Here is a 51939-nt window from a genome sequence, read left to right on the forward strand (position 1 = left end):
ACGGAGAACTCCGGGCGGGCAGTCGGCGATGAAACAGGAAGTCTCACGGCGCGAGCCGTAAGAATCTCCCTCCTTCAGGAGGGAGAGCGTCAAGCGGAGTGCATACCCCGGACGCGGACGCCGCGGTACTCCGGACGCGTCCGGACACGCGAGTGGCGGGTGGGGCGGGGAGGCGGAACCGGGGCACGGCGACCTGGCGTCGCGGGGTCCACAACGCGCCGCGCGGATCACCCGTACGGGACCCCCGAATCCTGCCCGTGGAGTGGCGCGCGACACCTTTCATGGCGTTAACTTGCCGGAACCCCGGGAGACTTGGCCGCAATCCGGGACCCGGTCGGAACACCGGCACACGGACGTGCGAGGGGGAGTGCTTTGTTGCGAAGCGTGGGACAGGCGCGGGTGACGAGCAGCGGTGAGGACCCGAGGGTGACGGGGCTGCGTACGGCCGTCTCCCGACTCCGCAGGGAACTGGCGGGACACCCCGCGGAGTTCCCCGACCGGGGGATCGCCGAGGAAGAGTTGGCGGCCCTGGACGCCATGGCGATCAGTGGTGAGCCCGAGATTCCGCGACTGCGGCGTTCGCTGCTGCTGATCGCGGGGGCGATCGGATCGGTCAGCGCGCTGGCCGTCGCGCTCCGGGACGTACGCGTCGCCGTGGACCTCTTCGGCGAACCGCCGCGCGGCTGACCGCGCGAGCGCGCCGTCGACCGGGCGACGGAAGTCCGAGTCTTGCCGACCGACCGGGCTCCCGGCGCCGGCCCGTTCCGGGTCCTCCGACCACGGGCCGTTCCTGGCCCTCGACCACGGCCCGTTCCGGGTCCTGCGACCACGGCCCGTTCCCGGCCCCCGGTCACGGCCTTCTTCGTGCCTCGTCCGGGTTCAGCCCGCGGAACCCGTCCCGGCCACGGCGTCGGACAGATCCCTCGCGGCCTGCTGGAGGACCGGCACGATCCGCTCCGTCGCTGCCTCCGTCACCCGGCCCGCCGGGCCCGAGATCGAGAGGGCGGCGGCGGTGGGCGAGTCGGGGACGGGCACGGCCAGGCAACGCACCCCGATCTCCTGCTCGTTGTCATCCATCGCGTAACCGACCCGGCGGACCTGGTCCAGTGCCTCCAGGAAGACCTCCGGGGAGGTGATCGTCTTCTCGGTGGCGGCCGGCATTCCGGTACGGGCGAGCAGTGCCCGCACCTCCTCCGCGGGGGTGTGCGCCAGCAGCGCCTTGCCAACGCCCGTGGAGTGGGGGAGCACACGCCGGCCGACCTCGGTGAACATGCGCATCGAGTGCTTGGACGGCACCTGTGCCACGTACACGACCTCGTCGCCGTCGAGCATCGCCATGTTCGCGGTCTCGCCGGTCTCCTCGACCAGTCGGGCGAGATACGGGCGGGCCCAGGTGCCGAGCAGCCGGGACGCGGACTCGCCGAGCCGGATCAGCCGCGGGCCGAGCGCGTAGCGCCGGTTCGGCTGCTGGCGCACGTATCCGCAGATCACCAGCGTGCGGATCAGCCGGTGGATCGTGGGCAGCGGCAGTCCGCTGCTCGCGGAGAGCTCGCTCAGCCCGACCTCACCGCCGGCATCGGCCATCCGCTCCAGCAGATCGAAGGCGCGTTCGAGGGACTGCACGCCACCGCTGGAGGCGGAGGGCTTGGAGGCGGATGTGCTGGCGTCGGACGGCGGCACGTCAACGGTCCTAATTCGTGAGTAGTGATTCCACTGGGCCCGGGTGGGCCGGTGGACTTGCTGCCGGGTGGGGCCGGTTCTCGTCATGGTTTCCAGGCCTGGGGCGAGGGCGGCTGGTCCATCCGGGGTGGGTTTCGCGGTGGTCGCGTGGGCGCCGGGCTGACTCCTCTGTGGTCCCGGCCCGGTGAGGCCTCACGAAAGACCGGTGGCGCCCGGCGTTCTCGGGCCACCGCGAAACCCTGACCAGCCGGCCGGACGTTGATCGTCGTGGTGCGAGCCCGCCGCGGGGCGATCTCTGCTTCAGTCCCGAGCCTTCGAGCTCTGAGCGAGATGGAGACCCCCGCGGTCCGCTGGTGCCGCGAACGGCTTGTGAGATGGCGGACCGATCGAGTCCTGGAATTAGGTCGCCGCGTGGCCCGCACAGGCTCACCACCTGCGCAAACAGCAACAGAACGGAGAACAGCGTGACCGTGTTCTGCGGGATCGACTGGGCCGAGAGCCACCACGACGTGGCCCTGGTCGACGAGACAGGCGCTCTGCTGGCCAAACGTCGCATCAGCGACGACGTGCCCGGCTACCGGATCCTGCTGGACCTGCTCGCCGAGTACGGCGACACGCCCGAAACCCCGACACCCGTGGCCATCGAGACCGGCCGGGGCCTGCTCGTGGCAGCCCTGCGCACCGGCGAACGGCCCCTCTACGCGATCAACCCGCTGGCCGCCGCCCGCTACCGCGACCGGCACGGCGTCTCGCGCAAGAAATCCGACCCGGGCGACGCCCTGGTGCTGGCGAACATCCTGCGTACCGACATGCACGCCCACCGGCCGCTGCCCGCCGACACGAACCAGGCCCGCGCGATCGCGGTCCTCGCCCGGGCCCAGCAGGACGCGGTCTGGAACCGTCAGCAGTTGGTGAACCAGGTCCGCTCGTTGCTGCGCGAGTACTACCCGGCCGCCCTGGACGCCTTCCTCGGCAAGCACCACGGCCTGGCCCGCGCGGAGGCCCGCGCCGTCCTGGCAGCCGCCCCGACCCCGTCCAAGGCTGCCCGGCTGTCCCTGCCCCAGCTGCGGGCCGCACTCAAGCGGGCCGGCCGACAGCGAGGTGTCGATGCCGAGGCCGAGCGCCTGCGTGAGGTCCTGCGCGGCGACCACGCCCGCCAGCCCGCCGCCGTCGAGGACGCGATGGGATACCAACTCGGAGCGCTTATACGCCAGTTGGATGCGGCCTGCGTCGCGGCCGATGAGCTCGCCGAGGCGGTGGAGACCCACTTCCGCAAGCACCCGGACGCTGAGATCATCCTGAGCTTCCCCGGACTCGGGGTCCAGCTCGGCGCCCGGATACTCGCCGAGATCGGAGACGACCGCACCCGATTCGCCGACGCCCGCGCGCTCAAGTCCTACGCCGGCTCCGCGCCGATCACCCGCGCCTCCGGCAAGAAACGCCACGTCGGACGCCGGTTCATCAAGAACAACCGGCTCATCACGACGGGCTTCCTCTGGGCGTTCTCCGCCCTCAGAGCCTCGCCCGGCGCCGATGCCCACTACCGGCGAAGGCGCGAGCGCGGCGACTGGCACGCCCAGGCCCAGCGGCATCTGCTCAACCGCATGATCGGCCAGCTCTACCACTGCCTGCAGACCAGGCAGCTCTTCGACGAGGATCACGCCTTCACCTCCTCCTCAGCGGATCTGGCCGTCGCGGCTTGACTTGTTAGGCACGTGAGATGTCTTTCAGGACGGAAAAGCGGGTGCCTCGCCCGGGCGAGGCACCCCGCAGCCTACCGGGCGACCCCCGATCGGCCCACCGCTCCTCGTTGCGGCGTCCTGGCCGGTCAGAGCCCCTTTGCCCCGGTGTCGCAGGCACTGTGGGCGGGCATGCGGTGCTGCCGTCCGTGTCATGTCGCGTTCCGTTCATCGGTATCCATGTTCCGGCGGGCGAAAATGCCCAAGGGTGAGGTAAGCGGGGGAGATGGCTGATGTCGGGGTGGGGCGGGGCCTTGACGGGGGTCGGATCCCGCGTGAAGACTCCTTCAACAATTCGTTGAATCCTTCCCGTCAAGGGAGCGAGACCGGGAAGGAACCGGGCGGGACCGGACCGAAGCCGGGGCGGCACCGGGCCGGGGCGAGAAGTGAGGAGCACGGGTGTCCGGTGCGGACGTGACTGCGGACGTCAATCTGGTACTGCGCTCGACGCGTGTCGTGACCCCGGACGGGACGCGTCCCGCGTCGGTCGCCGTCGCCGGCGGGAGCATCGACGCCGTCCTGCCCCACGACGCCGAGGTGCCCGCCGGTGCCCGGCTGGAGGACTTCGGTGACGACGTCCTGCTGCCAGGTCTGGTCGACACCCACGTCCATGTGAACGATCCCGGCCGCACCGAGTGGGAGGGCTTTTACACCGCCACCCGTGCCGCGGCGGCGGGCGGCATCACCACCCTGGTCGACATGCCGCTCAACTCCCTCCCGCCGACCACCACCGTCGGGCATCTGCGCACCAAGCGGCGGGTCGCCGCTCCCGAGGTGCACGTCGACACCGGTTTCTGGGGCGGGGCGGTCCCGTCCAATGTGAAGGACCTGCGACCGCTGCACGAAGCCGGGGTGTTCGGGTTCAAGTGCTTCCTCTCACCCTCCGGCGTCGAGGAGTTCCCGGAACTCGACCAGGAGCAACTGGCCCACTCCCTGGCCGAGATCGCCGGTTTCGGCGGCCTGCTCATCGTGCATGCCGAGGACCCTCGCCACCTGGACGCCGCCCCGCGGCGCGGCGGACCCGCGTACGCCGACTTCCTGGCGTCGCGGCCCCGCGACGCCGAGAACGCCGCGATCGAGGCCCTTATCGCGTTGGCCCGACGGTTCGACGCCCGGGTCCACGTCCTCCACCTGTCCTGCGCCGACGCGCTTTTGATGATCGCCGCCGCCAGACGCGACGGGGTACGGGTCACCGTCGAGTCGTGCCCGCACTTCCTCACCCTCACGGCCGAGGAGGTCCCGGACGGCGCGACGGAGTTCAAGTGCTGCCCCCCGATCCGGGAAGCAGCCAACCAGGACGCGCTGTGGGCGGGGCTGGCCGACGGGACGATCGACTGCGTCGTGTCCGACCACTCCCCGTGCACCGCCGACCTCAAGACCCCGGACTTCGCCTCCGCGTGGGGCGGCATCTCCTCTCTCCAACTGGGTCTCCCCGTCATCTGGACCGAGGCCCGCAGGCGGGGCCACTCGCTCGACGACGTGGCCCGCTGGATGTCGGCCGCCCCCGCCGAACTGGCCGGGCTGACCCGCAAGGGCGCGATCGAGCCCGGCCGCGACGCCGATTTCGCGGTCATCGCCCCGGACGAGACCTTCACCGTCGACCCCGCCGAGCTGTTCCACCGCAACCAGGTAACGGCCTACGCGGGCAGGACCCTGCGCGGCGTCGTGCGGTCGACCTGGCTGCGCGGTGTACGGATCTCGGCGGCCGGTGCCTTCACCGAACCCACCGGCCGCCTCCTGGAAAGGAACGGCTGACCGCCTGACCGCCTGGCTGCCCGACTGCCCGAGCGTTCACCGGTCGGCGAAGTCCTTCGCCGTGCACGGTATTTCGGCCGGTTTTTTCGGGGCAGCGGATTCGAGTGGATCAGAACGGCCGCGGAGAAACGAAGCCGCCGTAGGGTGAACCGGTCGATCTCCAGTGATCGAACCGATCAGACCGGGAGGGGCGATCCCATGTCCGACGTCAGCAGCCATGTCGACCTCGATCTGCGTGAAGTCGAGGGCTTCACGGCGAACCCCTATCCGTCCTACGAGAAGCTGCGTGCCGCCGGCCCCGTTCATGCCGTCCGTACCGACGAGTTCGAGCGTGTCTGGCTCGTGGTCGGGTATGGCGAGGCCCGGGCGGCCCTCGCCGACCAGCGGTTCTCAAAGCAGTGGCAGGGGCGGATCGAATGGCCCGACGGCAACGACCCGATCTTCGCCAACATGCTGGAGATGGACGCCCCGCGCCACACCCGGCTGCGCAGGCTCGTCACCCGGGAGTTCACCGCACGCCGGGTCGAGGCGCTGCGCCCGCGCGTCCAGCAGATCACCGACGAACTCCTCGACGCGATGGTGCCCGCCGGGCGCGCCGATCTCGTGGACGCGCTCGCCTTCCCGCTGCCGATGACCGTCATCTGCGAGCTGATCGGTGTGCCGGACCTGGATCGCAACGCCTTCCGGCGGCTGTCGAACGCCATCGTGACCCCGACCACGCCCGATCAGGAGCGCGAAGCGGTCGCCGCCATGGGCGCCTACCTCGGCGAGCTGATCGAGGACAAGCGGCGCTCGCCCGGTGACGACCTGATGAGCGCACTCGTCAGGACCCGCGACGAGGAGGGCGACGCGCTGTCGCCCGAGGAACTCGTGGGCATGGCGTTCCTGTTGCTGGTCGCGGGGCATGAGACCACCGTCAACCTCATCTCGAACGGGGTACGGGCCCTGCTCGACCACCCCGGTCAACTCGCCGCTCTGCGCGCCGACTTCGATCTGATCGACGGCGCGGTCGAGGAGATGCTGCGGTACGACGGCCCGGTGGAGACCTCCACGTTCCGCTTCCCGCGCGAACCGGTCGAGATCGGGCGGCGGGTCATTCCGCAGGGGGAGCCGGTGCTGGTCTGCCTGGCGGGCGCCGACCGCGATCCCGCCCGCTATCCCGAGCCGGACCGTTTCGACATCCGCCGCGAGACCCAGGGGCATCTGGCCTTCGGTCACGGGACGCACTTCTGCCTGGGTGCGTCACTGGCCCGGATGGAGGGCCGGATCGCGATCCGTACGCTGCTGGAACGGTGCCCGGGCCTCGCGCTCGACGAGGAGGCGTGGCGGCCGGACTGGCTCCCGGGCATGCTGATCCGCGGGGTCCGGGCCCTGCCCGTCCGCTGGTGAGAGGGAGGAACTCGTGAGGGAACCCGTCAAGGAATTCGTCAAGGAACCCGCCATGACCGAACTCGATCTGAGCGCGGCGCGCAAGGTTCTCGAGAGCCAGCCGTTCAGCGGGCTCGTGGGGGCACGGATCACCGCCTTCGGAGCCGGAGCCGCCACACTCGAAGTGGACATGCGCCAGGAACTCCAGCAGCAGAACGGCTTTGTGCACGGCGGCGTCCTGGCCTACGCGGCCGACAACTCGATCACCTTCGCCGCCGGAACGACCCTCGGTCCGGCCGTACTGACCGGCGGCTTCTCCATCCAGTACATCCGGCCCGCCACCGGGCGCACACTGGTCGCCCGCGCGGAGGTCGTGCACACCGGGCGGCGGCAGGCCGTGGTCCGGTGCGATCTGTCCATGGTGGGGGAGGGCGGGGCGGAGACGCTCTGCGCGGTCGCGCAGGGCACGGTCCTCTCGGCCGCAGTACAGTGACTGACCGTCACATTCCGTGCATGCAGGTGGGTCGATGTCCCGGGGCAGTGGTTCACCCCGGGACGTCCATCCCGCTCCGGTCGGCCGTCCCGTCCGACATCTCCACGATCCCCACGGGGCGCCGTTCCCTGCGGGACACTTCGCACGCCTCCGCGATCAGCAGCGCGTGCCATGCCTCCCTGCCGTCGCACGGGTTGGGCAGTTCGCCCCGCACCAGCGTGACGAACGCGTCCAGTTCCGCCTCGTAGGCCGGGGCGAACCGTTCCAGGAAGCCCGGCCAGGGGTTCGGCGGCGCGGCGGGGCCCTGCGGCTCCGCCGACGTGACCGGTGTGCGGTCGTCCAGCCCGACCGTGATCTGCCCGGCCTCGCCCGCCAGTTCCATGCGGACGTCGTAGCCGGCGCCGTTGCAGCGCGTGGCCGTCGCCGTGGCCAGGGTGCCGTCGTCGAGGGTCAGTAGCACCGCCGCCGTGTCCACATCACCGGCCGCCCGGAACATCCCCGGCCCGGCATCCGACCCGACGGCGTACACCTCCGTCACCTCACGGCCCGTCACCCAACGCAGCATGTCGAAGTCGTGCACCAGACAGTCCCGGTACAGCCCGCCGGAGAGCGGCAGATACGCGGCGGGCGGCGGCGCCGGGTCCATGGTCATCGCCCGCACGGTGTGCAGCCGGCCCAGTGTCCCCGACCGCACCGCCTCGCGCGCCGCCGCGTACCCTGCGTCGAACCTGCGCATGAAGCCCATCTGGAGGACGCTCCCCGCCCGCTCCACCTCGCGCAGCGCGCTCAGCGTCGCCGGCAGGCCGAGCGCGATCGGCTTCTCGCAGAACGCGGGAAGCCCCGCCCGCGCGGCCCGCTTGATCAGCTCCGCGTGCGAGGAGGTGGCCGAGGCGATCACCACGGCGTCCACCCCGGCGCCGAACACCTCGTCCGCGCCGTCCACTCGCCTCGCGCCGAGGCGGTCCGCGACCCGCTCCGCGCGCGCCCTGTCCGTGTCGGTCACCACCAGGGTGTCCACCTGCGGATGGCGGGCCAGCACGCCCGCGTGGAAGGAGCCGATCCGGCCGGTGCCGATGAGTCCGATGCGCATGGACCCAACGTGCCGCCGGGCCGGGGAGCTGTCAACGATATGTCAGGACAACAGGACGACACGACGACAGAACGACGTAACCACAGAACGACGTGACTACCGGACGACATGACTACCGGAGGTTCTGACGGCGGCGTACCCTCCACGCGTGCCCAAACCCACCACCGACCCCGCCGCACTCGAACTCGGCGTGGACCGCGCGAGCCCGGTCCCCCTGTACTACCAACTGGCCCGGCAACTGGAAGCGGCTGTCGAGCAGGGCAGGCTCGCCCCCGGCAGTCTCCTCGGCAACGAGATCGACCTCGCCTCCCGGCTCGGCCTGTCCCGGCCCACCGTCCGCCAGGCCATCCAGTCGCTGGTCGACAAGGGGATCATGGTCCGCCGCCGGGGCGTCGGCACCCAGGTCGTGCACAGCAGGGTCCCGCGCCGGCTCGAGCCGAGCAGCCTGTACGACGACCTGGAGGCCGCGGGCGGGCACCCCACGACCCGTGTCCTGCGCAACACCGTCGAGCCCGCCGACCCCGGGGTCGCCGACATTCTCGGAGTCGCGGAGGGAAGCGACGTCCACCTCCTCGAGCGGATCCGGTACGCGGACGACGAGCCGCTGGCGCTCCTGCGCAACCACCTGCCCCCCGGAACCGTCGACCTGGACACCGCGCGGCTGGAGAGCACCGGCCTCTACCGGATGCTGCGCGCCGCGGGCATCGCCCTGCACAGCGCCCACCAGTCGATCGGTGCCCGGCCCGCCACCGCGGAGGAGGCCGCCGGGCTCTCCGAGACCGAGGGCGCCGCCCTGCTCACCATGGAGCGGACCGCCTTCGACGACACCGGGCGGGTGATCGAGTTCGGCTCCCACCTCTACCGGGCCTCGCGCTACTCCTTCGACTTCCAGTTGCTCGTGCGGTGACGGCTTGCTTGTACGGCGACGACTTGCTCGTGCGGTGACGACAGCTCGCGGCCGCTCGTACGGGACGGCGGCCCCCCGGCGGCCCGTAGGGCGACGACCGTCATGCCCGCAGACGCCACCCGCGGATGTCGCGCCGTCCCGTCCGCAGACGCCACCCGCGGATGTCCCGCCGCCCGCCCGGTAGCGCCCGGACGCCGTCGGCCGGATCACCGACGACCGTCACGCGGACCGTTGACGCCGGGGCGGCCCGGCGCTACAACTGCGGTCGGGGAGACCGGACACCCGTTCCTCGTGGCCCGTCCGACCGCCCCCCGGGAGCGCGTACCACAGCGGGAGAGAGCCCGTCGCCCACCGCTCACGAAGCCCCTCCGTACGACCCCCGACGCCCTTCCCGCTCCCCGCACAGCACACCCGCACCGACCCGTGTGCCCCGGCCCTGCCGGGCGGCCCCGTCGTCGGCTCGGGGATACTTGGCCAGCCGGGCCGGGGGCCAGACGCCTCCGGCCGACCACAGAGCACAGCGAGCAGCACAAGAAGGGCACGGCGTCGTGGCAAGGGTTCGGACAGGGGTACGTGCGATGGGCGCCGTGCTTGCGGCGGTGCTCGCGGCCTCCCTCGCGGGATGCAGCAGCACCGGTGGCAAGCGGGCGGAGGAGCGCGCGGCCCGGGCCGCCGCCGAGGGCCGCGCCGCGGTGGACACGCCCCGCTGGACCTTCGCCATGGTCACCCACTCCGGAGACGGCGACACCTTCTGGGACATCGTCCAGAGAGGCGCCGAGCAGGCGGCCGTCAAGGACAACATCAAGTTCCTGTACTCGCACCACGACGAGGCGCAGCAGCAGGCCCAGCTGGTCCAGGCCGCCATCGACCAGAAGGTCGACGGGCTGATCGTCACGCTCGCCAAGCCCGACGCGATGAAGGACGTCGTCGCCAAGGCCGCCAGGGCCGGGATCCCGGTGATCACGGTGAACTCGGGCTCCGCCGAGTCCAAGCGGTTCGGCGCCCTCGCCCACGTCGGCCAGGACGAGTCCATCGCGGGCGAGGCCGTCGGCGACGAGCTGAACGCGCGCGGCCGCAAGAAGGCCCTGTGCATCCTGCACGAGCAGGGCAACGTCGGCCACGAGCAGCGCTGTGCCGGGGCGAAGAAGACCTTCGACGGCCAGATGCAGAATCTGTATGTCGAGGGCACCAACATGCCCGACGTCCAGGCGTCCATCGAGGCGAAGCTCCAGGCCGACAAGAGCATCGACGCGGTCGTCACCCTCGGGGCGCCGTTCGCGGACGCCGCCGTCAAGGCGAAGAAGACCGCGGGCAGCACGGCCGAGATCGACACGTTCGACCTGAACGCCAAGGTCGCCACCGCCCTGCAGGACAAGACCCTCGGCTTCGCGGTCGACCAGCAGCCCTATCTCCAGGGGTACGAGGCCGTGGACCTGCTCTGGCTGTACCGCTACAACGGCGACGTGCTCGGCGGCGGGCGCCCGGTCCTCACCGGCCCGCAGATCATCACGGACAAGGACGCCGCCGCGCTCGCGCCGTACACGAAGCGGGGGACCCGATGAGCGTCGCCGCGGATCCGGCGGCCCCGGCGGGCCCCGACGAACGACTGCTGCGCACCTCCCCGCTGCGCAGGCTCCTCGGACGCCCCGAACTCGGCTCGATCGTCGGCGCCGCTGCCGTGTTCGTCTTCTTCTCGCTCGTCGCCGACAGCTTCCTGCGCGCCTCCAGCCTCGGCACGGTGCTGTACGCGGCCTCCACCATCGGGATCATGGCCGCCCCGGTGGCGCTGCTGATGATCGGCGGCGAGTTCGACCTGTCCGCCGGTGTGCTGGTCACCAGCTCCGCGCTGATCTCGTCGATGTTCAGCTACCAGATGACCGCCAACGTCTGGGTCGGCGTCCTCGTGTCGTTGCTGGTCACGCTCGCCATCGGCGCGTTCAACGGCTTCATGCTGACCCGTACGAAACTGCCGAGCTTCATCATCACGCTCGGCACGTTCCTGATGCTGACCGGCCTGAACCTCGGCTTCACCAAGCTGATCAGCGGAACCGTGTCGACGAAGACCATCGGCGACATGGAGGGCTTCGATTCGGCCCGCCGGGTCTTCGCCTCGCAGTGGACCATCGGCGGTGTCGAGTTCAAGGTCACGATCCTGTGGTGGGCGGTGCTCGTCGCGATCGCCACCTGGATCCTGCTGCGCACCCGCTTCGGGAACTGGATCTTCGCCGTCGGCGGCGAGGCCGACGCGGCCCGCGCCGTCGGCGTCCCGGTGATCCGCACCAAGATCGGGCTCTACCTCGGGGTCGCCTTCGCCGCCTGGGTCTCCGGGCAGCACCTGCTGTTCTCGTACGACGTGGTGCAGTCCGGCGAGGGCGTCGGCAACGAACTGATCTACATCATCGCCGCGGTCATCGGCGGCTGCCTGATCACCGGCGGCTACGGCTCCGCGATCGGTTCCGCCGTCGGCGCCGTCATCTTCGGCATGACGAGCAAGGGCATCGTGTACGCGGAGTGGAACCCGGACTGGTTCAAGTTCTTCCTCGGAGCCATGCTGCTCCTGGCCACCCTGCTCAACGCATGGGTACGCAAGCGCGCGGAGGCGACGAAATGACGGCCCCCTTGGCGCCGGCGGGCCGGGAGACGGCCCACCGGGCCCTCGTCGAGCTGGATCACGTCAGCAAGTTCTACGGCAACATCAAGGCGCTCACCGACGTCTCGCTGGAGGTCCGCGCGGGGGAGATCTCCTGCGTGCTCGGCGACAACGGCGCCGGCAAGTCCACCCTGATCAAGATCATCGCGGGGCTGCACCGGCACGACGCGGGCAGCTTCCTCATCGAGGGTGAACAGACCGTCCTCGTCAACCCGCGCGACGCCCTCGACCGCGGCATCGCCACCGTCTACCAGGACCTGGCCGTCGTCCCGCTCATGCCGGTCTGGCGGAACTTCTTCCTCGGCTCCGAGCCGACGACCGGCGTGGGCCCCTTCAAGCGCCTCGACGTACGGCTGATGCGCGAGACGACCCGTACCGCACTGCTGTGCATGGGCATCGACCTGCGCGACGTCGACCAGCCGATCGGTACCCTCTCCGGCGGCGAGCGGCAGTGCGTCGCCATCGCCCGCGCCGTCCACTTCGGCGCCAAGGTCCTCGTCCTGGACGAGCCGACCGCCGCGCTCGGCGTCAAGCAGTCCGGGGTCGTCCTCAAGTACGTCGCGGCCGCCCGTGACGCCGGTCTCGGCGTGGTCCTCATCACGCACAACCCGCACCACGCGTATCTCGTCGGCGACCGTTTCGTCCTGCTCAAGCGGGGCGCCATGGCCGGCAGCCACACCCGGGAGAGCGTCACGCTGGACGAACTGACCCGCCAAATGGCGGGCGGCAGCGAGCTGGAGGAGCTCAGCCACGAGCTGGAGCGGGCGACGGAGGCGGGCCCTCCGGACGGGCGGGACCGGCCGTAGGACCGCGCCCGAGGCGGCCGGCCCCGGGCGGGGGCGTCGTCCCGTCTCGGCCTAGGGGGGCCGGGCAGTGGCAGAATCGAGCGCGACGGGCGCAGTCCGCCGCCGGGAGCACCCACCCCCGGCCCCCCGACCCCCGCAGGGACGATGAGCACGTACCGCGACTTCACCCACCGCGGCTCCGCCCGCGCCACCGTCCTGCGGACCGTGGGCACCCGCGAGCGCCGTTCGCACCTCACCGCGCCGAGAGTGCCCACCGTCGGCATCGACATCGGCGGCACGAAGGTGATGGCCGGTGTCGTCGACGCCGACGGCAACATCCTGGAGCGGCTGCGCACCGAGACGCCGGACAAGTCCAAGAGCCCCAAGGTCGTCGAGGACACCATCGTCGAGCTGGTCCTGGACCTCTCCGACCGGCACGACGTCCATGCCGTCGGCATCGGGGCGGCCGGCTGGGTCGACGCGGACCGCTCCAAGGTGCTGTTCGCCCCGCACCTCGCCTGGCGCGACGAACCACTGCGCGACGCCCTCGCCTCCCGCCTCGTCGTCCCCGTCATGGTCGACAACGACGCCAACACCGCCGCATGGGCGGAGTGGCGCTTCGGAGCGGGCCGGGGCGAGGACCACCTCGTCATGATCACGCTCGGCACCGGCATCGGCGGCGCGATCCTGGAGGAGGGCCGGGTCAAGCGCGGCAGGTTCGGGGTCGCCGGGGAATTCGGCCACATGCAGGTGGTGCCCGGCGGACACCGCTGCCCGTGCGGGAACCGCGGCTGCTGGGAGCAGTACAGCTCCGGCAACGCGCTCGTCCGCGAGGCCAAGGAGCTGGCCGCCGCCGACTCACCGGTGGCGCACGGCCTCATCGAGCGCGTCAAGGGCAACATTCCGGACATCACCGGGCCGCTCATCACCGAACTGGCCCGCGAGGGCGACGCGATGTGCGTCGAGCTCCTCCAGGACATCGGCCAGTGGCTCGGCGTCGGCATCGCCAACCTGGCCGCCGCGCTCGACCCCTCCTGCTTCGTCATCGGGGGCGGCGTCAGCGCCGCCGACGACCTGCTGATCGGCCCAGCCAGGGACGCCTTCAAGCGGCACCTCACCGGCCGCGGCTACCGCCCCGAGGCCCGCATCGCCAAGGCGCAGCTCGGCCCGGAGGCGGGTATGGTCGGCGCCGCCGACCTGGCCCGGCTGGTGGCCCGCAGATTCCGCCGCACCAACCGCCGCCGCGTCGAACGGTACGAGCGTTACGCACAGATCTACGACCAGGCCGCGAGCACCATCCGTAACACCCGCAGCACTCGCACCTTCTAGGGATCGCCACAGACATGACCGCAGCCGAGCACGTCGTCCTGCCGCGCCAGTCCCCGCCGTCCGGCGACAAACCGCCGCAGGACCGGCGCCGGATGATCCGCCGCCGTCTGATCACCGCGACCATCATCGTGCTGCTCATCGGCATCCCGGCCGGCTATCTGCTGATCTCCGCAGGGCAGAGCCGCCGCGCGGGTCAGAACAAGGAGGCCGAGGCGGCGGCGCAGGGGCTCCAGGAGGGCTGGCCGTCCCGGTTGCAGCGCCGGATCTACGAGCTGCCGATGCCGGGCAACTCGCTGGACGTCCAGTACTACGAGACCAACAACTGGAAGGTCAGCCGGCTCTACGTGGAGTTCCGCACCACCTCCGCCGGACTCGACCGGTTCCTGAGCCGGCTGGGCAGCGGCCGCGCCGCCCTGGAGCCCGGCAAGGTGACCATCGGCGAGCGCGACCAGCAGATCTCCGGGTGGAGCTTCGGCCCCGGCATCCAGTGGGCGGGCACCACGCACACCAACAAGGACCCGCGGCCCACCCAGGACATCACCGTCAACATGGCCGACCCGATGAACCCCGTCGTCTACGTCGTGTCCGCGGCGACCCCGTGAGCCGTGGTCCCGGCGGCCGTACGGGCGCGCGCGTGGACGGTGCCGCCAGGACGGACATCCCGCGGGCGGGCCCCGGAGGGAAACCGCCGTGACGCCGTCCGGCCGGGACCATCCGGGCGCTCCCCGCCCACGTGCTTCCGCTGCCGGGCCGCACGGGGAGTACGCCGCTGGACGGTGCGGACCCGTGCCCTGCCCCCTTCTTTTTCGTGAGTGCGTGCGATATGGGAGCGTGGGCGGGTGAGCAAGACGACGACTGAAACCCTGCAGTACCGCTTCGACGGACCCGAAGACGCACCGATACTGGTCATCGGCCCGTCCCTCGGCACCACCTGGCACATGTGGGACCGGCAGATACCGGAGCTCACCCAGCACTGGCGGGTCCTCCGCTTCGATCTCCCCGGCCACGGCGGCGCCCCCGCCCGTCCGGCCTCCGCCGTCCCGGAACTCTCCGACCGGCTGATCGCCACCCTCGACGGACTGGGCGTCCAGCGCTTCGGGTACGCGGGCTGCTCCATCGGCGGTGCGATCGGCGCCGACCTCGCGCTGCGGTATCCGCACCGGATCGCCTCGCTCGCCCTGGTCGCCGCCTCGGCCCGGTTCGGCAGCGCCGACGAGTTCCGCCAGCGCGGGGTGGTCGTCCGCACCAACGGGCTGGAGCCGATGGCCCGCACCGCACCCGAGCGCTGGTTCACCCCCGCGTTCGCCGCGGCGCAGTCGGCCATCGTCGACTGGGCCGTCCAGATGGTCCGCACCACCGATCCCGGCTGCTACATCGCCGCCTGCGAAGCCCTGGCCGCCTTCGACATCCGCGCCGGACTCGGCCGCATCACCGTCCCGACCCTCGTCCTGGTCGGCGCCGAGGACCGGGTCACCGGGCCGGGCGACGCCCGCACCCTGGTCGCGGGCATACCGGACGCCCGGCTCGCCCTCGTCCCCGGCGCCGCCCATCTCGCCCCGGTCGAGCAGCCCGCGGCCGTCACCGACCTGCTCCTCACCCACTTCTCCACGGCCTGGCAGGACACCCTCGCGGGCATCCCCATGCCCGCCGACACCCCGCGGCTCTCGGCACCCGTGCTGCCCGTCGCGGAGATCACCGCCGCCGCACGGCCCGAGCCCCCGGCCGACGGTCGGGCCGACCGGTACGACCACGGTCTGAAGGTGCGCCGCGAGGTGCTCGGCAACGTCCATGTGGACCAGGCCATGGGTGAGGCCGACGACTTCACGGGCGATTTCCAGGAACTCGTCACGCGGTACGCCTGGGGAGAGGTGTGGACCCGCGAGGGCCTGGACCGTCGCACCCGCAGTTGCGTCACGATCGCCGCGCTGGTCGCCGGTGGGCACCTGGAGAGCCTCGCCGCGCATGTCCGGGGGGCCCTGCGCAACGGTGTCGGCCCGGCGGAGATCAAGGAGGTGCTGATGCAGACCGCCGTGTACTGCGGCGTTCCGGCCGCGAGCGCCGCGTTCTCGGTCGCCCGGTCCGTGATCCGGGAAGAAACGACGCCCCGCCCGTAGCAGGATGGCCCCCATGAACGCTGTGAACCCCGCGCACCTCACGCTGACCAAGAAGAAGCACTCCTGCGTCCGGCTGCAGAAGGAGGGGCGGACACTGGTCATCGACCCGGGCGGCTTCTCCGAGGAGGACGCCGCCGTCGGCGCCGACGCGATCCTGGTGACGCACGAGCACCCCGACCACTTCGACGAGCGGCGGCTGCGCGCCGCCATGGAGGCCGATCCCACCGTCGGCGTCTGGACCCTGCGCAGCGTCGCCGACCGGCTCTCCGCGGCGTTCCCCGGCCGCGTCCACACGGTCGGCCACGGCGACACGTTCGCCGCGGCGGGCTTCGACGTACAGGTGCACGGGGAACTGCACGCGGTGATCCACCCGGACATCCCCAGGATCACCAACGTCGGCTTCCTGGTGGACGGTTCGGTCTTCCACCCGGGCGACGCACTCACCGTCCCCGACCGCCCGGTCGACACGCTGATGCTGCCCGTGATGGCCCCCTGGAACAAGATCTCCGAGGTCATCGACTATGTGCGCGAGGTCGCGCCGCGCCGCGCCATCGACATCCACGACGCCCTGCTCACCGATCTCGCCCGGCCGATCTACGACCATCAGATCGGCGCCCTCGGCGGAGCCGACCACGGTCGGCTGGCTCCGGGGGACTCCACCGGCCTGTGACCTCCGCCGGTGTCCGACCGCGACCGTAGCCGGTCCGGCGGCTGTCGGCGCCAGCGGCTAGGTTTGCCTTCATGCGCATCGCCACCTGGAACGTCAATTCGATCACCGCCCGGCTCCCGAGGCTGCTGGCCTGGCTGGAGAGCACCGGCACGGACGTGCTGTGCATCCAGGAGACCAAGTGCACCGCCGAACAGTTCCCCACCGAGCAGCTCCGCGAGCTGGGATACGAATCCGCGGTCAACGCCACCGGCCGGTGGAACGGGGTCGCGCTGGTCTCCAGGGCCGGCCTGTCCGACATCGTGACGGGCCTGCCCGACGGCCCCGCATACGAGGGCGCGCAGGAGCCGCGGGCGATCTCCGCGACCTGCGGCCCCGTCCGGGTCTGGTCGGTGTACGTGCCCAACGGCCGCGAGATCGAGCACGCGCACTACGCGTACAAGCTGCGCTGGTTCGAGGCCCTGCAGAAGGCGGTCGCCGCGGACGCCGCGGGTGCGCAGCCGTTCGCGGTCCTCGGCGACTTCAATGTTGCCCCGACCGATGAGGACGTCTGGGACCCGGCCCTCTTCGAGGGCGCCACGCACGTCACCCCCGCCGAACGCGCCGCGCTCGCCGCGCTGCGTCAGGAGGGTCTGTCCGACGTCATGCCCCGCCCCCTCAAGTACGACCGTCCGTACACCTTCTGGGACTACCGCGAACTGCGCTTCCCGAAGAACAAGGGCATGCGCATCGACCTCGTCTACGGCAACGCCCCCTTCGTCGCGGCGGTCCAGGACAGTTACGTGGACCGGGAGGAGCGCAAGGGCAAGGGCGCCTCCGACCACGCCCCGGTGGTCGTGGATCTCGGCTTCTGACGTTCCGGACCGGCGTCCCGCCGTCGCCGCGCGGCCGTTGTCAGTGGTCGCCGTTACGGTGGTTGCTGTCCTTATCCCGCTTGCTGGCTGCTTGCCGAGACCAGGACAGCCCCGCCCGTTCAGCGCCGGGCGGGGCCTCGGCGGCCGGCCGTCAGACGGCGGGCACGCCGTCCCTGCTCGGGTCGGCGGCCGGGCCCACCCCGAGCACGGCGCAGCCGGTGCCCAGGGCCAGGACCATCAGCAGCGCGCTCACCCACAGCGGGGACCGGAAGCCGAATCCCGCGTCGATCGCGAGTCCGCCGAACCACGGCCCGAGTGCGCCGCCCACGTTGAACGCGGACGTGGCGAACGAACCGGACAGCGTCGGCGCGTCGGGCGCCAGCCGGAACACCCACGAGATCAGCGCCGTCCCCGTGCCGAACGCGAGCATCCCCTGCACGAGGACGAACACCACCGTCGCGACCGGGCTGCCGGCGCCCATCGCGAACGCGGTCCAGCCGACGGTGAGAAGGACCAGTCCGCTCACGGTGAGCGCGACCGGCCGCGCGTCCACGACCCGCCCGGTGAGGGTGACCCCGACGAACGAACCCACGCCGAACAGCGCGAGCAGCACCGGCACCCAGCCCTGGCCGAGGCCGGTGACGCGGGTGGCGAGTGGTTCGACGTAGGAGAACGCGCAGAACGTCGCCCCCTGCACGAGGGCGCTGGTCAGCAGTGTCAGCAGCAGCCGCGGAGCGGTCAGGCCCCGCAGCTCCGCGCCGACGGACGCCGGGGCGGACTCCGTCCGGCCCCCCGGGATCGTCCTGGCGATCACGACGGCGGCCGGGACGCAGACCAGGGCCACGGCCCAGAACGCCGACCGCCAGCCCAGGTGCCCGCCCAGCACGGCCCCGGCGGGCACCCCCGCCACGCAGGCGACGGTGACGCCGCCGACCACCACGGCCGTGGCGCGTGCCCGGGCTTCGGGGCCGACCAGGGACACCGCGGTCACCAGCGCCACGGCCCAGAAACCGGCGTTCGCGAGCGCCCCGACGACACGTGTCGCCAGGAGCACCCCGTAGTCCGGGGTGAGTGCCCCCACGACGTGGACGGCGCCGAAGACGCAGAGGAAGAACAACAGGGCGCGGCGGCGCGGCCAGCGCCGGCTGAAGAGCGCCATCAGCGGCGCCCCGAAGATCATCCCGACGGCGAAGGCCGAGGTGAGCAACCCGGCGGCCGGAATGGACACGTGAAGGTCGGCGGCGATGTCCGAGACGAGACCGGACAGCATGAACTCGGACGTGCCCTGGGCGAAGACGGCGAGCCCGAGCGCGTACACGGCGAATGGCATGAAGGAACCCCATGAGGATGACGGATGGGAACAGGCGGAGGGTGCGGGCCGCGCCCGCCCGTCGTCACGGAACGACGGGCGGCGACACGGGAGACGTCCGGGTGTCCGGGACGGAACCGGCCGGGCGGTGAATGCCGGGACGGGAGACCCGCGTACGAGCGCGGACGGGGAAACGCGCGGCCCACACGAGGACGGTCCGCGGCGGCAGCCGGGCAGGAGCGGCACTCCCGGCCACGGCCGTGGGGGAGCGCGCTCGACTCTGACATGGCCACCGGGGGACCGGTGGCTAGCCTCTGTTCGCCTCGGGGCTGGACATGGCCGCGAAGCTACCAGCCGAGGCCGGTGCGCAGCCACCCCGTTCCCGGTCCATGGCCCGGTGCGGGGCCCGTTCCCGGTCCCGTACCCGGACGGCTGTCCGCGCGCCCTGTGGTGCGTATTCCGGGCGAGATGCGACCCTGACTGGTATGAACATCCCTTTCCTGGACAACTGGCGTAAGCGGAACGACGGTGCGCGGGGGCAGGGGCTCGCCTCGGCCGTGGCGGTCGACCCCGAAGGCGTGGCGGAACTGCTCGCCGAGTGCGAACTGCTGCGGGTCCGGGCGGAGCAGCGGGGCCTCGAACTCGACGACAGTCCGGCCTCGTTGGCGGCCCTCGACCAGTTGCCGCCGCGCTGGCGCGACGATCCCGAGGAGCTGCCCTGGCTGGGCAACGACGCGGGCCTGTACCTCGGCACGGTCCTGGTGCGCAATGTCCCCGGCGCGATCTGGAGCATCTGGCCGAGCGGGCGCCCCGTGGTGCGGCTCGTCTCGGGGCGGGAGATCGACGTGGTCGAGGCGGGGCTGGACTGGGCGATGGCCGGAAGCCCGGAGCTCTCCCAGGTGTACGCGGAGTCGGCCGAGGGGTAGGGCTTCCGTAAAATCGAAAAAGAATCCTTATGCCCTATTCATGCGTGTCGACGGTGAAGGCCCTTTCCGCGCTGGATAGTTTGCGCTGACCTCGACGAAGCGAAGAGTGGGTGGGGCAGCGCATGGCCGTCGATCCGTTGATCGAACTCCGGGACGTCAACAAGTACTACGGACGGTTGCACGTACTGCGGGACATCGATCTCACCGTCGGCCGCGGCGAGGTGGTGGTGATCATCGGCCCCTCCGGTTCCGGCAAGTCGACGCTCTGCCGGACCATCAATCGACTGGAGACCACCGAGTCGGGCCGCATCGTGATCGACGGCAGGCCCCTTCCCGAGGAGGGGAAGGCGCTCGCCCAGCTCCGCGCCGAAGTGGGCATGGTCTTCCAGTCGTTCAACCTCTTCGCGCACCGGACGGTGCTGGCCAACGTCTCGCTCGCCCAGCTCAAGGTCCGCAAGCGGAAGAAGGGCGAGGCCGACCGGCGCTCCCGGGAACTGCTGGAGCGGGTCGGACTCGCCGCGCACGCCGACAAGTTCCCCGCCCAGCTCTCCGGCGGCCAGCAGCAGCGGGTGGCCATCGCCCGCGCCCTCGCCATGGACCCCAAGGCCCTCCTCTTCGACGAACCCACCTCGGCACTCGACCCCGAGATGATCAACGAGGTGCTCGAAGTCATGCGGCAGCTCGCCCGCGACGGCATGACCATGGTCGTCGTCACGCACGAGATGGGTTTCGCCCGTTCCGCAGCGAACCGCGTGGTCTTCATGGCCGACGGCCGGATCGTCGAGGACCGCACTCCCGAGGCGTTCTTCACCGCCCCGGAGAGCGACCGTGCCAAGGACTTCCTGTCCAAGATCCTCAAGCACTGACGGGGGCTCCTGTTGCGTACGAGAAGAGTTCTGGCCGCCTGCGCCGCTCTCCTGCTGGTTGTGCTCGCCGCCGGATGCGGAAAGGAGGGCAGCCCGCCGGTGAAGGGCCCGAGGCCCGACCAGCTGCCCGTGTACCGGGTCGACACCGCCTTCCGGCTTCCCCAGTCGCCGACCTGGACCGCGGCGAGGAAGCGCGGCCATCTCCGGGTCGGGGCCAAGGAGGACCAGCCGTACCTCGGCGAGAAGGACCCGGCCACCGGCACCTACTCCGGATTCGACATCGAGATCGCCCGGATGACGGCCGCCTCGCTCGGCTTCGATCCGAAGACCATCCGCTTCCGGACCATCGCCTCCGCCAACCGCGAGACGGCGCTGCAGAACGGTCAGATCGACTACTACGTCGGCACCTACACCATCAACGACCTGCGCAAGAAGCTCGTCGGTTTCGCCGGGCCCTACTACATGGCCGGCCAGTCGCTGCTCGTGCGCACCGACGAGCACGACATCCACGGCCCGCAGGACCTGGCCGGGAGGACGGTGTGCTCGGCGGCGGGTTCGACCCCGTACCAGCGCATCGCCGCCGAATACCCGAAGGCGGTCCTGGTCGCCTACGACACGTACTCGATCTGTGTCGACAACCTCCTCACCTACCAGGTCGACGCCGTCACCACCGACGACGCGATCCTGCTCGGCTTCGCGGCCAAGGCGCCGAAGGAGATGAAGGTGGTCGGCAAGCCGTTCTCGAGGGAGCCGTACGGGATCGGCGTCCCACGTAACGACAACGCCCTGCGGTTCGCCCTCGACGACGCCCTGGAGGCCAACGAGACGAACGGCAACTGGAAGAAGGCGTTCGAGGCCACGCTCGGCCTGTCCGGCACGCCCGCGCCGACACCGCCGCCCATCGACCGCTACCCGGCCGGCTGAGAGGACGGGACATGACATGGACGTACTCACACAGAACTTCTCGCTGTACGGCAAGGGCTTCCTCGGCACCGTCGAGCTGACCGTCTATTCCTCCGCCCTGGCGTTGCTGCTCGGCTTCGTCATGGCCTCCTTCCGGGTGGCCCCCGTCGGCTCGCTGCGGACGCTCGGCACGGCGTGGGTGACGGTGCTGCGCAACACCCCGCTGACCCTGCTCTTCTTCGCCGTCCTGCTCGGGCTGCCGCGCTTCGGCCTGGTGCTCCCCTTCAAGGTCTTCGCGGTCCTGGCGCTCGGCTGCTACACCTCCGCGTTCATCTGCGAGGTGCTGCGCTCCGGCATCAACACCGTGCCCAAGGGGCAGGGGGAGGCGGCCCGTAGTCTCGGCATGACCTTCGGCCAGACGCTCCATCACGTCGTGCTGCCGCAGGCGTTCCGCTCGGTGATCCCGCCGATCGGCTCGACGCTCATCGCCCTCGCCAAGAACTCCGCGATCGCCGGAGCGTTCAGCGTCACCGAACTCCTCGGCACCTACAAGACCCTCAACGAGCTGGGATACAGCATCATCTGGAGCTTCGTCTGGATCGCCGTCGGCTACCTGATCATCACCCTGTCCATCAGTGCGCTCTTCAACGTGATGGAGAAGCGCTGGGGAGTCGCCCGATGACCACCCGCACCGCGTCGGCCGCGACCGCCCTGTACGACATCCCGGGCCCGGCCGCCCGCAGACGCCACCGCACGTACGGGATCGTCTCGACGGCCGTGATCCTCGCCGCGGTCGGCTGGATCGTCTTCCTGCTCCTCGACACCGGACAGTTCAGCGGAGCCAAATGGACACCCTTCGCGTACAAGGGAATTCAGGAACTTCTGCTGCGTGGCCTGGGCAACACCCTCAAGGCGTTCGCGTACGCCGCGGTGCTCTCCCTCGCGCTCGGGGCGGTGCTCGCCGTCGGCAGGCTCTCCGACCACCGCGCCGTGCGCTGGGTCTCGACCCTGCTCGTCGAGTTCTTCCGGGCCATGCCCGTACTGGTGATGATCTTCTTCGTCTTCGTGGCGCTGAAGGCGCAGCCGCTGACCGCGCTGGTCACCGGACTGACCCTGTACAACGGCTCGGTGCTCGCCGAGGTGTTCCGCACCGGGATCAACTCCGTGGACCGCGGCCAGCGCGAGGCCGCGTACGCCCTCGGGATGCGCAAGACCCAGGTCACCGCGTACGTGCTGGCCCCCCAGGCGGTACGCGCCATGCTGCCCACGATCATCAGCCAGCTGGTGGTGGCGCTGAAGGACACCTCGCTCGGCTTCCTGATCACCTATGAGGAGTTCCTCCACGCGGGCAAGCTCATCGCGTCCAATCTCGACTACGATCTGCCCTTCATCCCCGTGGTGATGGTGATCTCGCCGATCTACATCGGGATGTGCATGCTGCTCTCCTGGTTCGCGACCTGGGTGGCCAGGCAGGAGCGGCGCAGCCCGAAGACGAGGGCCGTGGAGGTGGCGCCGCCCGAACCGGGAACGGTGCTGCCGGGAGTGCGGTAGCCGGGAACCGCCGCGAGGCGGCTCCGGAGGAGCGGTACCCGTCCGGCCGCAGCCGGTGATCACTCCTCGCGCACGGGAACGGACACGTACGCACGCGTGCATGGACGCGCGTACGACGGGTCCGTCGCGGCCGGGGAGAAGGTCAGCTGCGAGCCGGTCGGGTCCGCTCCCGGCGCGCGGAGGGTCCGGCGCCGGGCGACGGGGCGGTGGCCGGCGCCGACCGGGAGGTACCCGGCGTGGACGCCGAGGGCCCCGGACGCCCGGCTCACCTCAGCGCGCTCTTGGCCCGCCAGCCGGCCCAGGACACGTTCCACGCCCCGTACCCGTTGCCCTCGGCGACCGTGCCCTTGGCGTCCGCGCCGGTGATCTCGAAGGGGTCGCCGACGCGCACCTGCCGGTACAGCTCGCCGGCGTCCGCGTCGCTCATCCCGACGCAGCCCGAACTGCGATTGGCCACCCCGAAGTAGGCGGCGTTCCACGGGGCCGCGTGGGCGTACATCCCCGACCAGGTCAGCCGCATCGACGAGTCGACCATCTTGTCGTAGGCGTCGCCCAGGCCGACCGTCTCCGAGCGCATGTTGATCGTGCCCTCCTTGGCCATCAGCACGGCCGTGCCGCGCCACGACGCCTTCTCGCCGCCGGGGGTGCCGGCCGACATGGGCACGCTCATCACGCTCTTCCCGTCACGCTTGAGCGCCAGCCGGTGCCGGTCGAGGTCGACCTCGACCACCTGGTGGGCGCCGATGGTGAACGTGGTGCGGTAGTCGCGGACGAACCAGCCGCCGGACGGGCCCGAGTCGATGCCGTTGAGAGCGGCGTCGAGCGTGACCTTCGTACCGGGCTTCCAGTACTCCTTGGGGCGCCAGTCGACACGGTCCCGGCCCGAGTAGTCCCGCAGCCAGCCCCAGGAGCCCTCGGTGTTGTTCGAGGTGGTGACCTTCAGGGCCTTCTCGACCGAGGCCCGGTCCTTCACGGGGTTGTCGAAGACGACCGACAGCGGCTGGGCGATGCCGACGGTGGTGTTCTTGCCGGGGGCCAGGGTCAGCTTGTTGACCTTGGCCGCCGCGGCGGTGGTGAAGCGGGCCTCGGCGCTGCCGCCTTCGGCGTCCCGTGCCTCGACCCGGTACGCGGTGCCGGGCGCGGCCGGCCGGTCGGACGTCCACGTGCGGCCGTTCGCCGACATCCGGCCGGTGAGCGCGTCCCCCTCGGACGCGCGGACCGTGACCGACTTCAGCTTTCCGGCCTCGAGGGTCACCTTCACCGGCTGCCCGGCGGCGGCGTCGGAGCCCTGGAGGTTCACCGAGATCCGGGTGGTGCGCGCGGGCGCTTCCGCGGCGCGCTTCCCCGAATCCGTATCGGAGTTGGACGCGGACGCGCCGTTGCAGGCGGTGAGGGAGAGGCCCAGTACCGCGGCACCCGCGATCAGGGGGAGCCGGACCGGGCGGGCGAGCGGTGACGTGCGGCGGATGCGCCGGCGTGCGGACGACAAGGGAGGACCTCCAGGGCAGTGCTTTTCGACGAGGAAAGAGGTGCACGGCCGACGATAGGTTCCGCGAATCGGTCGAAAACCGGGAAACCCCGCGTGTGACATCGCTCGCAGCGCAACGGTCATCGTCCGGTCACATACGCCGCTCGGCACGGTCACGGACCGCTGTGAGCATCCTTTGCGTCCCGCGGAGCCGAGAGGCGGGGCGGAACAAGGAGGGCCACGAAACATGTCAGCGCTGCTCGCCACCGAGGACCGCAGCCGCGACCAGGAGTTGCGGATACGCGTCCTGACCGCCGACGAACACCTGGCCTTCCTGGCCACCCGCACCGACGCGAGCTTTCTGCAGCACCCGTCCTGGGCCGGCGTGAAGGACCAATGGACCTCCGAGACGATCGGCTGGCACGGCGACTCCGGCGAACCGGCCGGGGCCGCACTGGTGCTCTACCGCCAACTCCCGGGAACACGCAAGTACTTCGCGTACCTGCCCGAGGGGCCGGTGGCCGACTGGGCCGACCCCGGCATCGACCGCTGGCTGAACCCGCTCCTGACGCACCTGCGAAGGGCCGGTGCCTTCGCCGTCCGGATCGGCCCCTCGCCCGCCTACCGCCGCTGGGACGCCGCCCGGCTCAAGGCGGCCACCGGCCCGGGCCGCAAGGTCGGCGACGTGCTCGCCACCGAGGTCGACCCGCTCGGCACCGCCGTCGCCGAACGCCTCCGGGCCCGGGGCTGGCGCCGCTGCGGAGGCGACACGGGCGAGGACGCCGACGCGCAGCCCCGCTACGTCTTCCGGGTGCCGCTCACCGGAAGGACCCCCGCCGACCTGTGGTCCGGGCTCAACCAGGAATGGCGCCGCAACGTCCGCAAGGCGCAGAAGGCCGGGGTGCGCGTCGTCACCGGCACCGCGGCCGAACTCCCCGAATTCCACAGGCTGCTGCGGATCACCGAGGAACGCGACGGCTTCCGCCTCGGCCGCTCCCTCGCCTACTACCAGCGGCAGTACGCCGTGCTCAACGCCGAGTGCCCCGGGCGGATGAGGCTCTACCTCGCCGTCCACCAGGGCGAGATCCTGGCCGCCCACACCATGATCAGTACCGGCCGGCGGGTCTGGTACCAGACCGGCGCCTCCGCCGACCACCGCCGCGAGGTCCGCCCCAGCAACGCACTCCAGTGGAAGATGATGCTCGACGCCCAGGCCCTCGGCGCCGATGTGCACGACATGCGCGGGGTACCCTCCACTCTTGACCCCGACGACCGCCCCTTCGGACTGCTGCGCTGGAAGCTCGGCACCGGCGGGCAGGTCGTCGAGACCCTCGGAGAGTGGGAGACATCGGTGGGCGGTGCCACCAACAATGCCCTGTACCGGGCGTTCCAGAGCTACATGGCCCGCCGATGACGGCCGCCGCCACCACCCACCCCGGGAAGACCCCGGAGCGCGGCTCGGGCTCCGTGCTGCGCAGCGGTGCCCTGATGGCGTCCGGCTCCCTCGTGTCCCGGGCCACCGGCTTCGTACGCTCCGCCGTCGTCGTGGCCGCACTCGGCACCGGGCTCCAGGCGGACGGATACACCGTCGCCAACACCGTGCCCAACATCCTCTACATGCTGCTCATCGGCGGCGCGCTCAATGCCGTGTTCGTCCCCGAACTGGTGCGCGCCGCCAGGAACCACGCCGACGGCGGAGCCGCGTACACCGACCGCCTGCTCACCGTCTGCGCGGCCGGGCTGCTCGTCCTCACCGCGCTCACGGTCGTCGGGGCACCCTGGATCGTCTCGCTCTACGCCCCCGGCTACCACGGCGAACAGGCCGAGCTGACCATCGCCCTGACCCGCTACTGCCTGCCCCAGATCCTCTTCTACGGACTCTTCACGCTCCTGGGCCAAGTCCTCAACGCCCGCGACCGGTTCGGCGCGATGATGTGGACCCCGGTCCTCAACAACCTCGTGATCATCGCGGTGTTCGGGATCTACCTGACCGTCGCGGCGGGCTCCGACGGCACGTTGACCGCCGCGCAGGCGCGCTGGCTGGGCTGGGGCACGACCGCCGGGATCGTCGTGCAGACGCTCGCCCTGCTGCCCTCGCTGCGCGCCGCGGGTTTCCGCTGGCGGCCGCGGTTCGACTGGCGCGGCAGCGGACTGACCCGGCCGCTGCGCGCGGCGGGCTGGCTCGTCCTGCTCGTGCTGACCAACCAGATCGCCTACTGGGTGGTCACACGGCTGTCCACCGCCACCGGCCAGCACGCCGTCGAGCAGCACGTCGCCGGCGGTGCCGGCTACACGGCGTACAGCTACGCCTACCAGTTGTGGGTCGTTCCGCACGGCATCGTGACCGTCTCGCTGGTCACCGCCCTGATGCCACGGATGAGCCGGGCCGCGGCCGAGGGCGATCCGGCAGGAGTGCGGCGCGACGTCTCGTACGCCCTGCGGACCTCGGCCGCGGTCGTGGTGCCCGCGACGACCGTCCTGTTCGCGCTGGCGCCGTGGGTGATGGGCGCCGTGTACGGGTACGGGCGCACCGACGACGCCGACATCGCGGTCATGGCGGGCATGATGACGGCGTTCGCGCCCGGGCTGATCGCCTACTCCGGGCAGTACGTGCTCTCCCGGGCGTTCTACGCGATGAGCGACACCCGCACCCCGTTCCTCCTCAACCTGGTGATCGCGGCGCTCAACGCCGGGCTGTCCGTCGCCGCGTACCTGCTGCTGCCGGTCCGCTGGGCCGTGACGGGCATGGCCGGGGCGTACTCGGTGGCCCTGTTCGCGGGCTTCGGCGTCACCGCGTACGTGCTGCACCGCAGGCTCTCCGCCTCCGGCACCGGGGAGGCCCCGGGCGTCGCGGACGTCCCGGACACGGGCGCCGGGCGGTCCTCGCTGCTGCGGTCGCCGGCGCTGTGGGCGCAGACACGGCTGGTGGTCGCGGGGGTGCCGGCCGGGCTGCTGGGGTACGTGACCGCCCGCGCCTGCGACGGATCCGGGGACTTCACCGCGGTGGGGGCGGGGAGCCTCGTACTCCTGCTCACGTTCGCGCTGCTGGCCCGGCCGCTGCGGCTGAGGGAGATCGGCGCCGCCCTCACGGCGGCGCGGGGCCGGCTGCGGCGTACCTGACGACCGCCCCGGGCCGGGCGGTCCGGGGCCGCTTCGACGTACCTGACGACCGTGCGGAACGTTCGCCGGTTCGAATCCACTCCTTGATCGCTGGGATACTGCTGCCATGCCTCGCGTGCTGCTGATCGAAGACGACCCCTCCGTACGGGAAGGGGTCGTGCTGGGGCTGCGGCGGCGCGGGCACGAGCTGAGGGGCGTCGAGACCGGCGAGGAGGGGCTGGCCGCCCTGGCGGAGTTCCGGCCCGATCTGGTGCTCCTCGACCTGATGCTGCCCGGGATGAACGGGGTCCAGGTCTGCCACCGGATACGGGAGACCAGCCAGCTGCCGATCATCATGCTCACGGCGCGCGGCGACGACTTCGACGTGGTCGTCGGCCTGGAGGCGGGGGCCGATGACTACATCGTCAAGCCCGCCCGCACCGAGGTGATCGAGGCGAGGATCCGCGCCGTACTGCGCAGGCTCGCCGAACCCGCGGGCCGCGACGGCGTCGAGTTCCACGGCGAGCTGGCCATCGACCGTGCCGGACTCTGTGTCGCCAAGGCCGGGCAGCACCTCCTGCTCGCCCCCTCCGAACTGAAACTGCTCCTGCACCTCTCCGCCTCGCCCGAGCAGGTCTTCAGCAGGCAACAGCTCCTCGAATACGTCTGGGAGCACAGCTACCACGGGGATGCCCGCCTGGTCGACGCCTGCGTACGGCGGCTGAGGCAGAAGATCGAGGACGTGGCGGGCAGCCCGCGCTACATCCAGACCGTCCGCGGCTTCGGCTACCGCTTCGGGCCGCTCGCATGAGGCTGCGCCCCGTTCTCCGGCCCACCCGGTCCGGCCTGCGTACCCGACTCGTCGCGGCCTTCCTCCTGGTCGCCGCGATCAGCGCCGTCACCACCGCGACCCTGACCTACCGCGAGGCCCGCTCCGCCATCCTCCAGCAGGCCCAGGACACCGCCGTGGACCAGTTCCGCGACCGGATCGGCGCCCTCGCCATGACCCTGCCCGTGGAGCGCGAGCACCTGCGGCGGGCCTGCCAGTCGCTGGCCAGGGAGGGCAAGCCCCACACCTGGCGGGTCTTCGCCGAGTACGGGGACATCAGGGTCTCCTCGACGGACCGGCCCACCTCCGACGTCATCACCCCCGCCCTGCGCGAGGCCGCCCGCGGCAGCACGCACGGCTCGTTCCAGCGGGTCGTCAAGGACGGGGAGCCCTGGCTGACCGTGGGCATGCCCGCGCTCTTCGACCTGGGCGACGGACGGCAGCCCACCGGCCTCGTCCTCTACGCCGTGATGCCCCTCACCACGGAGGAGGCCAACGTCGCCGCCATGGTCACCGCGGCCCGCGACGGCGCCCTGCCCGCACTGGCGATCGCGGTGGTCCCCGCCCTGCTCGCCGCCCGCAGCGTGCTGCGCCCGGTGCGCGACCTGGAACGGGCCGCGGCCGGAATCGGCAGGGGGGAGCTCGACACCCGCATCGAGGTCAAGGGCTCGGACGAACTGGCCGAACTCGCCCGCACGTTCAACGAGTCGTCGACGAAACTCCAGGAGTCGGTGGCGGAACTCCAACGGGCGGAGACACGGGCCAGACGCTTCGCCTCCGACGTGTCGCACGAACTGCGCACCCCGCTCGCCGGGATGCTCGCGGTCACCGAGGTGCTCGACGAGGACGCCGCCCAGCTCAACTCCGACACCGCCGCGGCCGTGCGGCTGATCAGCGTCGAGACCGGGAAGCTCGCCACCCTCGTCGAGGACCTGATGGAGATCTCCCGGTTCGACGCGAAGGCCGCCGACCTCCACCTCGACGAGGTCGATGTCGCCGAGACGATCCGCAAGACCCTGCAGAACCGGCACTGGCAGGACCGGGTCGCCACCGAACTCCCCGACGGCGTGCGGGCGATCCTCGATCCGCGCCGCTTCGACATCGTCGTCGCCAACCTCGTCGGCAACGCGCTGCGGCACGGCTCGTCGCCCGTCACCGTACGGCTGCGGACGGAGCGGCGGGGTGCGCAGCGGTGGCTGGTGGCCGAGGTCGCGGACAGCGGGCCGGGCATCGACCCTGCGGTGCTGCCGCACATCTTCGACCGCTTCTACAAGGCCGACGCGGCCCGCACCCGGTCGGCGGGCAGCGGACTCGGCCTGGCGATCACCCAGGAGAACGTACGGCTGCACGGCGGCACCGTGCGCGCGGCCAACGGACCCGGGACAGGGGCCGTATTCACCGTGGAACTGCCGCTGGAGGGGAAGTGAGGCTTGTACGACTGCCCGGTCTTCTGCTGCCCTTGGTGGTGGCGACGGGCGGCTGCGGAATACAGGCGACCGATGTCGTCGAGGTCGGCGACCCGGCCACCGTCGAGGTCGCCCCGGGGCGCGAACAGGGCACGCTGCTCTACTTCGTGTCCCCGCCGCCCGGGAAACGGCTGATGCCCGTCGTGCGGCCGTTCGACCTGACGGTCCATGACACGCCGGACGGCACGGGGGCGATGCGCGCGTGGCGCGGCCCCGACAAGGCGATCGCCATGCTTTTCAACGGGCCCGACGAGAACGAGACCGCCGCGGGCCTGCGCACCGAACTGCCGGACGCCGGCGCCGTGTCGAGCCTGAGCCTGGGGCCGGACGGGGTGCTGGTCCGGCTGAGCACACCGGTCAAGGAGCTGTCCGCCATCGCCCGCCGGCAGTTGATCTGCACGTCCGCGCAGGCCCTCACCTCGGGCCGCGCGGTGGCGGTACGGCTGACCGGTGTCGACGGGACCCTCGGGCCGGAGCACTGCTCGTTGTGACGGGCCGTCCCCGGCGGGCCGTGCGGGGAACGCCCCCGCCGGTGGTCCCGAGGCCGAGCCGGTCCTCCGACACGGAGCCGGGCGCCCGTGTTCAGCCGGTCGGCACCGTTGCCGTCCGCCTCCCGCCTCGCGGTCGTCCACGAGCAGGCACGCGGAGTTGCCCGGCAGGCCGAAGAAGTCCTGCTCGCGGCGGAGTCCGCGGCGCCGGAGCCAGGTGCGGGCGATCCAGCCCAGCGAGGCACTGACGGGCGTGGCCATCACGCCGAGGACGATGTCGCGTGCGTCGTCATTCATGGGCGGGCGTGTCAGCGGGCGTGCGTACCCGGGCCCACCGCGCCCCTGACGGAGCGGGCGGCGCGGCGCTACCCTGCGGCGGACAATCCCTCACCGGAGGTGCGCATGCGACGGTCCCTCGCACGGAAAGTGTCGTTGACGGCGGTGCTCGCCGCCGTCGCCACGATCGGGGCCGCCGCCCCGTCGTCGTCCCCACCCGTACCATCCCACACGCCGACGCCCAAGTCGCCGGTGGCGGTGGGCTACGGAGGGGCGGTCGCCAGCGTCGACGCGGACGCTTCGGCCGCCGGGATCGAGGTGCTCCGCAACGGCGGCAACGCGGTGGACGCCGCGGTGGCGACCGCGGCCGCCCTGGGCGTGAGCGAACCGTACTCGTCGGGGCTCGGAGGCGGCGGCTACTTCGTCCACTACGACGCCAGGAAGCACACCGTGGAGACGATCGACGGCCGGGAGACCGCGCCGCGCAGCGCCGACTCCTCGCTGTTCCTGGAGAACGGCAAACCGATCGCCTTCGACGACGCCGTCACCAGTGGCCTGAGCGTCGGCACGCCGGGCACCCCCGCCACCTGGGCCGCCGCGCTCGATGCCTGGGGCAGCAAGTCGCTGCGGGACGTGCTGAAGCCGGCCGTCCGGCTCGCCAGGGAGGGCTTCGTCGTCGACGGCACGTTCCGCTCGCAGACCGAGGCGAACCAGGCCAGGTTCGCGGACTTCCCGGCGTCCCGGAAGCTCTTCCTGCCCGGTGGTCGGCTGCCGGTGGTCGGTTCCGTCCTCAAGAACCCCGATCTGGCGCGCACTTACGAACTGGTGGGCCGCAAGGGCGTCGGCGAGCTGTACCGGGGGGAGCTGGCCGAGGACGTCGTACGCACCGTGCGCAAGCCGCCGGTCGACCCGGCAGCCTCCCGGGTCGTGCGTCCCGGCGACCTCACCGCAAAGGACCTGCGCTCGTACCGAGTGCTGCGCCAGGCCCCGACGAAGGTCCGCTACCGGGGCCTGGACGTGTACGGCATGGCGCCCTCCTCGTCCGGCGGCACGACCGTCGGCGAAGCGCTCAACATCCTTGAGAACACGGACCTCGCGAAGGCGACCGAGACGCAGTACCTGCACCGTTTCATCGAGGCGAGCCGGATCGCGTTCGCGGACCGGGGGCGGTGGGTCGGCGACCCGGCGTTCGAGGACGTGCCGACGCGGGAACTGCTGCGGCAGCGCTTCGCGGACTCGCGGGCCTGCCTGATCAAGGACGACGCGGTGCTGACCAGCCCGCTCGCCCCGGGAGACCCGAGGCATCCGGCGTCCGGCTGCCGGACCGGAGGGCCGGCGGCCCCGACGACGTACGAGGGTGAGAACACCACGCATCTGACGGCGGCCGACAAGTGGGGCAACATCGTGGCCTACACCCTCACGATCGAGCAGACGGGCGGCAGTGGCATCACCGTCCCCGGGCGTGGCTTCCTGCTCAACAACGAACTGACGGACTTCTCGTTCGCGCCGGCCGCCCCGGCGGTCCACGACCCCAACCTGCCCGGTCCGGACAAGCGTCCCAGGTCCTCCATCTCGCCGACGATCGTGCTGAAGAACGGCCGGCCGGTGCTGGCCCTGGGCTCTCCGGGCGGCGCCACGATCATCACGACCGTGCTGCAGTCGCTCATCGGTACCGTCGACCGCGGCCTGCCGCTCGTCGACGCCATCGCGGCACCGCGCGCCAGCCAGCGCAACGCGGCGACGACGGAACTCGAACCCGGACTCTGGAGCAGTCCGGTGCGGGCCCAACTGGAGTCGCTGGGGCATGCGTTCAAGCCGAACCCGGAGATCGGGGCGGCGACGGGCGTGCAACGCCTCCCGGACGGCCGGTGGCTCGCGGCGGCGGAGAAGGTACGCAGGGGCGGCGGGTCGGCCATGGTCGTCCGACCTGCCGGAAGTCCTGATTGAGCGTGAAAGGCATGTGGCTCGGGGGTGTTTCGCCACAATGGGCCGGTGGCGAAACAGCCCCGCAGCCTTGACGTAGGCATGACTTCGAGGTCATCTTTACGGCGTCGGTAAGGAAAGTTTCCTAATCGAAGGGCATTCCCTGTGCGTACTCGAACGCTCGCCCTCACCGCAGCCTCCGTCGTCGCCCTGCTCGCGACCGCGACGCCGTCACCGGCCGCCGAAGCCCGTCCGGCGCCGAGCGCCGCGTCCGTCCCCGGATCGACCGCCCTGGGGGTCGAGGAGGGCCCCGTCAGCGCGGCCGACCTGCTGGCCGAGGTCACCTCGTGTTCGCAGATATCCAAGGGCAAGTACCGTACGGACGAAGCGGGTTCGGCAAAAGTTCCGGTCTGTGGCAAGAACGGTGCCGTGTTCTGGAAGGCCGACATGGACATCGACTGCGACGGCCAGATCACCGCCGCGTGCAACAAGGACACCGACCCGTGGTTCCAGCCCGACACGGCGTTCCACACCTCCGACGACAAGCCGTTGAACGCGGAGAAGCTGCCGTACGTCGTCGTACCGAGCAGCAGCAGCATCTGGAACTACAGCAACGCGGGGATCAAGGGCGGTGGCATCGTCGCCGTCATCTACAACAACAAGGTCGAGTACGCCGTCGTCGGCGATACCGGCCCCAGCAAGATCATCGGCGAGGCGTCCTACGCCACCGCCAAGGCGCTCGGCATCGATCCCGATCCGGAGACCGGAGGCGCCGAATCGGGCGTCACCTACATCCTGTTCAAGAACTCCAAGGCGTCCCCGATCGAGAGCCACAGCGCCGCCGTCACGGCGGGCGAGACGCTCGCCAAGCAGTTCGTCCGAAACAACTAGTGCCGTGACCGGCAAGGTTTGCCCGGAAGGAGCGGCGTCCGGTGCGTGCGATCGCAAGGCGGCCGAATGCCCTCGTAGCGGGCTACGTGGGCTTTCGGCCAACGCCGCGAGCGTGCGTGCCGGGCGGTGCGACGGGGTAAACGTTGCCTGATGCGGCACTAGTTCTGTGACCGGGTGGACCGGGCGTGGGGGACCGGACCAGGCGCAGCGCGCCCGACCGGGCGCTGCCCGGGGCGTCTCTTCAGCAGCCGCTTCCTGGGCCCGGCGCACCGGACTGGTCCCCGCGCATCGGACCGGTCCCGGCCGAACGCCGTTCCCGACGCGATCGGTGTGCGGTCGGCGAAGCGGGCACGACACCGTCAGGAGAAGCGGGTGCGGCGCCGTCGGGCCGATCGCCGCCGCCTCGCGCATGGCCTCTATGGATGTGTCCGTCCTCGGCTTCACCATGCCCATTACCATGCCAGTGCGAGCGGTATTAGAATGACGGCATGGTACGAACGCCCCTGACCCCGGAGGAACGCCGACGCGGGGAACGCCTCGGAGCATTGCTCCGTGAGGCACGCGGCGGACGCAGCATGGTCGAGATCGCGGCGAGCGCCGGAATCTCCGCCGAGACGCTGCGCAAGATCGAGACGGGGCGGGCCCCGACCCCCGCCTTCTTCACCGTCGCGGCCCTGGCCGGAGCGCTCGGGCTCTCCCTGGACGACCTGCTCGCCCGCTGCGCCCCGGGGCCGGACGCGGTGCCGCTGGCCGGCTAGGGCGTTGGGCTTGCGGCCGGCACATCGAGAGCGCCGGTTTCTCCCCGGTCCGCGATGCCTCGGCGGCGGACCGGGTGACGACTCCGGTCGTACAGGCGGTGCTTCAGCGGGTCAGGCGCTCACCTTCAGCGTGCGCGGCCAGCCGATTCGGTCGAGAAGGTCGAACATGGCGCTGATCTGTGCCGGGCGCAGTTTGATGCAGCCGTTGGAGAGGAAGTCGTTGGGGTTCCTGTCGGTCCACTTGCGGGCTTCACTGCTGCCCTGGCTGCCGTTCCGATTCATTTCGCTGTGGATGAACAGCGCCGTACGCGAAGTGCCCTTCGCGCACTTCTTGTTGGACAGGGCGACCGCGTAGCCCTTGATGAGGCTGCCGTTGTACGTGCGGGTGTGGGCGCCCAGGCTGTACGTGCCGTTGGGCAGCCAGCCCTTGTTGAGGGCGCATTCGTCGGTGCTGCCGTTTCCGGAGCCCGCGCGGTACAGGGCCTGCCTCTTGGCGCCCTTGTACACGGCGAGGGTGGAGTTCGACGGGTCCGCGGGGTTCTTGTCGAAGACCAGGGTCGTCGCCGCTGCCCGGGCCGCCGGCCGCCCTGTCTCGGCTTGTGCGAGCGCCGCGGGTGCGGTCATGGCGAGCGCGAGGGTCGCCGCAGCGGCCGTGCGGGGTGCGAACCTGCTGGTGAGATGCATGGACAATCGCCTCTCGGTACCGGTGTGGAGTGTCGGCGGTGACGCGCGCCACGGCGCGGGACGGGATGCGGCATGGCGTGGATTCCGCCCTCGACGTAAAGAGTCCTGAGGGAAAGAGTTTTTGGGTAGTGCTCGCGCACAGGTATCACTCGGACGGGTTTTCGCGCGGATCGGATGTGACGAGCGAATGGTCGAGACCAAATGAAGGGGTGATGCCTCGGGAATGGTGAATGGGCTGGTCGGGTGCTGTTTTACCGGCCCTTCTTCACTCGCGAAAACTCACTCCTTCGAGTACTGAAATGAATTCAGGTATGGGAATTCCATTCAGTGGAAGCCATTATGGCGGCCGTCGGTGAACGGTCGTTCATTCCGTAGAAGGAGTAAAATCCATGCGTCGAATCTTCGTTCCTGTGTTCGCTGCCGGGTTCTCGGCCGCCCTGGTCTTCGGCGGTCCCGCTTCGAGTGCCGCTCCGACGGTCGCCGAGGGCCTGGCGGCATGCCCGAAGGGCTATCTGTGCGTGTGGGATCAGACGGATTACAAGGGGCGCATGTACAAGTTCAAGGACGCCAACGCGTCGTGGGGCAACTACGCGATCGAGAACCACGACGCGTCCTGGTACAACAACAACAAGTCAGGGCTGAACGCCTGCGTCTGGCAGTACAAGGGACACATGGGCAGCGTGAAGGTCATCAAGGCGGGCACGTCCTCACCGAAGGACGCGAACCACGCGCACAAGGGCAGCTCCAACAGTTGGGGCGATTGCAAGTGATGAAGCGATGAGTGCGGAAGGCTGTGATCAGGCAGTGGACCACGTTGCGTCCGGTCCGTTGCTGACGCGGTGACAGGGGGCGGGGCGCATGTGTGGGCGACGGCTCGGGCGGAGCAGGGGCGGGCGAGCCGTCGCCCACACGACCGTCGACCGGTCGCTCCGCGGACTCACGGCGCCCCGGCGCCGTCACCTCGTACCTCGGGTGACCGTCGCGCCTCTTGCGCGCCGAGGCCGGGCTGTGCCACCGCGTCATCGGCCGACGGCGGGTAGAACCGGCGGGCCCAGCGCCGGAACGGGCCGATGGGGCCGTCGCCGGGAGCGAGGCGGGGTGGTTGCCGGTACTGCTTGTGGTGCCAGACCGGGAAGTCGGCGGCGGTGAATTCGCAACTGGACCGGAAGATGGCGCGGTCCAGCAGCCGGGCGGCGGTACGGCTCACCGCGCGCGCGAGCGGCGCCGGGAGCCGCTCCGGCTCCGAGAATGCGACGCGGTTCTGCTGCCGGAACTGCATGCGGTTGGGGGCGATGGCCGTCGGCATCACCATCGTGCACATCCGCAGCCCGATCCGGGGCGTGTGCACATCGGCGTGCAGACAGCCGAGCCCGTAGCCGTCGACCTCCACCTCCACGACGAAGTCCCCGAGTACCGGAGCTGATTCGTGGGCCCGCATCGATACGTGGAACCTGGCGTCGTCGTACACGACCGGACCGCCGATCTCGGCCTTCTTCCAGCCGTGCAAGGTGGCGAAATGCCCGAGGTCCACCGAGTTCTCGATGACCTCCTGGACGTGCCCGGCCAACTCCCAGGCGGCGGTACGGGTGGGCCGGTGCCCGATCCGGTGCCATTCGGGGACGAACCAGTCCGGGGCCCTGCCGTCGTGGTGCCGCCACACGAAGACGGCGCCGTTGACCTCGTGCACCGGCAACTGGGCCAGAGGCGACTTCGGCGGCTTCGTTTCGTAGCCCGTCCGCACGCATCTGCCGTCCGGGCCGAACGCGAAGAAGTGGAACGGACACACCAGATCGTCGCCGTCGACCTTCGCCAGGCCGAGATGCGCGCCGAGGTGCGGACAGTACGGCTGGACGGCGCGCAGGGCACCCGTACCGAGCCGGTACAGCACCACGTCCTGACCCGCGAGCGGCCGGGTGAGCACGGTACCCGGCCGCAGTTCGCCGGAGAATGCGAGCGCGGACCAGCCGCTCGGATAGGGCAGGGCGGGTGTGCCCGCGGCATCGGCAGGTGTCGGTCCCTCACTGATGCCGCGTCCGAACTCGCGTGACAGTCCCACGACGTCCCCTCTCAAGGCAGATCGTTCCGAGACTGCCCAGACCGTTCCGGGATCCTCGCCACGCCGTGCACATCACCCGAACGGGGACGTCTGAGCCAGGAGCGATTCAAAGGAGTTGACGGTTGGGCAGCTGAGGCGTCGCCCGGCGACCCGCGCCTGCCTACCGCGCTCGCTGCTCGTACCCCACGAGGCGTACACAGACGGCGAGTCCGGCGATCGCCTGCTCCAGTTCCGCGAGGCCCGGGTAGCTGGGCGCGATCCGGAGCTCATCGGCCGCCGACCGGCGCGCTCCTGTTCGCCGGAGCGGCGCGGCCGGTGCGGAGGTGGTGCCACGGGCCGGGAAGCGATACCGCAGGTGCGGGGGGGGTGGCCGGACCGCAGGTCGGGGGATCGGCCGCCGTCGCGTGCCGTGCAGTCTCGAACGCGTGAAAAACGAGCGAAACCGGGGCGGTGGGACTGCGGGCACGGGAAACGGGTACGAAACTGGACCGCACGGGTGCGAAACATGATCGACTCCGCTGGTTCACGGCGATGGTCTTGCCCCGCCGTGTGACGGGGCCTACGTTCTCCTCTACGCCCGCGTCTACGGGCGTAGAAACGCGTTGAGGCTCTCTGACGCCGCGTCGAAGGAGCAGCTCATGTCCCACGTCGTACGCGCCGCACTCGTCCAGGCGACCTGGACCGGCGACACCGAATCCATGATCGCCAAGCATGAGGAGCACGCGCGCGAGGCCGCCCGCCGGGGCGCGCGGATCATCGGTTTCCAGGAGGTGTTCAACGCCCCCTACTTCTGCCAGGTGCAGGAGCCCGAGCACTACCGCTGGGCCGAACCGGTCCCCGACGGCCCGACCGTCCGGCGGATGCGGGACCTCGCCCGGGAGACCGGCATGGTGATCGTCGTGCCGGTGTTCGAGGTCGAGCAGTCCGGCTTCTACTACAACACCGCCGCGGTCATCGACGCCGACGGCTCCTATCTCGGCAAGTACCGCAAGCACCACATCCCGCAGGTCAAGGGCTTCTGGGAGAAGTACTACTTCAAGCCGGGGAACGCGGGCTGGCCGGTGTTCGACACGGCCGTCGGCAAGGTCGGCGTCTACATCTGCTACGACCGGCACTTCCCCGAGGGGTGGCGGCAACTCGGGCTCAACGGAGCCCAGTTGGTGTACAACCCCTCCGCCACCTCGCGCGGCCTCTCCGCCTACCTCTGGCAGCTGGAGCAGCCCGCCGCCGCCGTCGCCAACGAGTACTTCGTCGCCGCGATCAACCGCGTCGGCCAGGAGGAGTACGGAGACAACGACTTCTACGGCAGCAGCTACTTCGTCGATCCGCGCGGTCGGTTCGTCGGTGACGTCGCCTCCGACAAGGAGGAGGAACTCGTCGTGCGCGACCTCGACTTCGGTCTCCTCGACGAGGTCCGGCAGCAGTGGGCGTTCTACCGGGACCGCCGCCCGGACGCGTACGAGGGACTGGTCGAGCCGTGAGCAGCCTGCATCAACGCCATCTCGCCATCTGCCCCGAGTGGCTGACGCTCTATTACGAGCACCCGCTGGAGATCACCCACGGCGAGGGGCGGCACGTCTGGGGCGCCGACGGCAGGCGCTACCTCGACTTCTTCGGCGGCATCCTCACCACCATGACCGCCCATGCCCTGCCCGAGGTGGCCAAGGCGGTCGGCGAGCAGGCCGGGCGGATCATCCACTCCTCCACGCTCTACCTCAACCGCCCGATGGTCGAGCTGGCCGAGCGGGTCGCCACGCTCTCCGGCATCCCGGACGCCCGGGTCTTCTTCACCACCTCCGGAACCGAGGCCAACGACACGGCGCTGCTGCTCGCCACCGCGTACCGCCGGTCGAACCAGGTCCTCGCGATGCGCAACAGCTACCACGGCAGATCGTTCTCCGCGGTCGCCATCACCGGCAACAGCGCCTGGTCGCCCACGAATCTCTCTCCGCTGCAGACGCTGTACGTGCACGGTGGCGTCCGCAGCCGAGGGCCGTACGCGCACCTGGGCGACGCCGAGTTCATCGCGGCCTGCGTCGCCGACCTGGAGGACCTGCTCGGCCACACCCGCCCGCCGGCCGCCCTGATCGCCGAGCCGATCCAGGGCATCGGCGGGTTCACCTCGCCACCGGACGGGCTGTACGCGGCGTTCCGCCGGGTCCTCGACCGGCACGGAGTCCTGTGGATCTCCGACGAGGTGCAGACCGGCTGGGGCCGCACCGGCGAGCACTTCTGGGGCTGGCAGGCGCACGGCGAGAACGGGCCGCCGGACATCCTCACGTTCGCCAAGGGCATCGGCAACGGCATGTCGATCGGCGGGGTCGTGGCCCGTGCCGAGGTCATGAACTGCCTCGACGCCAACTCGATCTCGACCTTCGGCGGCTCCCCGGTCACGATGGCGGCCGGACTCGCCAACCTCTCCTACCTCCTGGAACACGATCTGCAGGGCAATGCCCGGCGCGTCGGCGGACTGCTGATCGAACGGCTGCGCGCGGTCGGTGCCGCCTCCGCGTGCGTACGGGAGGTGCGCGGCCGGGGCCTGATGATCGGAATCGAGCTGGTGCGGCCGGGCACGGACGAGGCGAACCCCGACGCGGCCACCGCCGTACTCGAAGCGGCCCGGGAGGGCGGCCTGCTCATCGGCAAGGGCGGCGGACACGACACCAGTGTGCTGCGGATCGCCCCGCCGCTCTCGCTGACCATCCGGGAGGCGGAGGAGGGCGCCGAGATCCTGGGCAGCGCCCTGCGCACGGTGGGATGAGCTGCGCGGTGCAGGGCGCAAGCGGGCCGGGGCGTGGCCCCGGGTCCAACTGGTAGTGGCCTGGTCGGCGATCGGCGTGAAGGGAACCCTGAGAGATGACTCGGACTCTGATTACTGGCGGTCTCGTGATCACGGCTGCCGACGAGATCCACGCGGATGTGCTGATCGAGCACGGCCGGGTGGTAGCTCTGGCGGCGCCGGGAAGCCAGCAGTGGACCGCGGATCGTGTGATCGACGCGTCGCAGAAGTACGTGATCCCGGGCGGCGTCGACGCGCACACGCACATGGAGATGCCGTTCGGTGGCACGTTCGCGTCGGACACGTTCGAGACGGGGACGCGGGCTGCGGCGTGGGGTGGGACGACGACGATCGTCGACTTCGCGGTGCAGTCGAAGGGGGAGGGGCTTCGGGCAGGTCTGGACGCCTGGCATGAGAAGGCGGACGGGAACTGTGCGATCGACTACGCGTTCCACATGATCATGTCGGACGTGAACGAGTCGACGCTGCGGGAGATGCCGAGGCTCGTCGAGCATGGCGTGACCTCGTTCAAATTGTTCATGGCGTATCCGGGGGTCTTCTATTCGGATGACGGGCAGATCCTGCGCGCGATGCAGAAGGCCGGTGACACGGGCGGGCTGATCATGATGCACGCCGAAAACGGCATCGCGATCGACGTGCTGGTGGAGCAGGCCCTTGCCCGGGGCGAGACCGATCCCCGCTACCACGGGGAGGTCCGCAAGGCCCTGCTGGAGGCGGAGGCGACCCACCGGGCGATCCAGCTCGCCCGGGTCGCGGGGGCACCCCTGTACGTGGTCCACGTCTCGGCCGAGGAGGCCGTGGCGGAGCTGGCCATGGCCCGGGACAAGGGTCTGCCCGTCTTCGGCGAGACCTGCCCGCAGTACCTGTTCCTCTCCACCGACAACCTGGCGGAGCCGGATTTCGAGGGCGCGAAGTACGTCTGCTCCACACCGCTGCGCCCGAAGGAGCATCAGGCGGCGCTGTGGCGGGGCCTGCGGACGAACGACCTCCAGGTGGTCTCCACCGACCACTGCCCGTTCTGCCTCGTCGGCCAGAAGGAACTCGGCCGGGGCGACTTCTCGAAGATCCCCAACGGCCTGCCGGGGGTGGAGAACCGCATGGACCTCCTCCACCAGGCCGTCGCGGACGGGCACATCTCGCGCCGCCGCTGGATCGAGATCGCCTGCGCGACCCCGGCCCGGATGTTCGGCCTGTATCCGCAGAAGGGGACGATCGCGCCGGGCTCGGACGCGGACGTGGTGATCTACGACCCGCAGGCCGCGCAGACGCTGTCGGCGTCGACCCATCACATGAACGTCGACTACTCGGCGTACGAAGGGAAGACGGTCACCGGCCAGGTCGAGACGGTCCTGTCACGTGGCAAGCCCGTGATCGATCAGAGGACGTACGTGGGCCACGCGGGCCACGGCACGTTCGTGCCCCGTGCCACCTGCCAGTACCTGGGCTGACCCCATCCGGACCTGATCACACCGACGTGGACTTGGAGGTCCCCAGTGGACTTCGGACTCGTTCTGCAGACCGACCCGCCCGCCTCGCAGGTCGTCGACCTGATGTGCCGGGCGGAGCGCAACGGCTTTTGCTACGGCTGGACCTTCGACTCCGCCGTGCTGTGGCAGGAACCCTTCGTCATCTACAGCCAGATCCTCGAGCACACCACGAAGCTGCACGTGGGCCCGATGGTGACCAACCCGGGAACGCGGACGTGGGAGGTCACCGCCTCCACCTTCGCCACCCTCAACGACATGTTCGGCAATCGGACCGTCTGCGGCATCGGCCGCGGCGACTCCGCAATGCGCGTCGCCGGCCGCAAGCCCGACACCCTGGCCCGCCTGGGCGAGGCCGTCGAGGTCATCCGTGACCTGGCGGAGGGCCGCGAGGCGGTGGTGGACGGCAACCCGATCCGCATCCCGTGGGTGAAGGACGGCAAGCTGCCCGTCTGGATGGCGGCGTACGGGCCGAAGGCCCTCGCCCTCGCCGGGCAGAAGGCCGACGGTTTCATCCTCCAACTCGCCGACCCCTTCCTCACCGAGTGGATGGTCAAGGCGGTGCGTGCCGCCGCCGAGGAGGCCGGCCGCGACCCGGCCTCGATCACCATCTGCGTCGCCGCCCCCGCGTACGTGACCTCCGACGACTCGCCCGGGGCTCTGGCTCACGCCCGCGAGCAGTGCCGCTGGTTCGGCGGGATGGTCGGCAACCACGTCGCCGACCTGGTCGCCAAGTACGGTCGGCACTCGTCGATGATCCCGGACGAGCTGACGGCGTACATCAAGGACCGCCACGGCTACGACTACTCCCACCACGGCCGCGCCGACAACCCGTCCACCGACTTCGTCCCCGACGACATCGTCGACCGCTTCTGCCTCATCGGCCCCGCCGAGGCGCACATCGAAAAACTCCGCCACCTCGAGGACCTGGGCGTCGACCAGTTCGCCGTCTACAACATGCACGACGCCCGCGAGGCCACCATCGACACCTACGGCTCCGACATCATCCCGTTATTCAGCTCATCGTCGCCGCAGATGCGTGGGGGCAGCACGGCCGGGCCGACTGCAGGGTGAAGGTCGACGATCTGCCCGGGGCGGGGACGCCGAGCCTGGCAAGCAGGGTGTGTACGCAAAGGGGTACCGGGCGCACCCTGCACCTTCCGCAGCTCCAGTCGGTAGGCCCCGCGCCCGTGGAAACACGTGAACGACAGAAAGAGCAAGAAGCTGCCGAAGCGGCTTGCCGCGGCTGCCGGTGAAGGGCGCGCCGGACTCCTCCAGCGACTCCTCGCCCAAGGGGCCGATCCGGACACCCGCGCCCCTGACGGAGCCACACCGCTCTACCTCGCCGCCGTCCAGGGCGAAAACCGCTGCGCCGAGCTGCTCCTGGCGGCCGGGGCCTCGCCCAACGCCGAATCCCGGGGTTGGCGCAGCGGACTACCACTCGCCGCAGCCGCTACCCAAGCGAACCTCCCCCTCGTCGAGCTGCTGCTACGCCATGGAGCCGACCCGCACCTTCGGGAGTCGGGGGGCGGCTCGGCGCTCGACTGGGCGCAGGGCTGGAGCGACGACACCGAGGAGCGGCGAGCGGTCCTGGACCGGCTGCGCAGCCTCACCGCTTGAACCGAGCTGGAACCCGCGGGCGGTTGTCGCGTTCGCGGTGGGTGGCGTCCTGGCGATCGGCGGCTCCCACGCGGCTCCGGGCACGGGCCCGTAGGGGCCGGTCCAGGCCGAGCGGTCCGATCCATCCGAGCGTACGACGGGGCGGCACGCGGCGCGCGACGGCGCACGCCGGGGCGGGCGGGCCGTGCTCCGCCGTCGCTCGGAGGCGTACATCGGTCCCAACGGTTGAGCGGACCGTCCCGGACTGGTTACCCTCCGGTAAGCGCGTGCGGTCATACGGGTGCGGGCGCGGCGCGCACCCGCCGCTACGAGGAAGGCGGGCAGCCCATGTCCTCAACGGAAGCCGTGACGGCCACCGGCCCGGCCCACCCGACCGGACTGGCCGACAGCGCACGGGAGCTGGCCGAGGGCCGTACCACCTCGACCCGGCTGGTGTCCGAGGCCCTGGCACGTATCGACGCGAGCCGCGGCACCCTCAACGCCTTTCGTCATCTGCGGGCCGAGGCCGCGCTCGCCGAGGCGGCCGAGGCCGACCGTCGGCTCGCCGCGGGGGAGCGGCTGCCGCTGCTCGGGGTGCCGGTCGCCGTCAAGGACGACACCGACGTCGCCGGGATGCCGACCTTCTTCGGCTGCGGCGGCGATCTGCCCGCCGCCACCGCCGACAGCGAGGCCGTGCGCCGACTGCGGGCCGCCGGTGCCGTGATCGTCGGCAAGACCAATTCCTGCGAACTCGGCCAGTGGCCGTTCACCGAGGGCCCCGCCTTCGGCGCCACCCGCAACCCGTGGCACACCGGCCACACCCCGGGCGGCTCGTCCGGCGGGTCCGCCGCGGCCGTCGCGGCCGGACTGGTGCCCGCGGCCCTCGGGTCGGACGGCGCCGGTTCCGTCCGGATTCCCGCGGCCTGGACCCACCTTGTCGGCATCAAGCCGCAGCGCGGCCGGATCTCCGTCCACCCCCACAGCGACGCCTTCCAAGGGCTCACCGTCAACGGACCGCTGGCCAGGACCGTAGCCGACGCGGCCCTGCTGCTCGACGCGGTCGCCGGTCCCCACCCCGACGACCCGCACCGCCCACCCGCCGTCGAGGCAGCGGCCGCCGCCCGCCGCGAACCGGGCCGGCTGCGTATCGCCCTGGCCTGGCGCCCCCCGCTCACCCTCACCCGCTGCGAGCCCCACCCCGACGTGCGCCGGGCCGTCACCGCCCTGGCCGAGACGCTCGCCCTCCTCGGCCACGACGTCGAGGAGGCCAGGCCCCGCTACGGGCTGATCGGACTCGGCTTCGTCCCCCGGGCCACCGCCGGGATCGCCGAACTCGCCGCCCGCCACCCGGACCCCGCCCTCCTCGACCCCCGCACCCGCAGCGCGCTGCGCACCGGAACCCGGCTCGGCGGCCGAGTGGTGCGCGCGGCGAGGGCGCGGGAGGTGCACCAGCACCGCAGGATCGGCGCGTTCTTCCGCACGCCCGGCGCGGCGACCGGCTACGACGTGCTGCTCACCCCGACGACCGCCCTGCCGCCGCCCCCGATCGGCAGGTTCGACGGGCTGAGCGCCTGGCGCACCGACGTGGCGATGGCCGAGGCGTGCCCGTACGCCTGGCCCTGGAACGTACTGGGCTGGCCGGGCGTCAACGTACCGGCCGGGTTCACCTCCGACGGGCTGCCCGTCGGAGCCCAACTGCTCGGCCCCTCCCGCAGCGAGGAGCGGCTGATCTCGCTCGCCGCCCAGCTGGAGGCCGAACGCCGCTGGTACGACTTCCTGCCGCCCGTCGCCGGCTTCGTCCCGGCCGAGGGCGGGCGGTGACCTCCCCGCCCGCCTCCGCGTGATCGCGGCGTCGGCCCCGGCCGGTCGTTCGGCCCGGCACCGGATCACCCGAGCGGACCATCGGACCCGGAACGGGTGTTCCCGCCCGCCAGGCTTTCGGCGGGCGCCGGCTCCCCGCTGACGCATGCGCCGCGAACGCCCGACGCCGGTGCGCCCGACACCGCTCTTTGTACGCCAAGGACCCGCGACGTTCGCATCGGAGCGCCGCAGGCAGGACCATGGAGTGGATCGGAGTGGATGGGTGGTGAGTAGCATGGCGTCCCCAGGCCCGCACTCCGCGCCGGGTGCCGAACCGCCGCAGCCCGGTCTCCTCGGCACCCCCCACTCCGCCTTCGACACGGCGAACGACGCGACGGCGGTGATCTCCGGAACCGGGACGGTCATCGGATGGACGCAGAGCGCTCAGGGCCTCCTCGGGTACCGCGCCGCCGAGGTCGTCGGGCGCTATGCCGCTTTCCTGCTCGCGATGCCCGAGGACCCGGTCCGCGTCGCGGGGATCGCCGAACGGTGCCGCGCCGGTGCCGGGTGGACCGGGGCCGCCGAGGTGCGGCGGCGCGACGGGCGGCGGATCGAGGTGGACCTACGGATCTCCGCCTCCTTCGAGTTGGACGGCCGGGAGGCGTTCCTGGTCTCCGCCCGGGGACGGAGGGCGGAATGGGCGGTGGGGCAGTCCGTACTGGACGCCTTCCTGACCAGCTCGCCGATCGGCATCGCGGTGATGGACCCGCAGCTGTGCTACGTCTGGGTGAACGACACCCTGGAGCGGATCGGCGGCGTCTCGCGCGAGCAGCGTCTGGGCCGCCGCATGAGCGACGTGCTCCCGGGGCTGGAGGCCGACACCATCGAGACCCTGATGCGCAGGGTGCTGGACACGGGCGTCCCCGTCATCGACTACGAGTACCAGGGCTGGAGCTGGGCCGATCCGCACCGCCAGCGCGCGTACTCCACCTCGTTCTTCCCGCTGACCGACAGCGACGGCGCCGTCAGGGGCATCTGCTACATGGTCACGGACGTCACCGACCGGTGGAGGGCCCAGCAGCGCCTGGCCCTGGTCAACGACGCCGGAGCCAGTATCGGCAGCACCCTGGACGTGATGCGCACCGCCCAGGAACTGGCCGACTTCGCGGTGCCGCGCTTCGCCGACCTGGTCTTCGTCGACCTGCTGGAACCGGTGGCCCGCCCCGAGGAACCGGAGCGGTGGCCGGGTGACCCGGGACATGCGCCCCCGGGGTTCTCCGCCGCGCAGTTCTCCGGGAGGGGCGCCCTTCGTACGAGTGGCGCCTTGGCACCCCGGATGCGGCGCGTCGCCATGAGCTCGGTGCGGGAGGGCGTCCCGGAGGCGGTCCGCAGGATCGGGGACCTGGTGGAGTTCGTGCCGCCGCCGTACGACGCGCGGTTCCTCTTCGAGGGCGAACCCGTCCTGTTCCCGGTCCTCGAATCCCTCAGTCGTCTGATGGCCGTCGAGCAGCCGGAGCGCGCGGAACGCATCCGCGAGTTCGGCCTCCACTCCCTCATCGCGGTCCCCATGCGGGCCCGGGACACGGTCCTCGGGCTGACCACCTTCATGCGCTCGGTGAACCTGGTCCCCTTCGAACCGGACGACGTGCTGCCCGCCCGCGAACTGGTGGCCCGTGCGGCGATGAGCGTGGACAACGCCCGCCGCTACACGCGCGAGCACGCCGCGGCGCTGACCCTGCAACGCAGTCTGCTCCCGCACACCCTGCCCGGAGGCATGGCCGTGGACGTGGCGTCCTCGTACCTCCCGGCGGACGCCAAGGACGGTGTCGGGGGAGACTGGTTCGACGTGATCCCGCTCTCCGGGGCCCGGGTCGCCCTGGTCGTGGGCGACGTCGTCGGACACGGCATAAGCGCCGCCGCCACCATGGGCAGGCTCCGCACCGCGGTCCACACCCTCGCCGACATGGACCTGCCTCCCGACGAACTCCTGGCCCACCTCGACGACCTCGTGCTCCGCCTGAGCGACGAGGAACCCGAGGGAGCGGCGGGCGGGACGACGGTGCTCGGTGCCACCTGCCTGTACGCGATCTACGACCCGGTCACCCGGCGCTGCACCATGGCCCGAGCGGGCCACCCGCCACCCGCCGTCGTCTCGCCCGACGGGCGCGTCAGCTTTCCCGAGCTGCCCCCGGGCCCACCGCTGGGGCTGGGCGGGATGCCCTTCGAGACCGCGGAGACCGACCTTCCGGAAGGCAGCCTCATCGCCCTGTACACCAACGGCCTCATCGAGGGCCGGGACCGGGACCCCGAACTCGGCATGTCCCGCCTCGGCGCAGCCCTGGCCCAGTGCGGACTTCCCCTCGACGTGTTGTGCGAGTCGGTCGTCGAGCAGCTTCTCCCCGTCCCGCAGCCCGACGACGTGGCGCTGCTGCTCGCCCGTACCCACGAGCTGAGCGCCGATCACGTCGTCTCGTGGGAGGTGCCCTCCGACCCGGCGGCCGTCGCGGGCGTCCGGTCGCGCACGGCCCGTCTGCTGCGCAACTGGGGCCTGGAGCACATGGAGATGACGACCGAGCTGATCGTCAGCGAACTGGTCACCAACGCCGTGAGACACGCCACCGGACCGATCCGGCTGCGGCTGCTGCGCCAGTCCGTCCTGATCTGCGAGGTCTCGGACACCAGCAGCACCTCACCGCGGCTGCGGCACGCCAGGACCACCGACGAGGGCGGTCGCGGCCTCTTCCTGGTCGCCCAGCTCACCCGCCGCTGGGGCACCCGCTACACACCCGAGGGAAAGGTCATCTGGACCGAACAGGAAATCCCGCCGACCGGTCACTGAGCGGGGCCCCCGACCGGGATCCGACCGTGTCGCACACGTCGGCCGCGCGCCCGGAGCGCCCACGCGATCATGTGATGTATGACCGGTGAGTATAGTCCCGTTCATGATCTCCGCCTTCCCCCCATGTGATCAGCGTGTGCGCGGTGCGCGTCCACGCGCTCACGGCGTCGTGGTGCCCGGTTTCCGAATATCCGACCGGGCTGGTGACGGATGCCGACAGTGACTCGGAAGAAGGAGCCGGGAGCCGGTTGCGACCCCGCGGGCGCGGGGCTCCGCAAACGGCGCTGGGACTGGCCGGTGCTGCTGGTGTGCGCGGTCTCGGCGCTGGCGGTGGGACTGTCCTCGCCCTCCGGTACGGCGCAGCAGGCATGGGGCCTGGCCGCGGCGGTCGGTTACGGCTGCGCCGCCGTGGTCGCGCTGAGATCGGCCACGCCGTGGTCCCGGCTGCCCGCCGTCGTCGCCACCGCCGGATCGGTGGTCGCCCCCCTGCTCTACCTCACGGTCGTCGGCAAGGCGCAGATGGAGGTCGGGGTCGTCGAACGGTCGGCCGACCTGCTGTTCTCCTCCGGGACCGTGTACAACGGCGATCCGCACGTGGTGCCGGACTTCAACCCGTACCTGCCCGGAATGGCGCTCTTCGGCGTCCCCCAGGTGCTGTTCGGCGACACTCCGTTCACCAGCGCCCGGCTGTGGTTCGCGATCGGATTCCTGGCCGCGGTGATCGGTGCCGTCCGGGTGCTCACGAAGGGGCGGGACACCGGGAGCGGTCAGGGCGGCGTCACCGTCCCCTCGTCCGTGACGGGTGTGTTCTGGCTGATCGCCTGCCCCGTCGTCGCGCTGCCGCTGACCATCGGGGGCGTCGACCCGCCGGTCGTCGGACTCGTCTGTCTGGCCCTGGCCTTCGCGGACCGGCGCAACGACCTGGGGGCAGGGCTGGCCCTTGGTGCGGCCGCCGCGCTCAAGTGGACCGCCTGGCCGGCCATCCCGGTGGTCGTCGCCCTGTTCGCCGTGTGCCTCGGCAGGCGTGCCGCCGTCAGGAGCGGGGTGCTCGCCGTCGGAATCGCGGTGCTGTGCACCGTGCCCGTGGCTCTGGTGGACATCGACGCGTTCTACCAGAACGTGGTCCTCTACCCGCTGGGCCTGGGCGAGGCGGCGTCGACCGCGCAGAGTCCGCTGCTCGGGCACCTGATCGTCACCCTGGTCCCGCACGGGCAGGCGGTGACCGTGGTGCTCATCGGACTGAGCGCCCTGGGCGTCGGCGTGTCCCTGCTGGTCCGTCCGCCGCGGACCCCCGTCGCGGCCGCGGACAGGCTCGCGCTGGGACTGCTCTTCGCGATCGTGCTGTCCCCGGCCACCCGCATCGGCTACGCCATCTTCCCCGTCGTGCTCCTCACCTGGCCCCGGTTCGCGGCCCGTCTGTCGGCGGGGCGCGCCACGGATCCAGGGAGCGAGGCGCGCGCGTCCGGGACCTCGGCGGCCGGGACCGCTGTGCCGCGGCAGCCGGAAGCCGAACAGAACCTGACCGGCACCGCCGATCCCTAGACGCCGGCTCCCGCGGGCGCCCGTTCCTGTGGGCGCTCCCGAAGGAGCCCCCGACGTCGGCACACCGGCATCGAGACCGACACCGCCCCGCCGGTCGCACACGGTGTGCGACCGGCGGGGCGGTCGTGTGGCGGGGCGGCCGGCCTCGGCGTGCCGGGGCCGGCCGCCCTCGTGCGGATCCCGTCGGGCTGTGTCCCCGTACCGCTGTCACGGCACGCGGGCGGTCCATTCGGCGGTGGCGAACTTGGTGCGCACGAGCTCCTCTGCCCTGGCCATCTCCTCCGGGGTGACCTTGCCGCTGGTGAGGCCGTGGCGCCTGCGGAAGGACTCGATCATGTTGTCGATGACGGTCTCGCGCGGCAGACCGGTCTGGCGACGGAGGGGGTCGACGCGCTTCTTGGCGCTCTTGGTGCCCTTGTCGGACAGCTTCTCCTTGCCGATGCGCAGCACGTCGAGCATCTTGTCGGCGTCGATGTCATAGGACATCGTCACGTGGTGCAGCACGGCACCGGGCCCGCCACCGGAGCCCACGATGCGCTTCTGGGCCGCACCGGCGATCTTCCCGACCTCGGTCGCGATGTCGTTCAGCGGCTGATACCAGGCATTGATGCCCATGTCGCCGAGCGCCCCGAGCACCCAGTCGTCGAGATAGGCGTAGCTGTCGGCGAACGAGAGACCGGAGACCAGGGCGTCCGGGACGGACAGCGAGTACGTGATCGTGTTGCCCGGCTCCACGAACATGGCACCGCCACCGGAAACCCGCCGGACCACCGTGACACCGTGCCGTTCGGCACCGGCCGGATCGACCTCGTTGCGCAGGGACTGGAAGCTCCCGATGATCACGGCGGGCGAGGCCCACTCCCAGACCCGGAGCGTCGGCGGGCGCCGGCCCGCGGCGACCTCGGCGGTGATGACCTCGTCGAGAGCCATGTGGAGGGCGGGTGACTGCGGTCCCTCGTGGATGAGCTGCCAGTCGTAGTCGCTCCACTCGGTGGCCTGGGCGAGGGCCCGGCGCACCGCGACGGCGACTCCCTCCGTGGTGAGGCCCAGCATCACCGTCGAGTCCGGGAGAACCGCGTCGATCCGGGCGGCGAGCCCGGCGGTGTCCGTGTTGGCCGGAGCGCCCTCCAGCGCCGCGTCGATCGCCAGGATCGCCTCGTCCGGCTCCAGGAAGAAGTCCCCGGCCACCCGTACGTTCCGCAGCGCCCCGCCCTCGACGTCCAGATCGACGACGACGAGTTTGCCGCCGGGGACCTTGTACTCACCGTGCACAGCCATGCCTCCAGACCCGACGGCCTCTTGTTGCGTGGGCGCCGACCCGTGCGTGAGGACGCCACTGCCGTGGAGTCTAATCCGTAGGATTTACGCACCTGACGGCCCGACCGGTGCCGACGATGGCGCGGGTTCCCGGCGTGGTCCCAGCAGTCCCGAGGGTGCTCCGGTGCGGTCCTACGCGGGCAGCGGGGCGCGGGTCTGTTCGACGAGCAGGGCGGTGACATCGCTGATCCGGCCTTCGCGGGCGTGAGCGGCCCGCTGGCGATGGGCTCCGCTGCCGCAACGGAGCAGCCGGTCGACGAGGCCGGTGACGACGGCGGTGTCGCCGCAGGCGTCCAGACCGGGCAGCGCGGCCTTCACCATGCGGTCGAGCAGGGCGCGGGCGGGCGTCAGGGTGCCGGTGGTGGTGTCCACGCCGTTCCCCTCCAGGCCGTCGTGAGCGGCCCGCCACAGGGCGAGGCGCAGGACCCGGTCGGGCACCTCGGCGGCCGGGCGGTCGTCCGCGATGGCCTGGAGGGCGGCGGTGGCCAGTCCCCGGACGAGGAGGGCGATCAGCAGCGCCTCCTCGGCGGTGGCGGCCACGTCGGCGACGCGTATCTCCAGGGTGGGCAGGCGTGGGGCGGGCCGGATGAACCAGTACACCATTCCCGGATCGAGGGCGGCGCCGCCGTCGAGCAACGCGTCGACGGCGCGGTGGTAGTCGTCGGGGGTGCGGTACAGCGGCGGGGGACCGGAGGAGGGGAGGCGGGACCAGAGGATGTTGCGCCAACTGGCGTGACCGGTGTCCCGCCCCTGGTAGAAGGGGGAGTTGGCGCTCACCGAGAGCAGGGCGGGCAGGTGGGGACGCAGGTGGTTGGAGACGGCGAGGGCGGTGGGCAGGTCGGGCATGCCGATGTGGACGTGGCATCCGCACACGGTGTGGGACTCCACCAGACCGCCGAACCGGTCGCTGATGCGCCGGTAGCGGGGCTTGTCGGCCAGCGGGAGGGGCACGGGGGTGCCGTACGGGGCGCAGCCGACGGCGGCGAGGCCGAGGCCCTGCCGCTGCGCCGCCTCGGCCAGGGCGTGCCGTGCCGCCGCGAGATGGTGGTGGGCCTGGTCGGCGGAGCGGCAGACCGGAGTGGCGGCCTCCAACTGGAACCGGGTGATCTCCTCGGTCAGCGTGCCGGCCGCGGGGGCGGCGGGAGCGGCCGTACGCAGGACGAGGGGCGCCTGTGGCGCCGGTCGGCTCGTCTCCGGGTGCAGCAGGAGGAACTCCTCCTCGATGCCGAAGGTGAGCGGGGCGTCGTCGTGGTGCGCGTTCAGCGGGTTGGTGCGACCGTGTGCCATATGCGACTCCGTTCCTGCGGGGCGCAGGTGCTTCCCCGCATCAGAAAGCTGGTGTCGACGTGACCGGTCCGGGAGAGGAACCGTCCCGCGGGCCCGGGTCACGTTGGTGAGGGCGCGTGCTGACGGTGCGTCGGGGGAACGTGGGGCCGGGTCAGGGTTGCATGTTCGAGCTGGGCTGACCAGGCCGCCCCCTTGAACGGGGGCGCGTGACCGGGGCGTCGCCTCGCAGAAAGCGGTCCGGGGCCGTGGGGTGTGTCACCACCGCACGGCCCCGGACCGGGACGACGACCAGGGGTCAGGGGTTTCAGCCCTTGCGGGCCTTGATCTCGTCGGTGAGCTGGGGCACG

44 protein-coding genes are annotated in these 51939 nt (G+C 71.2%); 36 read left to right on the plus strand and 8 right to left on the minus strand.

Translation table 11 applies throughout. The annotated features are described in order from the left end of the window. The first annotated feature begins 384 nt into the window (after nucleotides 1-384). Entirely contained in the window at nucleotides 385-687 is a 303-nt protein-coding gene (locus ACGF2V_RS29045; RefSeq protein ID WP_362628513.1) for a DUF5955 family protein, read from the plus strand. A 192-nt stretch (nucleotides 688-879) separates the two neighbouring features. Here the strand turns inward: ACGF2V_RS29045 and ACGF2V_RS29050 are convergent, their stop codons facing one another. Then, nucleotides 880-1680, minus strand: a complete 801-nt coding sequence (locus ACGF2V_RS29050; protein ID WP_362710485.1) for an IclR family transcriptional regulator — start codon at nucleotides 1678-1680, stop codon at nucleotides 880-882. A 464-nt stretch (nucleotides 1681-2144) separates the two neighbouring features. Between ACGF2V_RS29050 and ACGF2V_RS29055 the strand changes: the two genes are divergently transcribed. From ACGF2V_RS29055 to ACGF2V_RS29070, 4 genes are all read left to right on the plus strand, one after another. Further along, nucleotides 2145-3383, plus strand: coding sequence for an IS110 family transposase (locus ACGF2V_RS29055; protein WP_362710482.1), 1239 nt, complete (start codon nucleotides 2145-2147; stop codon nucleotides 3381-3383). 435 nt (nucleotides 3384-3818) lie between these two features. Further along, the gene (gene allB / locus ACGF2V_RS29060) at nucleotides 3819-5174 is read left to right on the plus strand and encodes an allantoinase AllB (protein WP_362710479.1); all 1356 of its coding nucleotides are present in this window, start codon (nucleotides 3819-3821) and stop codon (nucleotides 5172-5174) included. 198 nt (nucleotides 5175-5372) lie between these two features. Further along, nucleotides 5373-6563 carry a cytochrome P450 gene (locus tag ACGF2V_RS29065; RefSeq protein WP_362710476.1) on the plus strand — a complete coding sequence of 397 codons (1191 nt, stop codon included), beginning with the start codon at nucleotides 5373-5375 and terminating at the stop codon, nucleotides 6561-6563. A gap of 52 nt (nucleotides 6564-6615) precedes the next feature. Continuing rightward, nucleotides 6616-7035, plus strand: a complete 420-nt coding sequence (locus ACGF2V_RS29070; RefSeq protein ID WP_362628590.1) for a PaaI family thioesterase — start codon at nucleotides 6616-6618, stop codon at nucleotides 7033-7035. A gap of 52 nt (nucleotides 7036-7087) precedes the next feature. Here ACGF2V_RS29070 and ACGF2V_RS29075 read toward each other — a convergent pair whose 3' ends face one another. Continuing rightward, nucleotides 7088-8125 carry a Gfo/Idh/MocA family oxidoreductase gene (locus ACGF2V_RS29075; protein ID WP_362628523.1) on the minus strand — a complete coding sequence of 346 codons (1038 nt, stop codon included), beginning with the start codon at nucleotides 8123-8125 and terminating at the stop codon, nucleotides 7088-7090. 148 nt (nucleotides 8126-8273) lie between these two features. Between ACGF2V_RS29075 and ACGF2V_RS29080 the strand changes: the two genes are divergently transcribed. From ACGF2V_RS29080 to ACGF2V_RS29120, 9 genes are all read left to right on the plus strand, one after another. After that, complete coding sequence (locus ACGF2V_RS29080) at nucleotides 8274-9032, plus strand: GntR family transcriptional regulator (protein ID WP_362710473.1); 759 nt, start codon at nucleotides 8274-8276, stop codon at nucleotides 9030-9032. A 578-nt stretch (nucleotides 9033-9610) separates the two neighbouring features. Then, nucleotides 9611-10594 (plus strand): sugar ABC transporter substrate-binding protein, encoded by a 984-nt coding sequence (locus ACGF2V_RS29085; protein WP_362628528.1) that lies wholly within the window; start codon nucleotides 9611-9613, stop codon nucleotides 10592-10594. Next, entirely contained in the window at nucleotides 10591-11643 is a 1053-nt protein-coding gene (locus ACGF2V_RS29090; RefSeq protein WP_362628531.1) for an ABC transporter permease, read from the plus strand. The genes ACGF2V_RS29085 and ACGF2V_RS29090 overlap by 4 nt, the downstream gene beginning before the upstream one ends. Further along, nucleotides 11640-12488, plus strand: a complete 849-nt coding sequence (locus tag ACGF2V_RS29095) for an ATP-binding cassette domain-containing protein (RefSeq protein WP_362710470.1) — start codon at nucleotides 11640-11642, stop codon at nucleotides 12486-12488. The genes ACGF2V_RS29090 and ACGF2V_RS29095 overlap by 4 nt, the downstream gene beginning before the upstream one ends. Before the next feature lie 144 nt (nucleotides 12489-12632). Continuing rightward, entirely contained in the window at nucleotides 12633-13796 is a 1164-nt protein-coding gene (locus ACGF2V_RS29100; RefSeq protein ID WP_362628537.1) for an ROK family glucokinase, read from the plus strand. 14 nt (nucleotides 13797-13810) lie between these two features. Continuing rightward, nucleotides 13811-14398 carry a hypothetical protein gene (locus tag ACGF2V_RS29105; protein WP_362628540.1) on the plus strand — a complete coding sequence of 196 codons (588 nt, stop codon included), beginning with the start codon at nucleotides 13811-13813 and terminating at the stop codon, nucleotides 14396-14398. A 237-nt stretch (nucleotides 14399-14635) separates the two neighbouring features. Then, the gene (gene pcaC / locus ACGF2V_RS29110; RefSeq protein ID WP_362628542.1) at nucleotides 14636-15910 is read left to right on the plus strand and encodes a 4-carboxymuconolactone decarboxylase; all 1275 of its coding nucleotides are present in this window, start codon (nucleotides 14636-14638) and stop codon (nucleotides 15908-15910) included. Nucleotides 15911-15923: 13 nt separating this feature from the next. Next, nucleotides 15924-16580, plus strand: coding sequence for an MBL fold metallo-hydrolase (locus ACGF2V_RS29115; protein WP_362628545.1), 657 nt, complete (start codon nucleotides 15924-15926; stop codon nucleotides 16578-16580). A 71-nt stretch (nucleotides 16581-16651) separates the two neighbouring features. Continuing rightward, on the plus strand, nucleotides 16652-17431 hold the full coding sequence (locus ACGF2V_RS29120) for an exodeoxyribonuclease III (RefSeq protein WP_362628547.1): 780 nt from the start codon (nucleotides 16652-16654) through the stop codon (nucleotides 17429-17431). A 151-nt stretch (nucleotides 17432-17582) separates the two neighbouring features. Here ACGF2V_RS29120 and ACGF2V_RS29125 read toward each other — a convergent pair whose 3' ends face one another. Beyond that, the gene (locus tag ACGF2V_RS29125; RefSeq protein ID WP_362710467.1) at nucleotides 17583-18761 is read right to left on the minus strand and encodes a Cmx/CmrA family chloramphenicol efflux MFS transporter; all 1179 of its coding nucleotides are present in this window, start codon (nucleotides 18759-18761) and stop codon (nucleotides 17583-17585) included. Nucleotides 18762-19225: 464 nt separating this feature from the next. Here ACGF2V_RS29125 and ACGF2V_RS29130 point away from each other — a divergent pair, with 464 nt between their 5' ends. From ACGF2V_RS29130 to ACGF2V_RS29150, 5 genes are all read left to right on the plus strand, one after another. Next, nucleotides 19226-19666, plus strand: a complete 441-nt coding sequence (locus tag ACGF2V_RS29130) for a DUF6278 family protein (protein ID WP_362628553.1) — start codon at nucleotides 19226-19228, stop codon at nucleotides 19664-19666. A 122-nt stretch (nucleotides 19667-19788) separates the two neighbouring features. Continuing rightward, nucleotides 19789-20532, plus strand: coding sequence for an amino acid ABC transporter ATP-binding protein (locus ACGF2V_RS29135; RefSeq protein WP_362628556.1), 744 nt, complete (start codon nucleotides 19789-19791; stop codon nucleotides 20530-20532). Nucleotides 20533-20544: 12 nt separating this feature from the next. Then, nucleotides 20545-21456, plus strand: a complete 912-nt coding sequence (locus ACGF2V_RS29140) for a glutamate ABC transporter substrate-binding protein (protein WP_362710464.1) — start codon at nucleotides 20545-20547, stop codon at nucleotides 21454-21456. Between the two features lie 16 nt (nucleotides 21457-21472). Further along, entirely contained in the window at nucleotides 21473-22117 is a 645-nt protein-coding gene (locus tag ACGF2V_RS29145; protein ID WP_362710461.1) for an amino acid ABC transporter permease, read from the plus strand. Further along, nucleotides 22114-22986 carry an amino acid ABC transporter permease gene (locus tag ACGF2V_RS29150; protein ID WP_362710458.1) on the plus strand — a complete coding sequence of 291 codons (873 nt, stop codon included), beginning with the start codon at nucleotides 22114-22116 and terminating at the stop codon, nucleotides 22984-22986. The genes ACGF2V_RS29145 and ACGF2V_RS29150 overlap by 4 nt, the downstream gene beginning before the upstream one ends. Before the next feature lie 265 nt (nucleotides 22987-23251). Here ACGF2V_RS29150 and ACGF2V_RS29155 read toward each other — a convergent pair whose 3' ends face one another. Beyond that, a complete protein-coding gene (locus ACGF2V_RS29155; RefSeq protein WP_362710455.1) occupies nucleotides 23252-24475 on the minus strand; it encodes an Ig-like domain-containing protein in 1224 nt (407 codons plus the stop codon). 226 nt (nucleotides 24476-24701) lie between these two features. Here ACGF2V_RS29155 and ACGF2V_RS29160 point away from each other — a divergent pair, with 226 nt between their 5' ends. From ACGF2V_RS29160 to ACGF2V_RS29195, 8 genes are all read left to right on the plus strand, one after another. After that, nucleotides 24702-25868, plus strand: a complete 1167-nt coding sequence (locus tag ACGF2V_RS29160; RefSeq protein WP_362628571.1) for a peptidoglycan bridge formation glycyltransferase FemA/FemB family protein — start codon at nucleotides 24702-24704, stop codon at nucleotides 25866-25868. After that, entirely contained in the window at nucleotides 25865-27574 is a 1710-nt protein-coding gene (gene murJ, locus ACGF2V_RS29165; protein WP_362710452.1) for a murein biosynthesis integral membrane protein MurJ, read from the plus strand. Before ACGF2V_RS29160 ends, murJ begins: the two co-directional genes overlap by 4 nt. 106 nt (nucleotides 27575-27680) lie before the next feature. Then, nucleotides 27681-28364: a response regulator transcription factor gene (locus ACGF2V_RS29170; protein ID WP_362628577.1), complete on the plus strand. Its 684-nt coding sequence runs from the start codon at nucleotides 27681-27683 to the stop codon at nucleotides 28362-28364. Further along, nucleotides 28361-29809, plus strand: coding sequence for a HAMP domain-containing sensor histidine kinase (locus tag ACGF2V_RS29175; RefSeq protein ID WP_362710449.1), 1449 nt, complete (start codon nucleotides 28361-28363; stop codon nucleotides 29807-29809). Before ACGF2V_RS29170 ends, ACGF2V_RS29175 begins: the two co-directional genes overlap by 4 nt. After that, complete coding sequence (locus ACGF2V_RS29180; RefSeq protein WP_362710446.1) at nucleotides 29806-30339, plus strand: hypothetical protein; 534 nt, start codon at nucleotides 29806-29808, stop codon at nucleotides 30337-30339. Before ACGF2V_RS29175 ends, ACGF2V_RS29180 begins: the two co-directional genes overlap by 4 nt. Nucleotides 30340-30738: 399 nt before the next feature. Continuing rightward, entirely contained in the window at nucleotides 30739-32559 is a 1821-nt protein-coding gene (gene ggt, locus ACGF2V_RS29185) for a gamma-glutamyltransferase (RefSeq protein WP_362628585.1), read from the plus strand. 141 nt (nucleotides 32560-32700) lie between these two features. Further along, on the plus strand, nucleotides 32701-33426 hold the full coding sequence (locus ACGF2V_RS29190; protein ID WP_362628588.1) for a glycoside hydrolase family 75 protein: 726 nt from the start codon (nucleotides 32701-32703) through the stop codon (nucleotides 33424-33426). Nucleotides 33427-33914: 488 nt separating this feature from the next. After that, complete coding sequence (locus ACGF2V_RS29195) at nucleotides 33915-34184, plus strand: helix-turn-helix transcriptional regulator (protein WP_362630067.1); 270 nt, start codon at nucleotides 33915-33917, stop codon at nucleotides 34182-34184. Between the two features lie 111 nt (nucleotides 34185-34295). Here the strand turns inward: ACGF2V_RS29195 and ACGF2V_RS29200 are convergent, their stop codons facing one another. Continuing rightward, nucleotides 34296-34868 carry a L,D-transpeptidase family protein gene (locus tag ACGF2V_RS29200; RefSeq protein ID WP_362710444.1) on the minus strand — a complete coding sequence of 191 codons (573 nt, stop codon included), beginning with the start codon at nucleotides 34866-34868 and terminating at the stop codon, nucleotides 34296-34298. A 389-nt stretch (nucleotides 34869-35257) separates the two neighbouring features. Here ACGF2V_RS29200 and ACGF2V_RS29205 point away from each other — a divergent pair, with 389 nt between their 5' ends. Further along, nucleotides 35258-35638 carry a peptidase inhibitor family I36 protein gene (locus ACGF2V_RS29205; protein ID WP_362630072.1) on the plus strand — a complete coding sequence of 127 codons (381 nt, stop codon included), beginning with the start codon at nucleotides 35258-35260 and terminating at the stop codon, nucleotides 35636-35638. A gap of 167 nt (nucleotides 35639-35805) precedes the next feature. On the opposite strand, the gene ACGF2V_RS29210 is transcribed toward ACGF2V_RS29205, so the two are convergent. Then, complete coding sequence (locus ACGF2V_RS29210) at nucleotides 35806-36924, minus strand: Rieske 2Fe-2S domain-containing protein (protein ID WP_362630074.1); 1119 nt, start codon at nucleotides 36922-36924, stop codon at nucleotides 35806-35808. A gap of 638 nt (nucleotides 36925-37562) precedes the next feature. On the opposite strand from ACGF2V_RS29210, the gene ACGF2V_RS29215 reads away from it, so the two are divergent. The 8 genes from ACGF2V_RS29215 (at nucleotide 37563) to ACGF2V_RS29250 (ending at nucleotide 48988) form a co-directional block, all read left to right on the plus strand. Beyond that, nucleotides 37563-38405: a nitrilase-related carbon-nitrogen hydrolase gene (locus ACGF2V_RS29215; RefSeq protein ID WP_362630076.1), complete on the plus strand. Its 843-nt coding sequence runs from the start codon at nucleotides 37563-37565 to the stop codon at nucleotides 38403-38405. After that, on the plus strand, nucleotides 38402-39685 hold the full coding sequence (locus ACGF2V_RS29220) for an aspartate aminotransferase family protein (protein WP_362710440.1): 1284 nt from the start codon (nucleotides 38402-38404) through the stop codon (nucleotides 39683-39685). The genes ACGF2V_RS29215 and ACGF2V_RS29220 overlap by 4 nt, the downstream gene beginning before the upstream one ends. A 95-nt stretch (nucleotides 39686-39780) precedes the next feature. Next, the gene (gene hydA / locus ACGF2V_RS29225; RefSeq protein WP_362630081.1) at nucleotides 39781-41172 is read left to right on the plus strand and encodes a dihydropyrimidinase; all 1392 of its coding nucleotides are present in this window, start codon (nucleotides 39781-39783) and stop codon (nucleotides 41170-41172) included. A gap of 45 nt (nucleotides 41173-41217) precedes the next feature. Next, a complete protein-coding gene (locus tag ACGF2V_RS29230; RefSeq protein WP_362710437.1) occupies nucleotides 41218-42282 on the plus strand; it encodes a TIGR03842 family LLM class F420-dependent oxidoreductase in 1065 nt (354 codons plus the stop codon). A 126-nt stretch (nucleotides 42283-42408) separates the two neighbouring features. Further along, nucleotides 42409-42828 carry an ankyrin repeat domain-containing protein gene (locus ACGF2V_RS29235; RefSeq protein ID WP_362710435.1) on the plus strand — a complete coding sequence of 140 codons (420 nt, stop codon included), beginning with the start codon at nucleotides 42409-42411 and terminating at the stop codon, nucleotides 42826-42828. Between the two features lie 327 nt (nucleotides 42829-43155). Further along, nucleotides 43156-44628, plus strand: a complete 1473-nt coding sequence (locus ACGF2V_RS29240) for an amidase (RefSeq protein ID WP_362630088.1) — start codon at nucleotides 43156-43158, stop codon at nucleotides 44626-44628. A 274-nt stretch (nucleotides 44629-44902) separates the two neighbouring features. Further along, nucleotides 44903-47446: a SpoIIE family protein phosphatase gene (locus ACGF2V_RS29245; protein ID WP_362710431.1), complete on the plus strand. Its 2544-nt coding sequence runs from the start codon at nucleotides 44903-44905 to the stop codon at nucleotides 47444-47446. Nucleotides 47447-47656: 210 nt separating this feature from the next. Continuing rightward, nucleotides 47657-48988 (plus strand): glycosyltransferase family 87 protein, encoded by a 1332-nt coding sequence (locus ACGF2V_RS29250; RefSeq protein WP_389048407.1) that lies wholly within the window; start codon nucleotides 47657-47659, stop codon nucleotides 48986-48988. A 207-nt stretch (nucleotides 48989-49195) separates the two neighbouring features. Here the strand turns inward: ACGF2V_RS29250 and ACGF2V_RS29255 are convergent, their stop codons facing one another. Both ACGF2V_RS29255 and ACGF2V_RS29260 read right to left on the minus strand, forming a co-directional pair. After that, nucleotides 49196-50260, minus strand: a complete 1065-nt coding sequence (locus ACGF2V_RS29255; protein WP_362710488.1) for a biotin/lipoate A/B protein ligase family protein — start codon at nucleotides 50258-50260, stop codon at nucleotides 49196-49198. Between the two features lie 177 nt (nucleotides 50261-50437). Further along, entirely contained in the window at nucleotides 50438-51592 is a 1155-nt protein-coding gene (locus ACGF2V_RS29260; RefSeq protein ID WP_362710427.1) for a glutamate--cysteine ligase, read from the minus strand. Nucleotides 51593-51939 lie beyond the last annotated feature (347 nt).

This window comes from Streptomyces sp. NPDC047982 (genome assembly GCF_043204165.1).
Lineage (GTDB): Bacteria > Actinomycetota > Actinomycetes > Streptomycetales > Streptomycetaceae > Streptomyces.

Excerpts from the sequence above, each read along its gene's own strand:
- ACGF2V_RS29065 (WP_362710476.1), top strand. The coding sequence starts at position 5,373 with ATGTCCGACGTCAGCAGCCATGTCGACCTCGATCTGCGTGAAGTCGAG.
- ACGF2V_RS29070 (WP_362628590.1), top strand. The coding sequence starts at position 6,616 with ATGACCGAACTCGATCTGAGCGCGGCGCGCAAGGTTCTCGAGAGCCAG.
- ACGF2V_RS29075 (WP_362628523.1), bottom strand. The coding sequence starts at position 8,125 with ATGCGCATCGGACTCATCGGCACCGGCCGGATCGGCTCCTTCCACGCG.
- ACGF2V_RS29085 (WP_362628528.1), top strand. The coding sequence starts at position 9,611 with ATGGGCGCCGTGCTTGCGGCGGTGCTCGCGGCCTCCCTCGCGGGATGC.
- ACGF2V_RS29090 (WP_362628531.1), top strand. The coding sequence starts at position 10,591 with ATGAGCGTCGCCGCGGATCCGGCGGCCCCGGCGGGCCCCGACGAACGA.
- ACGF2V_RS29095 (WP_362710470.1), top strand. The coding sequence starts at position 11,640 with ATGACGGCCCCCTTGGCGCCGGCGGGCCGGGAGACGGCCCACCGGGCC.
- ACGF2V_RS29100 (WP_362628537.1), top strand. The coding sequence starts at position 12,633 with ATGAGCACGTACCGCGACTTCACCCACCGCGGCTCCGCCCGCGCCACC.
- ACGF2V_RS29105 (WP_362628540.1), top strand. The coding sequence starts at position 13,811 with ATGACCGCAGCCGAGCACGTCGTCCTGCCGCGCCAGTCCCCGCCGTCC.
- ACGF2V_RS29115 (WP_362628545.1), top strand. The coding sequence starts at position 15,924 with ATGAACGCTGTGAACCCCGCGCACCTCACGCTGACCAAGAAGAAGCAC.
- ACGF2V_RS29120 (WP_362628547.1), top strand. The coding sequence starts at position 16,652 with ATGCGCATCGCCACCTGGAACGTCAATTCGATCACCGCCCGGCTCCCG.
- ACGF2V_RS29125 (WP_362710467.1), bottom strand. The coding sequence starts at position 18,761 with ATGCCATTCGCCGTGTACGCGCTCGGGCTCGCCGTCTTCGCCCAGGGC.
- ACGF2V_RS29130 (WP_362628553.1), top strand. The coding sequence starts at position 19,226 with ATGAACATCCCTTTCCTGGACAACTGGCGTAAGCGGAACGACGGTGCG.
- ACGF2V_RS29135 (WP_362628556.1), top strand. The coding sequence starts at position 19,789 with ATGGCCGTCGATCCGTTGATCGAACTCCGGGACGTCAACAAGTACTAC.
- ACGF2V_RS29145 (WP_362710461.1), top strand. The coding sequence starts at position 21,473 with ATGGACGTACTCACACAGAACTTCTCGCTGTACGGCAAGGGCTTCCTC.
- ACGF2V_RS29150 (WP_362710458.1), top strand. The coding sequence starts at position 22,114 with ATGACCACCCGCACCGCGTCGGCCGCGACCGCCCTGTACGACATCCCG.
- ACGF2V_RS29160 (WP_362628571.1), top strand. The coding sequence starts at position 24,702 with ATGTCAGCGCTGCTCGCCACCGAGGACCGCAGCCGCGACCAGGAGTTG.
- murJ (WP_362710452.1), top strand. The coding sequence starts at position 25,865 with ATGACGGCCGCCGCCACCACCCACCCCGGGAAGACCCCGGAGCGCGGC.
- ACGF2V_RS29170 (WP_362628577.1), top strand. The coding sequence starts at position 27,681 with ATGCCTCGCGTGCTGCTGATCGAAGACGACCCCTCCGTACGGGAAGGG.
- ACGF2V_RS29175 (WP_362710449.1), top strand. The coding sequence starts at position 28,361 with ATGAGGCTGCGCCCCGTTCTCCGGCCCACCCGGTCCGGCCTGCGTACC.
- ggt (WP_362628585.1), top strand. The coding sequence starts at position 30,739 with ATGCGACGGTCCCTCGCACGGAAAGTGTCGTTGACGGCGGTGCTCGCC.
- ACGF2V_RS29195 (WP_362630067.1), top strand. The coding sequence starts at position 33,915 with ATGGTACGAACGCCCCTGACCCCGGAGGAACGCCGACGCGGGGAACGC.
- ACGF2V_RS29200 (WP_362710444.1), bottom strand. The coding sequence starts at position 34,868 with ATGCATCTCACCAGCAGGTTCGCACCCCGCACGGCCGCTGCGGCGACC.
- ACGF2V_RS29205 (WP_362630072.1), top strand. The coding sequence starts at position 35,258 with ATGCGTCGAATCTTCGTTCCTGTGTTCGCTGCCGGGTTCTCGGCCGCC.
- ACGF2V_RS29215 (WP_362630076.1), top strand. The coding sequence starts at position 37,563 with ATGTCCCACGTCGTACGCGCCGCACTCGTCCAGGCGACCTGGACCGGC.
- hydA (WP_362630081.1), top strand. The coding sequence starts at position 39,781 with ATGACTCGGACTCTGATTACTGGCGGTCTCGTGATCACGGCTGCCGAC.
- ACGF2V_RS29240 (WP_362630088.1), top strand. The coding sequence starts at position 43,156 with ATGTCCTCAACGGAAGCCGTGACGGCCACCGGCCCGGCCCACCCGACC.
- ACGF2V_RS29245 (WP_362710431.1), top strand. The coding sequence starts at position 44,903 with ATGGCGTCCCCAGGCCCGCACTCCGCGCCGGGTGCCGAACCGCCGCAG.
- ACGF2V_RS29250 (WP_389048407.1), top strand. The coding sequence starts at position 47,657 with ATGCCGACAGTGACTCGGAAGAAGGAGCCGGGAGCCGGTTGCGACCCC.
- ACGF2V_RS29260 (WP_362710427.1), bottom strand. The coding sequence starts at position 51,592 with ATGGCACACGGTCGCACCAACCCGCTGAACGCGCACCACGACGACGCC.